The sequence below is a fragment of the Sphingobium sp. genome (assembly GCF_036170395.1).
Taxonomy (GTDB): Bacteria; Pseudomonadota; Alphaproteobacteria; order Sphingomonadales; family Sphingomonadaceae; genus Sphingobium.
This window is the reverse complement of the sequence record NZ_JAVHPD010000009.1, coordinates 1-55,772: the sequence shown is the minus strand read 5'-3', so window position 1 is coordinate 55,772 and position 55,772 is coordinate 1. Positions and strand designations below refer to the sequence as shown.

The following is a 55,772-nucleotide window of genomic DNA, read 5'->3' as shown; positions in this document are numbered from 1 at the left end:
GCATTCAAAATGGCGAGTGCGCATATGCAAATGCGAGAATGGAATGAAGAGTAAATCCGTCCGACTGCCGCCCATGCAGGCTCTCAACGCCTTCGCCGCGGCAGCGCGGCATGGCGGCTTTTCTCAGGCAGGGGAGGAGATCGGTCTTACCCAGAGTGCCGTCAACCGCCAGATCGCGCAGCTGGAGGCGATGCTCGGCACGCCGCTGTTCGACCGGATCGGCCGCCGGGTGCGCCTCAATGAGGCGGGCCGCGCCTATGCCGAGGAGTTGGTTCCCGCGCTCGACCGCATCCGCCGCGCGACCGCTCGCGCTGCCGCCCGGCCCACGCACCGCGCCCTGCGGGTCGCCACCCTGCCGAGCTTCGGGATGCGCTGGCTCGCCCCGCGCCTGCCGCAGCTGACCGCCCGCCATCCCGACTTGATCGTGGACTTCGCCGCCCGGTCGGAACCCTTCGACTTCGCCCATGAAAACTTCGATTCAGCTGTTCACTTCGGTGTTCGCTTAGACTGGCCGGGCGTCGAAATGGACTTTCTGTTCCGTGAGGAAGCGGTGCCCGTCTGCGCGCCCGACTGGCTCGCCGCCCACCCGCTCCGCACCCCGGCCGATCTGCTCGACGTGCCGCTGCTGAGCCAGAGTTCGCGCCGCGACGCCTGGCCGCGATGGCTGAGCGCGGCGGGCGTGGACGTGTCAGGGCTGCGGCCGGGGCCGGCCTTCGAGCATTTTCTGATGCTGGCGCAGGCGTCGGCGGCAGGCGCGGGGGTGGCGCTGATCCCGAGCTTTCTCATCCAGCCGGAGCTGGAAGCGGGCACGCTCGTCATCCCCTTCGCCCGCCCCCTGTCGAGCGAACGGGCCTATTATCTCGTCTATCCGCCGGGGGCTCTGAGCGGCCCGCTGGCGCTGTTCCGCGACTGGATGGTGGAGCAGGCGCGGGGCTGAAACCTACATCTTCTTGGGCATGCAATCGGCTCCAGCCGCCTTGACCGCGCCGCACAGCCGCGTCGCGGCTTCGCTGCTGGCGACCGGGCCGGCCTGGAGCCGGGTGACGGGGCCGGCCTTCACCAGATAGGGCTGATAGGCCGCGAGGCCACCGACCTTGCGGCTGAGTTCGCCCCACAGCGCGCGGGCGCGGCTTTCCTCACCGAACGCGCCAAGCTGGACGCGCCAGCCGCCCGCTGCCGGGGCCGCGACCTGCGCGGCGGGGCGGGGCGCAGGCGGCGTGGGCTTGGGCGGCGCGGGCTTGGCAACAGCAACCTGCGCCGGTTTGGGCGCGGCCGGGACAGGGGCGGGAGTCGGTCGATAGGGGGTGGAGGGCGGCAAGTCGGTGGTGCGCACCGAGGACGGCGCACTGCGCGCCGGCGCAGGCGTCGAAGGTGCTGCCGCCAGCGCGGTTCCGCTGCCCGACTTCTCCAGGCTGGCGGCGAGCGCCAGCCCCTGCTTGCGCTGATCCTCGGGGATATATTTGTCCATCTGCGCAAGACTGGTCGCCGCCTGCGGCAGGCCGGATGCCGACGCGCGCGTCATCAGCGCATAGGCGCGGACCCAGTCCTTGCCGATCAGGTCGCCGTTGAACAAAGCCGTGCCGACAATATATTGCGCCCGCGGCTCGCCCCGCGCGGCGGCGCGTTGCAGATAGGTGATCGCATTGGCGCGGTCGCCCTGCTGGAACATCAGCAGCCCCAGATTATCCTCGGCGCGCAAATGGCCCTGCTGCGCCGCCTTCCGATACCAGTCGAGCGCGACATTGAGGTCGGGCTGCACCCCGCGCCCCAGCTTGTAGGCCTGACCCAGGTTGAACTGCGCGTCGGGATCGCCCGCCTGCGCCAGCGGCCGCCATTCGGCCACCGCCTTCGCATAGTCGCCCTGCTGCCAGGCATCGACGCCCGCCTTGACGTCCGCCAGCGCAGGCGCGCCAAGGCCCAGCACCGCGACCGCAGCCGCCATTCCCCAAAATTGCTTCATGCGCCCAAGCTCCCGCGCGAGATGATGTCGCCCGCTTCTATCATCTCTCAAGGTTAATGTCGTCTTAGCATAGCCGTTCTTCACGCCCCCATCTGTCCCATGCCGGCAAAGACTTTGCAGGTTAACCGAATTTTAGGCGCAGCCATGGCATCCCGCGAAGGAACTGGATTTTCTGGGGGGATTTGCGTGCGGATATTGGCATTGGCGTCGCAGAAGGGCGGATCGGGCAAGACCACCCTGTCGGGCCATCTCGCCGTGCAGGCGCAGATTGCCGGCGCCGGACCCGTCGTGCTGATCGACATCGACCCGCAGGGTTCGCTCGCCGACTGGTGGAACGAGCGGGAGGCGGAATATCCTGCTTTTGCTCAGACCACCGTCGCCCGCCTCGCCGCCGACCTCGAAATCCTGCGCCAGCAAGGGTTCAAGCTGGCCGTCATCGACACCCCGCCCGCCATCACCATGGCGATCCAGAGCGTCATTTCGGTCGCTGAGCTGATCGTCGTGCCGACCCGCCCCAGCCCGCACGACCTGCGCGCAGTGGGCGCGACGGTGGACCTGTGCGAGCGCGCCGGCAAGCCGCTGATCTTCGTCGTCAACGCCGCGACGCCCAAGGCGCGGATCACGTCGGAAGCCGCCGTCGCCCTGTCGCAGCATGGCACGGTCGCGCCAGTCACCTTGCATCATCGCACCGATTTCGCTGCCTCGATGATCGACGGGCGAACGGTGATGGAGGTTGATCCCAACGGCCGTTCCTCGGCGGAGGTCCAGGCGCTGTGGACCTATATCTCCGACCGGCTCGAGAAGAATTTCCGCCGCACGGTCTTTTCCGTGCCCCAGGGCAGCGTCGGCACGGTCGCCACGCGCCCCTCCAGCGGCGGCTTCGGCCGCCGCGTGATCGGCCAGTAAGGGAGTCCGAACATCATGGCCGAACCCAAACCGATCGCTTCGCTCACCTCCGGCCTGCTCGCACGCAAGGGCGCGGCCCAGCCTGCCATGCGCCGTCCGATGCTGGGTTTCGGCCGGGCAGCTGCGGCTGCGGTGCAGCAGGACGATCTGGGCTGGAATGATATGGGCTTTGACGTGAGCGGCTTCGAGGCCGAACCCGAGGCCGTCGCGGAAGCGCCCGCGCCGATCGGGCTGACGCCGATGCCCGCGCCGGCCCCTGCCGTGCCGCCTGTCGTCGCCGAACGCAAGCAACTGGCCAGGCGGGTCGCGGCGACCATCGCGCCGGCGACTGCCGGGCGCAAGGCCGCCTTCACGCTGCGGCTCGACGCCGAACGCCATCTCAAGCTGCGGCTTGCGGTCGCGGTCACGCGGCGGTCGGCCCAGCAGATCGTGACGCAAGCATTGGACGAATATCTCGACAACCTGCCGGAGATCGACCGGCTGACCAAGCAGCTGCCGCTGACTCGCGACGGCCAGTGAATGAAGGGTGGGTAGACATATGAACCGCAACAATTTCGGAAAGGCGGCGCTGTCATCGCTGATCGTCGCCACGACCATGGTGGGCTGCTCGGGCGCGGCTTATCATCCCCGCACGTCCGCCGTGCAGCCGAAGGCTGATCCGGCCAAGTTCGCCGAGGAGGCCGGGCGCGCGCTCGCCGCCCGCAATGCCGGCAAGGCAGTAGACGCCGCCGAGGCCGCCGTCCGCCTTGCGCCGCAGAACGCGTCCTATCGCCAGATGCTGGGCCGCGCCTATGTGCTCGCCGGCCGCTTCGCCTCCGCCGACACGGCGCTGAGCGACGCGATGACGCTGGGCAGCAGCGACGCCAGCACGATCGTCAACCTGGCGCTGGTCAAGGTGGCGCAGGGCCGCGCCGACGAAGCGCGCAGCCTGCTGACCGCCAACGCCGGATCGGTGCCCGCCGCCGACTATGGCCTGGCGATGGCGATGGCGGGCGACCCGATCGAGGGCGTCCGCATCCTCACCCAAGCGATCCAGGATCCCTCCGCGACCGCGCGCACACGCCAGAATCTGGCCTATGCCTTTGCGCTCGCAGGCCGCTGGAAAGACGCGCGCATGATGGTGGGCATGGACATGGAGCCGCTCGCCGCCAATAAGCGCATTTCCGACTGGGCGCAGATCGCCGAACCCTCCCTGGCCCCGCTGCGCGTCGCGGCCCTGATGGGCGTCGCCCTCAACGAGAATGATCCGGGCCAGCCTGTCGCCCTGGCGCTCGCCGCGCCTGCCGCCGACATGCCGGTGCAGATGGCCGAGGCCGCGCCGGAAGCCGCGCCCGAACCCGAAGCGCCCGTCGCTGTGGCGGAGGCCACACCCGCACCCGCGCCAGTGGCGGAGCAAGCGCCGGCCATCAAGGCTCCCGAAACGCCGGTGCGCGTCGCCGCCCGCGACTTCGTGGTCGAGGATCAGGCCGGAAAGCCGGTCGCGAAGCCCGTCGCCAAGGCGGCCGCAAAGCCGACCTCCAAGCCGCAGCCGATGCCCGCCGCCAAGGTCCAGCAGGTCGCCTTCCTGAAGCCAGTCGCCAATGGCGCGAGCGGGTGGGTGGTGCAACTGGGCGCTTATGACAGCCCCGCCATCGCCAAGGAAAAATGGCTGAGCATGGCCGGCCGCAACGCCACGCTGGCCGCCTTCCCGGTGCTGACCAGCCAGGCGACGGTCAAGGGCAAGGCGTTCCACCGCCTCGCGATCAGTGGCTTCGCCAATCGCGGCGACGCCCAGGCGGCCTGTCGCATCATCCAGTCGAACAAGGGCCAGTGCTTCGTGCGTGAGGCCGCGCCGGGCGCAACGCCCCAGCGCTGGGCCGTCGCAAGCCGGGGCCGCCAGTTCGCCTCGCGCTGATCCACTCTCCTCCCAAGCCTCAGGGGCGCGCGTGGTCTTAAGACGGGGCGCGCCCTTCTTTTTATGCCTTGCCGGGCGGGCGGCCGCGCCGGCGCGCCTCCGGGTCGGCCAGCCTGACGCCGCGTCGCTTCAACGCTTCGCGTAGCAGCATATCGACCTGCGCATTGACGCTTCGGAACTCGGCAGCCGCGCAGCGCTCCAGCGCCTCGTAGAGCGCGGTGTCGATACGCAGGGGAAAGGCCTTGCGCAGGGAAGCGTCATCCTTCGACACCTGACCGCCTATTGATAAAGAGTGCCGGTGTTGACGACGGGCTGGGTCTCGCGTTCGCCGCAGAGCACTACCATGAGATTGCTGACCATCGCCGCGCGCCTTTCGTCATCCAGCTCGACCACATTCTTGGCCGATAGCTGATCGAGCGCCAGTTCGACCATCGTCACCGCGCCTTCCACGAGCCGGGTCCGTGCGGCGATCACCGCCTCGGCCTGTTGGCGGCGCAGCATCGCCTGCGCGATCTCCGGCGCATAAGCCAGATGGGTCAGGCGACATTCGTCGATGCTGACCCCGGCAATCGCCACGCGCTCCTGCAATTCGGCCTGCAACTCGTCGGCGACATGCGCGCCGTCGCCGCGCAGCGTCTTTTCCTCATGCTCGAAATCATCATAGGGGTAGCGCGACCCGATCGCCCGAACCGCGCTCTCAATCTGAATTTCCACAAACGCCTTGTAATCGTCGACATCGAACAGCGCCTGCGCCGAGTCCGTGACCCGCCACACGACATTCGCGGCGATCTCGACCGGATTGCCGCGCTTGTCGTTGATCTTGAGCTTTTCCGACGTAACGTTGTGGGCGCGCACGCTGATCTTCTGCTTGGCAAGCCAGGGCAGCACCCAGCGTAGACCCGGCGTGCGGTCGGTGCCCTTGTAATCTCCGAACAGCAGGATCGCCGCTGCTTGATTGGGCTGAATCAGATAGAAACCCGATAAGATGAAGACGAAAAGGGCCAGGCTGCCGACCAGCAGCGCTGCGCCGGTCCCCTCATTGCCTTCGCCCATTCCGGCAAAGCCATACAGGGCAGCGAGGATGCAGAACAAAAGCAGGAGCAGCATGATGTAGCCGCTCATCGTGGCAATGGTGCGTTCGCGTGTCGCCTGAAGCGCCATGATCGAGTCCCTCCCCGAAACCTGATATCATTTTTATATCATGTGCCACTAGTGGGCAACCGGCTATGGCCCAGGAGCGCGCTGCGCTTTACGGCGGGCTTTAGAGGAGACCGGCATGATTGAGCTGGACGATATCATCGACGCGGCGAGAGTTATCGCGCCAGCCGCCGTGCGAACGCCGCTGCTGGAAAATGACGTGCTCAATGCGCGCGCCGGCCGGCGGGTGCTGCTGAAGTTCGAGGGCGCGCAGCGCACCGGATCGTTCAAGTTTCGCGGTGCATATAACCGGCTCGCCCGCCTCGATGGTGCCGAGAGGGCGGCGGGGGTGGTCGCCTGGTCGTCGGGCAATCATGCCCAGGGTGTCGCGGCGGCCGCGCGTCTGCTGGACATGCCGGCGACGATCGTGATGCCCGCCGACGCGCCCGCCATCAAGCTCGCCAACACCCGCGCGCTGGGGGCTGAGGTCGTGACCTATGACCGGCATCGCGAGAGTCGCGAGGAGATCGCCACTGCGCTGGCGCAGAGCCGGGGCGCGACTTTGGTGCCGTCCTTCGACGATCCCTGGATCATCGCGGGGCAGGGGACGGCGGGGCTGGAGATTGTCGAGCAAGCGGCGGAGGCGGGTGTGACAATCGGGCAGCTGCTGGTCTGTTGCGGCGGCGGCGGGTTGACCGCCGGCATCGCCACCGCGGTTAAGGCGCACCATCCCGCTACCGACATCTACACGGTCGAGCCTGCAGGCTTTGATGATACGGCCCGGTCGCTGGCGAGCGGGGTGCGGGAGAGCGTCGCGCCGGATGCGCTTACCATCTGCGATGCGTTGATGGCGCCCAGTCCCGGCGCGTTGACCTTCCCGATCAATCAATCCTTGCTTGCCGGAGGGCTGGTGGTCAGCGACGATCAGGTTCGCGAGGCGATGCGCTTCGCTTTCTCGGTGCTCAAGCTGGTGGTCGAACCGGGCGGCGCGGTAGCGCTGGCGGCGATGCTGAGCGGCGTCGCGCCGCCCTGCGAAGGCGCGAGCGTAGTCATAGTGTCGGGCAGCAATGTCGATCCGGCGCTGTTTGCGGCGATCATCAGCGCGGGTCAGTGATCCGCGTCGCTGCGCAGCGGGCGCTTCACCTTCTTGAGCTGGCGCAGGCCCAGCCCCACGGCGAGGATCGTGACGGGGATCAGCGCCAGGTCGAGCCAGCCGGGCCAATGCAGCCCCTGATGCTCCAGCGCCTCCCGGACATAATGGAGCAGCCCCAGCGCATAATAGCTGATCGCGACAACCGACAGACCCTCGACCGTGTGCTGAAGGCGTAGCTGGAGGCCGGTGCGGCGGTCCATCGAGGCCAGAAGGTCGCGGTTGCGCCGGGCGAGCGCGGTATCGACACGGGTCCGCAGCATGGCGCTGGTCCAGGCAGTGCGCTGCGACAGATCCTCCAGCCGCCGCGTGAAGGCATCGCAGGTGCGGGTCGCGGGCAGCAGCCGCCGCTCGGTGAAATCATCGAGCGAGCCATAGCCCCGCACCGGCGCTACATCAAGCCGGCGCAGCCGGTCGAAGCAGATGTCGGCATAGGCGCGGGTGGCGCTCATCCGGTAGCGGGTCCGGGCGACGATCTGCGCCAGTTCGGCGCTCAACGCCGAGAGGCGATCGAGCACCTGATCCGGATCGGCTTCCTTTTCGGCCACCTGGGTGGTGATGGCAGTCAGCCTTTGCTCCAGATCGGTGACGATAGGCGTCGCTTGCTGCGCTTCGGGCAGGCCGAGCAGCGCCATCTTGCGGTAGTTGCCGAGTTCCTGAAGCCGCTGGACGAGTTGCGCGGTTTCAGCCCCCTCCAGCCCGCGATCCTCGATCAGCAACTGGCCGAAGCCGCGCGGGTGGAGGCGGAAGTCGCTCCAGATACGCGCGCGGCCCTGGGCAACATCGGAGATGACGAGGTCGTCGAGCGAGAACCAGCGGGCGATGTCGGCCTCCGCTGGCGGCGCGTCGACCAGCGCGATCTGGCTGGAGCGGAGAATGACGCCCGGTAGCTGCGCGATCCAGCCGGGAACGCGCTCGAAAGGCGTCAGATCGAACGGCGCCCCGCCGCCTGCCACCGTGAAGCTGTAGGTCATGAACTCGGTATGCCGTTCCCAGGCAAAGCCGAGATCGCCGAGGCGGCAGGCGAAGAAGCGTTCGGCGGGCGCGGCGGCAACGCCTTCCGCCGCGAGCAAGTCGGTTATGGCGGCAATGCTCTGCCGGGCTTCGCTTTCGCTTACCTGCATGACGAACTGGAGCATCCGGGCCGGCGCGCGCAGCGGTGGCATCTTGCGGATGTGCATTTCGCGGGAAAGCGAGGCGCGCAGGGGATGGCTGCGAACCGCCAGGCGGAGAAAGTCCGCCGGCGCGCTGTGCTTGTCCATGCTCATGCCTGCTCCCCAGCCGCTTGATCTGGCTTTTAGTCCGACTAATGATCTCGGCGCAACGCTTTCCGCGCGCCAGTCTCAGACCCGGCGTGCGATCGCTCCGGCGGCCCACCCCATAGCGACCGCCAGGGCGATGGCGACCAGACCATAAGCGAAGGACCAATGTTCGGCAGCGGTCGCCATGAACTGCTCGAAGCCCGATTTGCGCACGGTGATGTCGCGGACGGCGGCGGCGACGACACGGCCGTCCTGCACCAGAAATGTCTCGGCGGTATAATCGCCGACGATGACGCGGGCCGATAGCGGCAGGCGGGCGCGGTAGAGAACGCCGTCGGTGATTTCGACCGTGCCGGGCTTTTCCACGAACAAGCCCGCGCGGTCGCGCAGATCGACCAACCCCGCCTGAAAGCGGCTGATTTCCTCGCTGTCGTTGAGCGAGGCGGGGGAGAGCTGAAGCTTGTCCACGCCCAGTTCGTAAATAGCGGCGGTGCGGTCATCCACGATCCGGTCGATCGGGCGGGACGAGGCCATGGCGTAGAAGCTGGGGGCGGAGCGGAAGCGGGCGGTGTCGGCATTGACCCAGATGCCAGCGACCTTCTGCTTTTCGCGCATCACGATCGACTGTTCCGGCCCCTTCAACACAACGACGATGTCGGCGGGCCGCTCCGGCTTGCGTCCGTCGGGATAGACGATCGCGCCGAACAGCAGCAGGTCCGCGCCGGTGAAGCTGTACTGGATCACGACTTCGCGCTGCGATACGTCGGGAACCAATATGGGCGCGTCGGCCGCGCTCAGCAGCAGCGCGGCCGGCATCAAGGCGAAGGTGCGCCGGCGCATCAGCGCAGCTCGATCGTGTAGATTTCGTCCGGCCGCCAGCCAAGGCCAAGCGCCATGCGGAAGGCGACGATTAACACGATCGCCGCCAACAGGATGCGCAGATATTCCGGGCGGATCGACATGGAGATGCGGGTGCCGACCTGTGCACCGGTGACGCTGCCGATCAGCAGCAGCATGGCGAGGACGAGATCGACCGCCTTGGTCGTCAGGGCGTGCATCATCGTCGTCGCCATCGTGACGAACAGGATCTGGAACAGCGATGTGCCGACAACCGACTGCGTGGTCATCCCCAGCAGATAGAGCATCGCCGGCACCAGGATGAAGCCGCCGCCCACCCCCAGCAACATGGTGAGGATGCCCGTCGCTATGCCGAGCAGCAGCGGCGCGAGCGGCGAGATGTAGAGGCCCGAGCGATAGAAGCGCCAGCGCATCGGCAGCGCGGCGACCAGCGGATGATGCCTGCGGGTGCGCGCCTGGAGCCGCTTGCCGGTCTTGAGCGCGACCAGCGCCTGGATCGATTCCTTCGCCATCAGCCCGCCGATGCCGCCGAGCATCAGCACATAGAGAATGCCGATGACCGTATCGATCTGACCAAGCTGCTGGAGCAGGCGGAAGATGAGGACGCCGAGCCCCGCGCCGACCACGCCGCCCGCGATCAGCACGCCGCCCATGCGGAAATCGACAGTGCCGCGCTCCATGTGGGTGACGACCCCGGACACGCTCGCGCCTGTGACCTGCGAGGCAGCCGAGGCGGCGGCGACGGTGGGCGGGATGCCGTAGAAGATCAGCAGCGGCGTCGTCAGGAACCCGCCGCCCACACCGAACATGCCCGACAGCAAGCCGACGACGCCGCCGAGGCCGATGATGACCAGCGCGTTGACCGACAGGTTGGCGATGGGCAGGTAGAGATCCATGCTGACCCTGCGGTAGCCCCAAAGCGGTGCGAGCGGAAGGCTGGAGCTTAAAAATCGGCAGCCAGAGTGACGGCGAGGCCGGAGCCCGGACGGGCATTTCCCGCGACCCGCTCGCGCCATTCGACCGCGATGCGCGCGCCCGTGTGCGGCAGAGGAAGGCGTAGTTGCAGTTCCGGGCCGACATCCAGCCGGCTGACGCCGGGCTGCGCCCCGCCGGAGATCGCGCCGCCTATCTTCAGGAGGGATTGGGCAATGGGGGAGAGAAGCGAGAGCTTGCCGTCGATAAACAGGTCGCGTTGCCTAAGGCCGACCATCCCCGCCTGGCCATAGGCTTCGGCCTGGACGCGCGGCGCTACATCGACGGGACCAAAGCCGCCCACGACCATGATGCTGGTGGCGTCGCGCGCGCCCTTGCCAAGCGCGATGCGGCGCTCTGCGGCCACCGTTACCGGAATGGCGCGAGAGGGCTGAAAGGCGAGGCCGATCGCCGCTTCGGGGGCGGCGGGGCGCTGGAGCGCACTGGTGAGGCGGCCATAGGCGGTAGCGCGGCTGCGGGCCTGCGGGATCAGCTCATAATCGACCCGAAGCCCGGCCTGCGATCCGCCCAGCCGGCCCGCCGACACCAGATCCGCACCGCTCGGCGCGTCTTCGCGCCAAAGCGTCCAGGCGCTTGCGCGCCAGCGATCGGGACTGCGCGGCGTAGCGACCGGGATGGGCGGCGGCGCGGCGGTGGTCTGGCGCGGCCGCATATAGTCCGGGTCAGACGCAAAATGGCGGTTGGCGAAGGCGACGGTGAATATGATGAAATTCATGAGGTCGACCTGCATTGCATCGTCGGCGCGCGGCGTGACGGCCATGCGCGGCGCCGCAGGTGCGGCTTGAGGGACGAACGGAACTGCGCGCCCTTGCGCGCGGCGCAGCAACGCGGGTGGCAGCGCCGCGACGGCGGTGGAGGCGAGGACGGCCTGCGGCAGGGCCGGAACGGGCTGGCGCGGCTTGGCGGCATAATCGATTGCGGCACGGGAGGGTGGATCGGGCAGCAGCGCCATCTGGCCTACCAGCCGCGCGCCGGTCCATCCCACGGCCAGCAGGCAGAAGAAGCGCAGCGGGCGGCTGTTGACGGCGCTCGTCATGTGTCGGCATGCAGTTCGGGAAAGCGGTGCTGGGTCTTGTCCCAGCGCAGCGGTACGCCCCAGAGCGACTTGGCATAGAGGAAGACGGCGCGCCGGGCGGCAAGGATCGCGATATAGTTGGCGATGATGGTGCGGGGAACCGACCCCAAGCCCTGACGCCAGCCATAGGTGCGGCGGACAAACAGCGCCCGCACCGCAGTGCGCCACGCCATCAGCCAGAGGTTCAGCCAAAGCAATAGGTCCAGCAGCGGCGCGGGCGGCAGCGGCGGGACTGGCACGATCCAGCGCAGAACCGCCAGCAGCGCCCAGAGGATGAGCGCGAGATAGGCGGCGAACAGCACCAGCGCTGCGAGCGTCGCGCGCCGGTCGCGCACGCGCATCCACCATTCGGCCGGGCCGCCGTGCCAGCCCATCCGGTCCCACCCGGCGAGCGATATGCCCACCATCCAGCGCGCTTTCTGTCGCACCGCCGACTCGATCGTGTCGGGGAAATATTCGCGGGTGGCGACCAGGCCGCCCTGCCGGTCGCGCATTCGCACGAACACGCCCCGGCCGCCCAGATTGGCGATGCGCAGGCCGGCTTCATAATCTTCGGTCAGCGACGTGGGATCGAACGGGCCGCCATGCGCCGGATCGGTCAGCCGCCCCAGCATCCGCCGATCGAAGGCACAGGCGACCCCGGCGGAGGGAATGGATGCGCCCAGGGATTCGCGCACCGTCAAAGACTTGCCGTGGCTTTCGGCGAACTCGTCACAATAATGATCGGCAATAGCGCGGGTCAGCCAGCGGCCTTTCCCCGGTAGCGGCAGGACGGGCAGTTGCACCAGGTCGAACCGGTCGATCATGAAGTCGAACAGGCGGATTTCGTCGGCATGGACGACATCCTCCGCGTCATGCAGCACGACCGCCTTGAACGGCACTCCGTCGCGGATTTCGGACGCCTGCATCGCCTGCCAGAGCAGGTTGAGGCAATCCGCCTTGGTCGTCGGGCCGGGGCGGGGGTTGACGCCCAGGACAACGCGCCGGTCACCCTCCGCGATGGGGGTAATGGCAGCGATGGTCTGCGGGTCGTTGGGATAGGCGCCGACGAAGATGCGATAGTCATCCTCCCGCCACCGGCGCAGCGCGGTGCGCAGCATCGGCCCGATGACGTCCGCCTCCTGCCAGGCGGGGATGAAAATGGCGATGCGGCCGGGCGTGGCGGAGCGCGGCAGGCTTGCGGTCGTCATGCGCGGATGGCGCGCATAGACGGTCAGGTCACGCCAGGCGCGGCGGCAGACGAAGAGGATATCGACAAGCAGGTCGTCGATCCCGCCAATCGCTATGCCGATGGCGGCGAAGAGCAGCACTTCCCGGTATAGGCCGCCAAGGCCCGTCATCAGCATCTCGCCCAAGACGTGCCTCCCAACGCGCCATGGCGGGACCATGCCATTTGCGCGGGCTCGTTCCAAGACAGTAACATATTTTATACAATTCTATCCGGCGGGTTGACCTGGATCGTCTACTGCTCTTTGAGCAGATCATGGGACACATGCCATGAGCCGTCGGCAACCATCGGTAATACGCGCGTTTCTGCGAAGTCAGGCGGGCGGTGCCGTGCTGCTGATGATCGCATCAGCGCTGGCGATGATCGCCGCCAACCTGCCGGGGGCGGCGGGGCATCTCTATCATGACCTGCTCCACGCGCCTGTGGGGCCGCTGCTGTCCTCCGCCATCGGCCCGATGACGCCGCATCTGTGGATCAATGACGGGTTGATGGCGATCTTCTTCCTGCTGGTCGGGCTGGAGATCAAACGCGAGTTCGTGGATGGCGAGCTTTCGACCTGGGAGCGACGGCGGCTGCCGGTGCTTGCGGCGGTGGCGGGCATGGTTGCGCCGGCCCTTGTCTATCTGCTGGTCACAGGTGGCCGGTCGGATCTTGGCGACGGGTGGGCGATCCCGGCGGCGACCGACATTGCCTTTGCCATCGGCGTGCTGGCGCTGCTGGGCGACCGGGCGCCGGCGTCGCTCAAGCTGGTGCTGACCGCCATCGCCATCGTCGATGATATGGGCGCTGTCGCCATCATCGCGCTCTTCTATACCCAGCATCTGGATGTCGCGGCGCTTGGCGGGGCTGCGGCCGTCCTGGCTGCCCTGTTTGGACTCAACCGGATTGGGGTGAAGGCGTTGCCCGCCTATCTCATCGGCTTCCTGCTGCTCTGGTATCTGACCCTGCTGTCGGGCGTCCATGCGACCGTGGCCGGTGTGCTGGCGGCGATGGCGGTGCCGCTGCGGCGCACGCCGGCCGCGCCGGATGCCCAAGACAGTCCGCTGCATCGGCTGGAGCATGGCATCCATCCCTGGAGCGCCTATCTGATCGTGCCGCTGTTCGGCTTCGCCAATGCCGGGCTGGTGCTGAACGGCGGCACCTTCGCCGCCTTGCTTGCCCCGCTGCCGCTGGCGGTGGCTCTGGGACTCTTCATCGGCAAGCAGCTTGGCATATTCGGCGCGATCTGGGTCGCGGCGCGGCTGGGAATCGCCGAGCGACCCGGCGGCGCCGGCTGGGGGCAGGTCTATGGCATGGCGCTGCTGTGCGGCATCGGCTTCACCATGAGCCTGTTCATCGGCGCGCTCGCTTTTCCGACCGCGCCGGCGCTGATCGAGGAAGCCAAGGGCGGCGTTCTCATGGGATCGCTGCTGTCGGCGCTGGCCGGCTACGGCGTGCTGCGCTGGATCGCCGCGCCGGCACGACGGGCCGCCGAGCCTTCCGCCTGAGCCGATTCGCCAAGCGTGAAAATTGATGGTAAACTTGCTCCCGCATGCACGGTGCAGGGCCGTCGCGCGCCAATTCGACCACACTCTTGAACGATAATAGAGGAGGGCGAGATATGGAGAAGGATGTGAATTATCTGCTGCATCGGCAGCAGATGGCTTTGATCCACGCACAAAGCAGCCGCTCGCCGAAGGGGAGAGCGGCCTATGAGGGGCTGGCGAAGGGCTATAGCGAGCAGATCGACGCCTATCGTCAGGAAAATATGAAGCTGGTGGCGCTGGCGCACTGAGAGCGGCCGCAGCACGACGCGCCGCGATGCGTCCGCTCTTGCCCATGCGGGCATCGGCGGCCATGGGTGTCGGCATGATGATCGTCCCTCGTTCCCCTGTCGTCGTGGCGCTTCTGCTGCTGCCCGCTTGCGCTTCCCTCTCGCCCGAATCGCGGTTGCGGTCCGGGTTGGTCGATGCGGGATTATCGCCCCGGATGGCGGCTTGCATGGCGCCGAAGATGGCCGATCGACTGAGCCTGCTGCAACTGCGGCGGCTCCAATCGCTGGGATCGATCCGCAAGTCTCACAGCAGCGGCCTTTCGGTGGATGAACTGCTGCACAAGCTGCGTGCTTTGCAGGATCCCGAGATCATTTCCGTCACCAGCCGAGCGGCGATTTCCTGCGCCTTTTGAGCCGCATTTCGCAATATATTGCCGCACTGCCGCGCTGCGCCTTTTGCAATTTTGCAAAGTCATTTTGCGAAATTTGCTGGCGTCTCCGAGACGCCTGTGCTTAGCCGCTTGCCATCCGCTTCAACGTACAAGGACGGGCGAGCCCATGAACATCCACGAATATCAGGCCAAGGAACTGCTGGCGAAATATGGCGCGCCCATCGCCGCCGGCTATGCCGCCTTCTCGGTCGATGAGGCGGTCGAGGCCGCCAAGAAGCTGCCCGGACCGCTCTATGTCGTAAAGTCGCAAATCCATGCCGGCGGGCGCGGCAAGGGCAAGTTCAAGGAACTCGGCCCCGATGCGAAGGGCGGCGTCCGCCTGGCCTTCAGCCTCGATGAGGTGAAGGCTCATGCCACCGACATGCTGGGCAACACGCTGGTGACGATCCAGACCGGCGACGCAGGCAAGCAGGTCAACCGCCTCTATGTCACCGACGGGGCGGACATCGCCAAGGAATTCTACCTGGCGCTGCTGGTCGACCGCGCCACCAGCCGCGTCGCTTTCGTCGTGTCGACCGAAGGCGGCATGGACATCGAGGAAGTCGCGCACTCGACGCCTGAAAAAATCCACAGCTTCTCGGTCGATCCGGCTTCGGGCTTTCAGCCGCATCATGGCCGCACCGTCGCCGCCGCGCTGGGTCTGACCGGCGATCAGGCGAAGCAGGCGGCCAAGGTCGCTTCCTCGCTCTACGCCGCCTTCCTCGACACCGATGCCGAGCAGATCGAGGTCAACCCGCTGGCGCTGACCGAGCAGGGCAACCTGCTGGTGCTCGACGCCAAGGTTGGTTTCGACGGCAACGCCATGTTCCGCCACAAGGACATCGCCGAACTGCGCGACCTCACTGAGGAAGATGCGGCCGAAGTCGAAGCGTCCAAGTACGACCTCGCCTATATCAAGCTGGACGGCAATATCGGCTGCATGGTGAACGGCGCTGGCCTCGCCATGGCGACGATGGACATCATCAAACTCAATGGCGAATTCCCCGCCAACTTCCTGGACGTGGGCGGCGGCGCCAGCACCGAGAAGGTGACGGCGGCGTTCAAGATCATCCTGAAAGACCCGGCGGTGAAGGGCATCCTGGTCAACATCTTTGGCGGCATCATGAAGTGCGACATCATCGCCAACGGCATCGTCGCCGCCGCCAAGGAAGTGAACCTGTCGGTGCCGCTGGTCGTCCGCCTGGAAGGCACCAACGTGCAGCAGGGCAAGGACATTTTGGCCAATTCGGGCCTGCCCATCGTCCCGGCGGACGATCTGGGCGACGCGGCCAAGAAGATCGTGGCGGAAGTGAGGAAGGCGGCCTGACGCTCTCACCAGCCTGAACGACCATATTGAGGGTGCGGGAGGTCCGGGAACGGGCCGCCCGCGCCCGCGCTGGCATTTGATAAGGAGGATGTTGCCATGAAGATCCTGGTGCCCGTCAAGCGGGTCATCGACTATAATGTGAAGCCGCGGGTGAAAGCGGACGGGACGGGCGTGGACCTGGCCAACGTCAAGATGAGCATGAACCCGTTCGACGAGATCGCGGTCGAGGAAGCCATCCGCTTGAAGGAAAAGGGCGTCGCGACCGAGATCGTCGCGGTGTCCATCGGCGTCGCCAAGGCGCAGGAGACGCTCCGCACCGCGCTCGCCATGGGCGCGGACCGCGCGATCCTGATCCAGACCGACGATGAGGTCGAACCGCTGGGCGTCGCCAAGCTGCTCGCCAAGGTGCAGGAAGAGGAAGGCGCTGGCCTCATAATCCTGGGCAAGCAGGCGATCGACGATGACAGCAACCAGACTGGGCAGATGCTCGCCGCGCTGCTGGGCCGGCCGCAGGGCACGTTCGCGTCGAAGGTCGAGGTCGAGGGCGATAGCGTGTCGGTGACCCGTGAGGTCGATGGCGGGCTGGAGACGGTGAAGCTCTCCACCCCGGCGATCATCACCACCGACCTGCGGCTCAATGAGCCGCGCTATGCCTCGCTGCCCAACATCATGAAGGCCAAGAGCAAGCCGCTCGCCACCAAGACGCCCGCCGACTACGGCGTGGACATCTCGCCGCGTCTCTCGACGCTGAAGGTGGTCGAGCCGGCCAAGCGCTCGGCTGGCGTCAAGGTCGCCGATGTCGATGAACTGGTGGCTAAGCTGAAGGCGCTGGGCGTCGCCGCTTGATCCTGCGCCGTTCGGGCTGAGCGAAGTCGAAGCCTAGTGCCGAGCGGAGGCGAAGCAGCCTCGACAAGCTCGGCTAAGCCCTTCGACAGGCTCAGGGCGAACGGGATGGATTTTGAAAGGAATTGCATATGAAGACTCTGGTTTGGGTTGAACATGAAGGCGGCGCGGTCAAGGATGCGACGCTTTCTGCCGTCACCGCCGCAGGCAAGCTCGGTGAGGTGCATCTGCTGGTCGCGGGCGAAGGCGTGTCCGGGGTCGCCGAAGCCGCCGCGAAGATCGCCGGCGTCGGCAAGGTCCATGTCGCCGACGATGCGGCGTTGGGTCATGCGCTGGCTGAGAATGTCGCGCCGCTGATCGTCGAGCTGATGGGCAGCCATGATGCGTTCGTGGCGCCCGCCACCAGCAACGGCAAGAATATCGCGCCGCGCGTCGCCGCTTTGCTCGACGTCATGCAGATCAGCGACATCCTCTCGGTCGAAAGCGAGGACACGTTCACGCGGCCCATCTATGCGGGCAACGCGATTGCGACCGTCCAGTCCAAAGACGCCAAGAAGGTCATTACCGTGCGCGGCACCGCCTTCGAGAAGGCGGCAAGCGAAGGCGGCAGCGGCGCGGTGGAGGCGGTGGCCTCGACCGGGGACAAGGGGCTGTCCTCTTTTGTCGGCGCGGAGATCGCCAAGCTGGAGCGTCCCGAGCTGACCAGCGCGAAGGTGATCGTGTCCGGCGGCCGGGCGCTGAAGGACGGCGAGACGTTCGAGCAGCTCATCTTCCCGCTGGCCGACAAGCTGGGCGCGGCGGTGGGCGCGAGCCGGGCGGCGGTGGATGCGGGCTATGTGCCCAACGACTATCAGGTCGGGCAGACCGGCAAGATCGTCGCGCCGGAGGTCTATGTCGCGGTCGGCATTTCCGGCGCGATCCAGCATCTTGCGGGGATGAAGGACAGCAAGACCATCATCGCCATCAACAAGGACGAGGACGCGCCGATCTTTCAGGTGGCGGACATCGGTCTGGTCGGTGATTTGTTCAAGCTGGTGCCCGAGCTTACCGAGAAGCTGTAACGCATCGTCACGATGTAGGACAGGGCGTGGGGAGCGATCCCCACGCCTTTTTTGTTGTTACTCGCAGCGGACGTCATTCTTGTCGATGGCACGGCCGGCGAGCGCACCGCCGCCGGCGCCGAGGATGGTGCCGAGCGTCTTGGAACCGCCCGGAGCGATGACATTGCCGAGCACGCCGCCGGCGATGGCGCCGACGATGGTGCCGGTGGTGCCATCGTCGCGCTTGCAATAATAGCGACCGTCGCGGTCGCGATAGATTTCATCATTGTCGCGCATCTGCCGCCAGCGGCGGGGCGGGCCGCGGCGGTCGCTGGGGCGGTCATAGCCGTAGCCGCCGCCATAATTGTCCGACGTGCAAGCGCCGAGGGGCAGCATCGCCAGCATGGCTGCGGCGAGGATGGGTTTGCGCATGGTGGCTCTCCTCACTGTGTCGCCGGCTGGATGCCGGCATGAGAAACCGCCCGCCGCTGCCATGAGAGGGGGGATATGGCAGCGAGCGGGCGGCGACCGGCGGCGAGCGGGGGGCAGGGCCGCCGGAAAGGCAATCAGTGAGCGAGCGGCGCGGTATTGCCGGCACCGGCCGAACTGACCAGCGGGGCGGTCGGCGTGTTGTCCGAGGTGCGCTGTTCGTCGAGCTTCGCCTTGGCGTCGTTGTAGCGGCCGACGAGGTCGTTCTTGAACTCGGTCAGCTTGCCTTCGTCATAGAGCTTCTTGCCGACATAGCCGGCGATGGCGCCGAAGATCAGGGTGCGGATCATGTTGGTCTCCTTGGGATGGGTTTGGGGAGATAACCGGTCGGACGGCGAAGGGTTCCGGGTTTTTAGACGCCGGGGCAGAACGGTTCAGCGGCCCGGCGGGTCGTGCGGCGCGGGCATGGTGACGGGGCGCAGGCTTTCGCGGTCTTCGGCGGAGACGGGGGCGGTCGGATCGGGGCGGTAATGGTCTTCGGCGCGCTGGGCGCCGTCGGGGTGGGCGTCGGTCAGCAGGTCGGCGGGGGTGTGGCCGGGATCGTCCTGGGCCGAAAGAGCGTCGGGCAGAGGGCTGTCGCCGGCTTGGGTCGCATATTTCCAGCCGAGCGCGGCGCCGGCGACGAGGGCGAGGGTGCGGAGCATGGGTCTTCCTTCATCGGGGGAGGCTGCCCGACAACGGAAGGCGGGGCGCAGGGGTTCCCGCGGAAGACCCTGATCCAGGTTAGTCGGTGACGGCGGGTTCGCCGGCTTCGCGCAGAGCGCGGCTGCGGTCGACGCGGTCCTGGCGATGGGCGATGGCGAGGAAGGCGGCTTCGGACCGCAGGCAGCGGTCGCGGACATTGTCCAGCACGGCGGCGTCGGCCTGGCTGCGGGCTTCGGCGGCGAGGGCGTGGTAATCGGGATGGGCCATGGGTCGCTCCTTTTGCGAGGGACGGGAGTCGGGCGGCGCGACGACAATCGCGCCGCCCGGACGGCCCTGAAACGCTTAGTCGGCGTGGGCGATGTTCACCGCGGCCATTTTGCCACGGCGATCCTGCTCCAGATCATAGGACACGCGGTCCTTTTCCTGGAGGTTGGCGATGCCGGCACGCTCCAGCGCGGTGATGTGGACGAACGCGTCCTGACCGCCGCCATCGGGGGCGATGAAGCCATAGCCCTTGTCGGCGTTGAAGAATTTGACGGTTCCGGTGATGCTCATGATGAGTCCTTCTTTCGTTGCGGCCCGCTCCGTGTGAACGGACCAAGGGCTAAAGGGGCAGGGAAAGAAGGAAACAGGTGCCGCAAAGCGCCAAAGACCGTCGATTTGCGACTATAGCCCGACCCATATAGGGGATCGCGGCGGCAATAGCAAATCGGCGGGCGAGCGGGGAGCGGCGGAGCGCGCGCGGGATCAGCCGGGACGCGCCCCCGCGCGCGCCGCAGCGGCCGGCGCGGAGGCGGCGACGAAGCCGAAAAAGGCGTCGCGGGCGCGGGCGGCGGCTTCCTCATAGGGGCGGCGCTCGGCCTCCTGCCGCTCCGCCATCGCCTGTTCCTCCGCCGCCGTCAGATCGCGGTCATAATAGTCGATTTCATAGACGTCATCTTCCTGATCGCCGTCGAAACCGGGGGGCGCGGGATAATCGGTGCGCCAGCGATCCTTGTCCTCATCGAACCAGACGCCGCGCAGGCGAGTGGCGGCCTCCTCCGGCGGCAGCGTGTCGAGCCGGATGTGGGGGCTGGCAGGGCGAAGTTCACACCGTTGCAGGGAGTCCGAAAAGACGGGCGGCTGCGCCTTATGCACGGCGAGGCGAGCGGCGATGAACATGGCGACCGAGGCGGCAGGCGCGAGGGTCTGGGCGGCGTCCTCCTCGATCGGGTCTGGGGTGGCGGGCTGGCTGCCGTCGAGCAGGCGGGCGTCCTCCATCTCGCGCGCGGAGGGCTCCGCGCCGGTGGCGGGGAGGTGATCGCGATCGACCTCCGCCTTCACCGCTTCCTCGTCACAGATGAGGTCGAGGAAGGCAACGAAATCCTGCGCGACGACGCGGGCGAGCGCGGCGTCGGAGCCTTCGGGCGGATTGTCCGCCATGCGGTCGAGCCGCGAGAGCATCGACATGGCGAGGCGATTGTCGTGGCGGTGGCGGGTGACCTGGAAATTCTCCTCATCGCGCTGGATGGTGTCGGTGCAGCCGGTGATGGCGCGCGCGAGCAGATCGTCAGCGAGGCGCGCGCGGGCGATGAGGATCGCCGCGTCCCAGCCGAGGCGGAAGGCCGCGCCGTCGCGGCGGATGCGAAGCGCATAGGCGCTGCGCGCGGTGATGCGGACGCTTTCGCAGGCGAGGCGGACGACGCCGGTGGCGGCGAGGGTTTCGAGAAAACGCCGCTGGCGCGCGGGGGACCAGCCGTCGACGCGGACTTGCTCGGCGGGGGTGGGGAGGGGCGGGAATTGCATGGTCATGGCAAGGCTCCTGCGAGTTGAGGGATGCTTTGCCGGGAGGGTAGGCAGATTTGGGGGGTGTAGGACAGCGAATAGGATTTTGGGGGATTTCAGGGATATTGCTGGCGGGTGTGTTTGATGTTGATGACCTCTATCCTGTCCCCAACCACCCGGTAGATCAGGATATAGTTGGGCGTGACAATCGCCTCGCGCGTGTCGGTGACGCGGCCGGGACGGTGCATGTAAGGATGGTCAGCGATTTTCTCTGCGGTTTGCTCGAAGAGGTCAGCGAGGCGCAGAGCGGCGGCCGGGTTACGGTCGGAGATGTAGTCGAGAATATTGCGCGCGTCCTGTTGGGCCTTTGGGCGCCAGATGACGTGCGGCATCAGGCGCGCTTTGCCGCCTTGGCTTCGATAAGCGCGCGCAGTTCGGCCATGACCTGATCGTGCGGGATGCCGGGCCGGGGATCGGCAAGGCTCGCCTCGACCGTTGCGCGGAACCAGGCGTCATAGGCTTCCGCTTCCTCGGTCGTCGCGAACTCGGACTCGATGGGGGTGAGCTTGGGCATGGGTGGAGGATAGCAGGGCGGAGGGGGTTTATCCAGATTGGGGGTGGAGTTGACTCCATATCGGATCAATTTCGGAGAGTTCAGCGCACCTCTACGACCCGGTCGCCCTGATCGAGGCGTTCGGCGATCATCGGCCAGCGGGCGTCGAGCCAAATGCGCAGGCCGCGATTGCTGATATTGCCGCAGCGCAGCCAGAGCAGGCGGGATCTGACCGGCGGGTGACGGAGGAGGAAATCGTCGTCCTTCGTCACCAGTGTCATGCCGTGCTGTTCGACGTGGGCGGCAATGATGGCGTCGGGCGTCTTCCGTGCTGACGTGGGCAGCGATCAGGCCGCGCTCCGCAAACCATCCGCAAAGCGCGGGTGGCAGTTGCGCGTCGATCAGCAGGTGCATCAGGCGGCTTGGACGACCGTATGGTCCACCGCGCGCGCGCCGTAGGCCAGGCAGGCGTTCACATCTTCGCGGGTGAGATAGGGGAAGTCTTCCAGCAGTTCCTCGACGCTGACCGAGGAGGCGAGCGCATCGAGCACGTCGCTGACGCGCATCCGGGTGCCGGCGACAATCGGGCGGCCGCCGCAGACATTGGAGTCGATGACGATGCGCGTGGTCATAGGGGGAGTATGTGAGTGAGGGGAAGGGGCGTCAAGGTGGCTATGCCAGTTGAGCAGTTTAGAAAATACTACTTTAACTCCCGCAGGGGCTTTCGACGAATGTCAAATCTGTCCACCCATTTTCCGCTATTCTATGGATACTTTTGAATAATATCGCCGAGGAAAGATGCAGAGCCTTGTAGAAGTCGTGACCATACCATTTACCATCGTCGTACGAATTAAAGGCGTTAGGGATAATTATATCGCCATGTAAAAATCTAGACCTGAAATCATATAGATTACCTATACTTTTTCTGGATGCAAACTTCTCCACTTCGGGGCATAATAAAACAGTCCTACGAATGATTTTAGCTCGTATTTCCTGATTGGATTCCGTAAATAGAGCCTCTAGAGCAGCAACTATCCAAGGGATATCCGAAAGAGAATTATTTTGTCGAACTCTATGATGTGCATGGCTAATAAAATTCAAGGTGCGACCGACGTTAGTGCTTGGAAGACCCTTCCAAAAACCTCCGACTTTCAGTGACCATTTAATAAAATCCAAGAACGACATATTAGGTGATGGCGGCACTCCCGCCTCCATCATCATCACAGCCGCGTGATCGAATGAGCTTTCACACGCATTATCGAAGATACCAAACAACTTGTCTTCATAATAATAATGCAGACATCTGGAGGATCCTGGTAGATAGCAACTCATAAGAACTAACATTTTTGTTACTATTTCTTGGGAAAAATGAGAGCATGTACGAAAAACTACATCCTTGCTGGACTTAATTGCTCGGTTTTTATTGAAAAAGGCTATTTCTCTGGGGTTCGTCCATTCGATATCGGCCCGGATGCAAAAGCTGTCTTTCCAATATTCGGCAAGGCGGTGAACTTTTTTTATGACTGATTTATCGACCTCGTTTGGCGTATCCACTTGAAGCACAATTGAACCTTCAAAGGGCTGATCAAAAAATAAGCCAACTTCCAATTTTATGCCGTGAATTTGAGCTAGGAGCCCACTCAGTGCTTCATATCCTCCCTCATACGAAAAACCGGGCCGCTTAGGTTGATACCAGTGCGGTGTAAGGATATGTGTCGTACGCGTCTTTATCGACTTTCGCAGCATCATTCCGCTGCCACAGCCTCCAACCCCAATAACGGCGCGAGATACCGCCCCGTAAAGCTCCGCTTCTCCTTCACCACCTTCTCCGGCGTGCCTTCCGCGACCACCTCGCCGCCCTTCACCCCGCCCTCCGGTCCCATGTCGATGATCCAGTCGGCGGTCTTAATGACGTCGAGATTATGCTCGATCACGACCACGCTGTTGCCCTGGTCGACCAGCGCGTGGAGGACTTCGAGGAGTTTGCGGACGTCCTCGAAATGGAGGCCGGTGGTGGGTTCGTCCAATATGTAGAGGGTGTTGCCGGTGGCGCGGCGGGAGAGTTCCTTGGCGAGCTTGACGCGCTGGGCCTCGCCGCCCGAGAGGGTCGTTGCCTGCTGGCCGACCTTGACATAGCCCAGGCCCACTTCGGCGAGCATCGCCATCTTGTCGCGGATGGGGGGGACGGCCTTGAAGAATTCGACCGCGTCCTCGACCGTCATGTCGAGCACGTCGGCGATGGAGCGCCCCTTGAACTTCACCTCCAGCGTCTCGCGATTGTAGCGCGCGCCGTGGCACACGTCGCAGGTGACATAGACGTCGGGGAGGAAGTGCATCTCGATCTTGAGCACGCCGTCGCCCTGGCAGGCTTCGCAGCGGCCGCCCTTGACGTTGAAGCTGAACCTCCCCGGTTTGTACCCGCGCGCCTGCGCTTCGGGGAGGCCGGCGAACCAGTCGCGGATGTTGGTGAAGGCGCCGGTGTAGGTGGCGGGGTTGGAGCGGGGGGTGCGGCCGATGGGCGACTGGTCGATGTCGATCACCTTGTCGCAATGTTCGAGGCCCGTCACCTTGTCATGCGCGCCGGCGAGGATGCGCGCGCCGTTGAGGGCACGGGCCGACGCGGCGTAGAGCGTGTCGATGGTGAAGCTGGACTTGCCGGAGCCCGACACGCCGGTGATGCAGGTGAAGGTGCCGAGCGGGATCGACGCGGTGACGCCGCGCAGATTGTTGGCGCGGGCGTTGTGGACAGTGAGCTTCTTGCCGGTGCCCTTGCGGCGTTTCGCGGGGACTTCGATGCGGCGGGTGCCGTTGAGATAATCGGCGGTTAGGCTGTCCTTATGCGCCAGGATTTCGGGCAGGGTGCCCTGCGCGACGATCTGCCCGCCATGGACGCCCGCGCCCGGCCCCATGTCGACGATATAGTCGGCGGCGCGGATCGCATCCTCGTCATGCTCCACGACGATGACGCTGTTGCCGAGGTCGCGGAGGCGCTTCAGGGTCACGAGCAGGCGGTCATTGTCGCGCTGGTGCAGGCCGATGCTGGGCTCGTCGAGGACGTAGAGGACGCCGCTGAGGCCGCTGCCGATCTGGGAGGCGAGGCGGATGCGCTGGGACTCGCCGCCCGAGAGGGTGCCGCTGGTGCGGTCGAGGTTCAGATAGTCGAGGCCGACATTGTTGAGGAAGCCGAGGCGTTCGACGATCTCCTTGAGGATGGCGCGGGCGATCTGGTTCTGCTGGTCGCTGAGCTGCGCGGGGAGGGTGGAGAAGAAGCCGAGCGCGTCCACCACGCTGCGGCGGGTGGAGATGGAGATGTCCTCGCCCGCGATCTTCACCGCGAGCGCTTCGGGTTTCAGGCGCGCGCCGTGGCAGGTTTCGCAGGGCTGGGCGCGCTGATATTTGGATAGCTCCTCGCGCATCCAGGCGCTGTCGGTCTGGAGCATGCGGCGATTGAGATTGCCGATGACGCCCTCGAACGGCTTCTTGACCTCATAGCTTTTGCGGCCGTCCTGGAAGCGGAGCGTGACGGCCTTGCCGCCGGTGCCGTGGAGGATGATGAGCTTCACTTCGCCGGGCAGGTCGGCCCAGGGGGTGTCGAGCGAGAAGCCGAACTCGCGGGCGAGGGAGCCCAAGACCTGCATATAGTAGGGGCTGGGCGGGTTGGATTTGGCCCAGGGGACGACCGCGCCTTTCTTGAGCGAGAGGGCTTCGTTGGGCACGACCAGTTCGGGGTCGAACTCCTGCCGCTCGCCGAGGCCGTCGCAGGCGGGGCAGGCGCCCTGGGGGGCGTTGAAGGAGAAAAGGCGCGGCTCGATCTCGGGGATGGTGAAGCCGCTGACCGGGCAGGCGAATTTTTCGGAGAAGACGATGCGGTTGGGGGGGATTCCGGCGTTTTTCATGCCGCTCTTAGCCCTCTCCCTTGAGGGAGAGGGTTGGGTGAGGGTGTCCGGAGCGATAGGTGGGACGCTCGCCTGCGGCTCGCTCCCCCTCACCCCGACCCTCTCCCCGCCGGGGAGAGGGAGATCACCATCCGCCAAGTCAACATAGGCGAGGCCATCCGCCAGCTTGAGCGCCTGTTCGAAACTGTCCGCCAACCGCGTGCCCATGTCCGGATCGACGGCGAGGCGGTCGACGACGACTTCGATGTCGTGCTTATATTTCTTGTCGAGGGCGGGGGCGTCCTCGATCAGATACATTTCGCCGTCGATGCGGACGCGGGTGTAGCCCGCCTTCTGCCATTCGGCGAGTTCCTTGCGATATTCGCCCTTGCGCCCGCGCACCACGGGGGCGAGCAGATAGAAGCGCGTGCCTTCGGGCAGCTGCATCACGCGATCGACCATCTGGCTGACGGTCTGGGCGCTGATCGGCTCGCCGGTGACGGGGCTGTAGGGGATGCCGACGCGCGCCCACAGGAGCCGCATATAATCGTAGATTTCGGTGACGGTCGCGACGGTCGAGCGCGGGTTGCGGCTGGTCGTCTTCTGCTCGATGGAGATGGCGGGGCTGAGGCCCTCGATATGTTCGACATCGGGCTTCTGCATCATTTCCAGAAACTGGCGCGCATAGGCGGAGAGCGACTCCACATAGCGGCGCTGCCCCTCGGCATAGATGGTGTCGAAGGCGAGCGAGGATTTGCCCGAGCCGGAAAGGCCGGTGATGACGACGAGGGAGTCGCGGGGCAGATCGACGTCCACGCCCTTGAGATTATGCTCGCGCGCGCCGCGGACGGAAATATGTGTGAGGCTCATGGGGGTAGATTGTTCCAGATTTGTTCTTGATCCGCAAGTCGGGCTGCGGCACGGTGGGGAAGATGGCGACGCGACGCTCGGTCGGCAAGGATCGGTTGCGCCGAATATGGTTTGCGGAGATAGTGGCGTGATGAATGAGCGTCCCGGTTTTTACGAGTTCTTCGCTGGCGGCGGCATGGCTCGGGAGGGATTGGGCGAAAGGTGGCGATGCCTGTTCGCCAACGATTTCGACCCAAAGAAAGCGGCTGCCTATGCCGAAAACTGGGGTGGGCAAGCATTGCATGTCGGCGATGTCGGACGTGTGACGACGGCGCTCCTTCCAGATGTCGCTGATCTGGTATGGGCGTCTTTTCCTTGCCAGGATCTGTCGTTGGCCGGGGCAGGGGCGGGGTTGAAGGGCGGACGATCTGGCGCCTTCTGGCCTTTTTGGGGGCTGATCGAATCGCTCAAGGCCGAAGGCCGCAAGCCCCGGACGATCGTGCTGGAGAATGTCTGTGGCCTCCTCACTTCACACGGCGGTGCAGATTTCGCCGCCTTGTGCGAAGCAGTGGGAGACGCTGGCTACTGGCTCGGCGCACTGGTGATGGACGCGCGTCATTTCCTGCCGCAGTCACGACCGCGCTTGTTCGTGGTGGCTATTGATGATCAATGGGAGTTCCGGGGGGGCGTGACCAGTCCCTATGCGGTCGATTGCTGGCATCCCGAGCGGCTGCGACTGGCGCAGGCGGCGCTGCCCGAAAGGGTGCGCCAGCGCTGGCTATGGTTCGCGCCGCCTGCCCCCGCAGCGTCCAATGTGCGATTGATGGACCTGATCGAGACCGGGCCGAACGTGCGTTGGCACGAGCCGGCGGAGACTGCCAATCTGCTGGCGATGATGAGCCCGGTCAACCGCGCCAAAATCGATCTGGTGGCTGGTAACCATGGGCGCGCAGTCGGCGCAGTCTACAAGCGCACGCGGATAGAAAACGGAAAGAAGGTGCAACGGGCGGAAATACGCTTCGACATCGCCGGATGCCTGCGCACGCCGGGCGGCGGATCAAGCCGGCAGATCATCATGACCGTTGAGGATGGGAAGGTGCGCTCCCGTCTGATCACTGCGCGGGAGACGGCGCGGCTCATGGGATTACGGGAGGATTATATCTTGCCGGCTCGTTACAATGATGCTTACCACCTGACTGGCGATGGCGTGGCGGTGCCTGTGGTGCGTTACATAGCGCGTACGATCATCGAGCCTGCCCTGTCGGTTAGCGCAGGGAGCGCGCGCGCTGCAGGATGACGTCTGTTCTCGAAAAATTGCAAGCGTTCGTGGAGGAGCATCGCTTCGCCAGATCAAAGGGCGCTCTCAACGTGGGCTTGGTCATGACGCGCCGTGCGCGGGAAAAGGGTCTTCCGCTTGACCCTGCTGCTCAATTGTCCCCCAGTGGCGGTCAAGTTGCTGGTTTGAATGGCGACGCGGGCAATCGTATCTTGCGCGACTATGGTGTCACCCGGAGCATGGGCACCGAGGTCGGCCGGACCAATCGTGGCAGCATCGACAATATGCGCCGCTACGTCGCATTTCTGAACGAGTTGGGTGCCGAAGGCGTCAATCTGGAGGAGGTTGAGCGGTTCTGGGTTGACCTGTTTCGTGCGCGTTTCGCCAGCGCCCCGTTCAAGTTCAGGGGAGAGATCGGCGTGTCCATCGAATCTGTCGTTCGCGACCTTCTGTCACAGGCTGAGAGCCGGCAGCGTGAAATGAGCGGTGCGATGATTGTCGGCACGATGCTACAGCACCTGGTGGGCGCAAAGTTGGAGGAAGTGTTGGGTGATCGCGTCACGGTGATCCATCATAGCGCCAACACCAACGACGCCGGTCATGGGCGTGGTGGAGATTTCGATATCGGCGATGCCGCCATCCATGTGACCGCCACGCCGAGCGAAGCGCTGATCCGCAAATGCACAGCCAATGTGCAGGCGGGGGTTCGTCCTATCATTGTGACTACACCCAAGGGCATGCCCCTTGCGGAAGGACTATCAGCCGTGGTGGGCGTTCGCGATCGGATCGAAATACTGGAAATCGGCCAGTTCCTTTCTGCAAACGCGCACGAGCTAGGATTATTTGCAGCAAGAGGGGCGACGGCCGCGCTTGAGCGGATCGTTGATCGCTATAACAACATCATTGATACCTGTGAAAACGACCCGAGCCTCCGCATCGCGCGCTAAGACCTCGCCACTGACCCGTTCTCAGACGATGGCTCGGGTGAAAGCCAGGAACAGCAAGCCTGAACTGCTGGTGCGGCGTATGCTGACCGATATGGGATATCGCTACCGCCTTCATCGCGCCGATCTTCCGGGCAAGCCGGATATTGCGTTCATCGGTCGGCGCAAGCTGATCTTTGTTCATGGGTGCTTCTGGCACGGCCATGACTGCCGGCGTGGCGCGCGGGAGCCGAAGGCCAATGCGGCATATTGGCGGCGTAAGATCGCCGCGAACCGCGAGCGGGATCAAAGAAACTGTGATGCCCTGGGTGCCGCGGGATGGGCGGTGCTGACCGTCTGGGAATGCGCGCTTGGCGACCGAGCCGCGATGGAGATACGGCTGAAGGATTTTTTGTCTGACGCGGCGTCCGTGGCCGGGCGCGAATGATCGGCGGGGCCGGCGCTGCCGTATCGGACGGCGCGAGAAGCGGAACTTTGCGGACGACCGCATCCTCTATGATGGCGCGAGCGGCAATATCTATTATGATGCGGATGACAATGGCGCGGGCGCGGCGGTGCTGTTCGCGCAGGTGACGGCGGGGATGGCGCTGAGCAACGCGGATTTCGTCGTGATTGGTTGAGGCGGTCTCGCGGCCGGATGGAGCGTAAAAGGGGGGTGGGATGGCTGATCTGATCGGGAGCGGGGATATTCTGGCGGCCATAGCCCGTGGCGGCGTGGCTGGCGGACGTGCCGGCGCCGGGCGATCGCGGTTCGGGGCGGCGGACCATGGGCAGGCGGGCGCTGCGGCCTATCTTCCCTCCATTGACGCGCCCATGGGAACCGAGCTGGATGACTACCTGACCGGCGACGCGGACGACAACAGCCTCTATGGAGAGGGTGGCGACGATGTGCTGGAGGGGCTGGGCGGCGACGACCTGCTCGATGGCGGGGACGGCTATGATGTCGCGAGCTATGCCCATGCGCCAGGCAGCGTCTCGGTGTCGCTGGCGATCATAGGGCCGCAGGATACGGGGAGCGCGGGGACCGACACGCTGGTCGGGATCGAGGATCTCTTCGGATCGGCCTTTAACGACGTGCTGATCGGCGATAGCGGCGGCAACCAGATCGACGGCGGCGCGGGCGCGGACTGGATGGCGGGGGGCGCGGGCGACGACCTTTATCTGGTCGATGATGCGGGCGACGTCGTGGTCGAGAAGCGGCTGAGCGGCGGGCTGGACAGCGTGGCGTCCGCCATTTCCTATTCGCTCGGCGGGAAGGGCGTCGAGATACTCGGGCTGCTCGGCACGGCGGACATCAACGCGACCGGCAATGGCTATGACAATCTGATCGTCGGCAATGCGGGCGACAACATCATCAATGGCGGGCGCGGCGCGGACCTGATGGCGGGGGGCGCTGGCGACGATATTTTCTATGTCGACGATATCGGCGACCTCATGGTGGAGCAGCCGGGCGAGGGCGTGGACGAGGTGCGGACCCGGACCGACAGCTATTTCCTGCCCGAAGAGGTCGAAAATCTGCGCGGCCTTTCCGCCGCGGGGCAGCTGCTGGTCGGCAATGACGGGAGCAATATCGTCACCGGCCACCGGGGCGATGACTGGATCGACGGCTGGTACGGCGCCGACACCATGATCGGCGGCAAGGGCAATGACAGATATTTCGTCGATGACGCCGGCGATCTGGTGGTCGAGCGGGTCAATCATGGGATCGACGTGGTGACGACGACGCTCGCCGTCTATCGCCTGACCGGCAATGTCGAGGGGCTGGAGGCGTGGGACGACGGCGCGCACCAGTTCACCGGCAATGCGCGCGCCAACAGCATAGTGGGCGGCGCGGGGAATGATGTGCTGGACGGCGGGGGCGGCGCGGACGTGCTGGTCGGCGGCGCGGGCGACGACATTTATTATGTGGCCGACGCCGGCGATGTCGTGATCGAGGAAGCGGACGGGGGCAGCGACCTCGTCTACAGCTCGGTGAGCTTCGACCTTAGGGGCACGGAGGTCGAGGCGGTCTATCTGATCGGCAGCCGGGCGATCGCTGCGATGGGCACCGATGGCGACGATCGCATCACCGGCAATCTGGGCGACAATCTGCTGTGGGGTGGCGCGGGCAACGACCTGCTGGCGGGACGGCATGGCGCGGACCTGTTTCTGTTCGACACGGCTCTGGGCGCGAACAATGTCGACAGCATCGCCGATTTCCTGGTCGGGGTGGACGGTATCGGGCTCAGCGAAACGATCTTCGCGGCGGCGGGGCCGATCGGCGTGCTGGCGGCGGGCGCGTTCCAGACCGGCGCGGTGGCGACCGAGGCGGACGACCGCATCCTCTATGACGGGGCGAGCGGGGCGATATACTATGACGCGGATGGGCATGGCGCGGGCGATGCGGTGCTGTTCGCGCAGGTGACGGCGGGGACGGCGCTGACCCACGCGGATTTTGTGGTGGTGGTGGGGTAGGGGGGGCAGCGCAAATACCATTCCCTGTCCCTAAGCGGTTGAATTGGCTTTACCACCGTCGGGCTTGTCCGGTATGTGTCGGGCCGAAGGAGAGACGGGATGCTGACCGCCAATGGCCGTTTTGAAGCGGAGGGCGATGTCGACTGGCTTCGCATCCGGCTTGAGGCGGGGAAGACCTATATCTTCACCCTGTCTGACGCCTTCGGTATCGGGCTCCGGCTGCCCGATGGCTCCGCCGTCACGCCGCATTATGACCGGACGGCCGAGTTCCTCCTGACCACGGTCGGCTATTATGCCGAGTCGACGGGAGATTATTGGGTTTCCCTGTCGGGCAGTAATGTGCAGGACTATAGCGTCACGGTGACGGAACAGGTGGACCCCACGCCGCCAGGGACCACCACGCCTCTGGTCCTGACCATCGGCGAAGGCGTCTGGCCCGCTCAGGTCGATCCGAGCCGCGCCGAAAGCTGGTACGCCGTCGATCTGACCGGCGGCCAGTCCTACGCCATTGGCGGAGGCTATGAAGCCTATATCGCCGATGCCGAGGGGAATGTGCTGACTCGGCCGTTCGACAGCTATCTGGGGCATTTCACGCCTACCGAGTCGGGGCGCTATTATCTGAGCATCATCGGCAATGGCGACATGCTCAAGATCGACACGGTGGATGACGATCATGGCACGTCGCCGGCGCAGGCCGGGTCGCTGAACGCTGGGATGGTCGAAGCTGGAAGGTGGGAAGCCTATGGCGATGCGGACTGGTTCGCGGCGGCGCTGACGGGCGGGCGCTCCTATGAGGTTGATTTGCAAGTGCTGGCAGGGGCTTCAGAGGATCGGCCTGACCGGAGCGTCGAACTGCTCGACGCGCAAGGCAATGTCGTGATGACGCGCACGAGTGTCGAGCATTCGAGCGGAAAGGTCAGCTTCGACATCGCTGATACAGGTATCTACTATATCTCCGTCATCGCGGGTTATGAGGACGCTTATTTAGCTGGGAAAACCCTGACCTATTCGGTCGGGCTGACAGAGATTCCGTTGGCGGATTATCCCGACATCGTCGTTGGGCAGGTGGTGAACGAGTCCGGGCTGGTGTCGGAAAACGTTTATAATTACGACATATATCTCACCCAAGGGCAGATTTACAATTTCACGTCGGGCACCAGCCGTGTGTTCGCCATTTATGACGGCCGCGCGTTCCTCAAGGGCAGCCAACTGGGCAAGCTGGATTTTCTGGCGCCGCATGATGGCCTGTTCAGGGTCTGGATCGACTCTCCACAGCCCCGGCCCGGCCGCACGGACAGCTACACCCTGACCAGTTCGGCCACGGCCGACGATTTTACCGCCAACCCACTCACGGCCGGCACCATCCAGGTGGGGGGCACGGCCGAGGGGATACTGCAGAATGCGGTCGACCTCGACTGGTTCGCCGTCGACCTGTCGGTCGGGAAATCCTATATTTTCGCGACGCAGGGGGTCGGCACGGCGGCAATTTATGATGCCGCGGGCGCCAGACTGACGGGCATTGCCGACCGTCATTTTTCTCCAACGACATCCGGCACCTATTATCTTGGCGTCGGAGCCGGCAGCGGGGGGAACTATGTCGTCTCGATAAAGCAGGCGACCGACGACTATCGCGAGGATATGCTGACGGCGGGCGTGTTTCGCGAAACGGTGAACGGCACGCCGGACGCCGATCTGTTCACCGGAACCGGGGCCTATATGGCCTATAAGGGCGGCGAGGGCAACGACCGCTATGCCGCGGGCGGGGGTTTCGATCTGTTCGATGGCGGCGCGGGCGTGGATAGCGTCTCCTTTGCGGGCTATGCGAGCGGTGTGACGGTCGATCTGGCGGCGCTCGGCCTGTATGAAGGCGATCTGCGGCGCATCACCCTCACCAATGTCGAGAATGTCCAGGGCACGCGCTACGACGACCGGCTGACCGGCAATGGCGCGGCCAACCTCCTGACCGGCGGGCTGGGTGCGGATATCATCGCCGGCGGCGCGGGCGACGACGTGATCGAAGGCGGCTATGGCGGCGACATTCTGACCGGCGGGGCGGGCATCGATACGCTGAGCTACGAGAATGCGCGGACCGGCGTGGTCGTGTCGCTGGCGATCACCGGGCCGCAAAGCACACGCGGGGCGGGGATCGATACCGTCAGCGGGTTCGAGAATCTGCGCGGGTCGAACAGCGCGGACGTTCTGATCGGCGACAATCGCAGCAACGTCATCAGCGGACTGGACGGCGCGGACCGGATGATCGGTCTGGGTGGCGACGACCATTATTATGTCGATAACATCGGCGATCAGGTGGTCGAACGGATCGGGCGCGGCTATGATATGGTGCATAGCGGCGTAAGCTACACACTGCCGGACAATGTCGAGGCGCTGATTCTGCTCGGCGGGCGCGCCATCGATGCTGTCGGCAACGCATCGGACAATCTGCTGACCGGCAACCGGGGCGACAACATCCTGCGCGGCGCTGGCGGGAACGACTTGCTGACCGGCGGGGCGGGAGCCGACATCTTCCTGTTCGATACCGCGCCGGGGGCCGGCAATGTCGATCGCATTACCGACTTTTCGGTGGTGGATGATGGGATCGCGCTCGACCCCCTGATTTTCGCCGCGATCGGACCGGTGGGGACTTTGGCCGCAGGCGCGTTCCAGACGGGCGCGGTGGCGACCGAGGCGGACGACCGCATCCTCTATGACGGGGCGAGCGGGGCGATATACTATGACGCGGATGGGCATGGCGCGGGCGATGCGGTGCTGTTCGCGCAGGTGACGGCGGGGACGGCGCTGACCCATGCGGATTTTGTGGTGGTGGTGGGGTAGGGGGGGCTTACGATTGTCTTCCGATTTTGCGGCCCATACCGCTAATTTGTTGATGGAAAGCGCCATGCCCGCGCGAACAGGGGGTTTCAAATGACTGGAACGGTGAGCGGTCTCTTCGACGTGCGAGGCGATACGGATTGGTATCGGGTTCAATTCGAGGCGGGAAAGACCTACCAAATCTATCTCGGCTCTGGGAACGCCCATCTGAGTTTGATGATGCCCGATGGGACCGCATATGATCCGCCGGTTTCCTACACCAATAAAATCACCTTCGTCGCGCCGGTGAGCGGCGATTATTGGGTGAAGGCGGCGGACAGCTTGGTCCAAGGTGGGACATATCAAATATCGGCCTATGAGGTCGACGACGCCAATCCCGGTTCCACGTCTACCACCCTCACGCTCGGCGTGGGCGAAACGGTCACGCAGACGGGGCCGTTCGCAGCAGACGACTGGTATGCGGTCGATCTGGTGGCGGGCCAGTCCTACCTGGTTCAGGCCGGCCCCGGCAACCGGCTCTATATGAACGACGCGCAAGGGCGATTGCTTGGGGATGTCGCATATGGGCCGTTGCATTTCACGGCCGAGACGTCCGGGCGATACTATGTCGGGGTGGCGGAACTGGGAGGCTCAAGCTATTCTGTTTCGCTGGCCGCCGTCGCGGATGATTTCGGTGCGTCCGCGTCGCTTGCCGGCACATTGGACTTCGGAGGAACAGCGACAGGCGTCTGGGAAAGCAAGTCGGACAGCGACTGGTTCGCCGTGAACCTCAGCGCCGGACGATCCTATCGCTTTTCCGCCGTTGCCGATAATCCCAATAGCTGGCCGGCGAACATCAAGGTCGTCAGCGCCGACGGGGACGTATTGGCGTTCAACAGGGGCACGGCGCTGACCACGGATTTCAGCGCGAAAACCAGTGGCATCTACTATGTGGCGATGACGAGCGGCACACCTTCGCCTGCCGATCCCAGCTACACGGTATCGGTTGAAATATTACCCATCACGCCGCCACCTCCGTCAACGCCGCTGAATATCGGTGATATCATTGCGGCGGACTGGCAGGTTGCGTTGGAGTCCGATCATTATACCGTCAACCTCATTGATGGTCAGTCCTACAGCTTCGTCGCAACCAGCAGTGGCGGTTCGGACAGCCCAATCCTCATGCTGCTGGATGAAGACGGGTCAGAGCTGACGAGCGCCTTTACCGTGAACGGCCTGACTTCAACGCTGGATGTCGGCGTCGGACGGTCGGGCACTTATTATCTGGTCGCCAAGGGACGGGACGCAGTCGCCTATACTTTGTCCAGTTCAAGGGGGCCGGATGATTATCTTGCCACAAGTCTGACAACGGGCACAATCACGGTGGGAGGAACCGCGACGGGTTCACTCGAGGGGAACGGGGATCACGACTGGTTCGCCGTCAATTTGACCGCCCACAAAAGCTACGTGTTCACGAGCGATAGCGGGTTTGCGAACATTGTCGTTCGCGATGCGGCCGGAAACGCGCTGCATGATGTCGCGAATGGCGAGCTGACCGTATCTCCCGCGCAATCGGGCATCTACTATCTCGACGTGAGCGGCGATGCCGGCGATTATTCGGTGCGGATGTTCGAACTCGTCGGCGATGTTGCCCAAGACATGACGTCGCGAGGAGTTATCGGAAATGTGGTGGTCGGGTCGAACACGGCATCCGACACATTCGTGAGCACGGCCAATCATGACAGTTTCGTCGGTCTTGGCGGGGATGATCGGTTCATCGCCGGAGCAGGCTATGACATTTACAGCGGCGGCGCTGGCTTCGACACGGTCGGCTTTACGCGCTTCAAAACCGGGGCGGTCGTGGATCTGCAACGCGGCGGCACGGTGGAGAGCGGCAATCTGAAGATTTCATTGGCCAGTATCGAGCATGTCGAAGGGTCGCGCTTCGCCGATCAGATATATGGCAGTGGTGCCGCTGAACGGCTTGTCGGCGGGCGCGGCGACGACCAGCTTTTTGGTATCGACGGCGACGATCGCCTCTTCGGCGGCTTGGGTAACGATCGGGTCGAAGGCGGCGCGGGGCGGGATTATCTGGACGGCGGCGACGGCATCGACAGCCTGAGCTACGAACATGCGGCGGCTGGCGTCGTGGTCTCGCTTGCCATCACCGGCGCGCAGAATACACGCGGGGCAGGGGTCGACAGCGTCGCGGGCTTCGAGAATATCCGGGGTTCCGCTTTCGATGATCGCCTGACCGGGGACGATGGCGCGAACGTCATCAGCGGGCTTGATGGCGCGGATGTGATGATCGGGCTGGGCGGTAACGACGCCTATTATGTCGATAATGCCGGCGACAGGGTCGTCGAGAAGGCGGGCGGCGGCTATGATACCGTCTTTGCCGCCGTCGATTATCAGCTGGTCGGCGATGTTGAAGCGCTGACGCTGACCGGGCGGTCGCACAACGACGCGACGGGCAATGCGCTGGACAATGTACTGACCGGCAATAGCGGCCACAACCGGCTGAACGGCGGCGCGGGCGCGGACCGGATGATCGGCAAGGGTGGGAACGACATCTACTATGTGAGCAATGCCGGCGACGTGGTGGTGGAGCAGGCGGGCGAGGGGCATGACCTGGTGGTCAGCACGGTTTCGTTCGACCTGCGCGGCACGCATGTCGAGGATTTGCGGATGATCGGCAGCGCGCACATAAACGCTTCGGGCGATGCGGACGTGAACGAGATCAGGGGCAATGCCGGGAACAATATTCTGCGTGGCGATGGCGGCGACGACCTGCTGACCGGTGGGGCGGGCGCGGATATCTTCGTGTTCGATACGGCGCTCGGCCCCGATATCGATCGCATTACCGACTTTTCTGACGAGGGCGATAAGATTGCGCTCAACCCGCTGATCTTCGCAGGGATAGGACCGGCGGGGACTTTGGCGGCAGGCGCGTTTCAGAGGGGCCGGGTCGCAACCGAAGCGGACGATCGAATTCTGTACGATAGTTTTTATCAACAGGTTTTTTATGACGCAGACGGCAACGGCCCCGGTCGCGCGGTGCTGTTCGCGCAAATAAATCATGGCGCGAACCTCACCCACTCGGATTTCATGGTCATCGGCTGAGGCGGCGGGCTGATCCCCTAAATCCCCCCTGAACGGCCCGGCCACGGATCGTTCAGGGGGCTTTGGGCATTGGAGGGCGGCAAGTCGGGGGGAGTGGCTGGTCCAAGGAGGATGCCATGGCCCATGAAGTGATCCGTCGCCTGCGTCTGGGCGGCCTGTGCGTGCTGGCGCTGAGCGTCGCGGGATGTGGCGAGGACAAGGTCGCCGACCGCTTTTCGATGACCGATCAGGCGTGGAGCAACGCCTTTGGCAATGAGGCGGGCGGCCAAGGTGACTCGCTGCCGCCGCTCCCCGAGGCGCAGCCGATGGATGTGGCCGACGGTTCGGGTGCGCTGGCCTATGCGCCGCCCGCCGACCGGCTGCCCGCCGCGCGGCCGATCGCCTATGCGGAGCCGCAGGGCGACGATTATGCCTGGATCGACCGGGCGGACCAGTTTTCCGACATGCTGGGCGATGCGCCGCCCGACTATGGCTTTGCCTATGACGAGGGCGTAACGCCTTGGGCCTGGGAGAGCGGCGACGATTATCTGCGCTATGCCGAGCCGATCGACGGCGGCTATCGCTATTATTATTATGAGCCGGGGGCGGCGAGCCCCTATCTGGTGCGCGATCCGTGGAACAGCTACGGCTATCGCGACGACCGGCTGGTCGCGGTCTATGACGGCGGCGGGCGGGTGCTGCCGTGGCGCGAGGCGCGGGCGCGGGACGCCTATGCGTCGCGCTATTATGCGCGGGCGACCGACATGCGCCGTGCGGCGCGGGCGCGCGAGCGCGAGCGGATCGAGGCGCGGCAATGGGCGGCGCGGCGCTCCGCGATCGCGCAGGACCGGGCGCGCTGGGCACAGGCGAGGGCCGAGCAGGCGCAGTGGCGCGCCTATCGGGCGCGGCAGGACGATCGGGCGCGGGCGCATTGGGCGGCCGAAGCTCGCGCGCGCAACCAGGCGGCGACGCGCTTTGCAAGCTGGCAGCGGGAGGATTTCCGCACGCCGCCGCCGCGCTTCTATGCGGCCGAGCAGCGGCGCGAGGCGGCACGCGACCGGCGGGAGGCGGCGCAGGCGCGCGAGCGGCAGGTCGCGCTTACGGAGCGGCGCGCAGCGCAGCAGCGGCGCGCGGCCGAGGCGCGGCAGGACCGGCGCGTGGCGCAGGCGGAGCGCGCGCGGATCGCCGACCGGCGGGAGGCCGAGCAGCGCCGGGCTGAGCAGCGACGGGTTCAGGCGCAAAGGCGCGAGGCGGAGGCGCGGCAGGACCGGCGGCAAGCGCAGGCACAGCGCGCGGCGGCGCAGGCCCGGCAGCAGCGCGCCGAACAGGCGGCGCGGCAGGATCGCCAGCGCACGCGCGAACAGGCCGCGCGACGGGCCGATGCGCAGCGGCAGCAGGCGGCCGAGCGGCGGCAGGCGCAGGCGCAGCAGGCCCAGCGCCGGGTGCGCGAGGCGGCTCAGGCGGACCGGGTGCGCCAGCAGCGCACGGCTGAGGCCCAGCAGCGGCGCGCCCAGCAGGCGGCGCAGGGACAGCAGCGCGCGGCGCGGCAGGCGGAACGCGCGGCCCAGCGCCAGGCGCAGGCGCAGCAGCGGGTGGCGGCGCGGGCCGAGCGGCTGGCGCAGCGCCCGGACAATCCGGGGCGTTTGCAGCGCAACGACTGATGCCGGCTGCGTCGAGCGGAGAATGCAATGGTCGCCGGGGAACAGGATCATCCACTTGTTGACGCTACGGAAAGCTTGAAAATGTCGTTGGTCGGCGGCTGACTGTCGTTCGTCCGCCGGTGATGCCGCCCGGCGGCAAACATCGGCGGATCATCGAAGGAGGCGCGGGGAGCCGAGCGAATCGGCTATGGTGGCGGCATCGGACAGACGCGCCGCGACCGTTCACCCACGGTTCACCGCAAAGGGCGTCGTCTGTCATGCAGCAGTTTCGACCCGATCCGGTGTGCCCGACAGCGCCTGGATACGCCCCCGGCAATCCCTTGCGCCGGGGGCGTTTTCTATCGTCGCGCGGCTGCGCCGTCCTCCCAGTCCGATTCGCGCTTGCCGCTACGGCAATATGTCGTTTGCGGCGAGCGAGATGTCGTTCGTCCTGCTGTTCGTCCCGTCCTGACGGTTCTTTGTCGCTTGGCAGATGCGCGTTGCGCCCGGTCGAAGCGGGCGCGCGGACGGGGGCGGGCGGGGCTAAACAGAATGAGCGAACGGACGACGGGCCGACCCCTAAGACCCTTGACGGCCCGGTCCGTTCGCACCCGGCAAAGCGCCGCCATGCCCCCTCTATCGGGCGGCGCGCCGGGTGACACAGGATCGAGGAGAAAGCCCCATGTTCGTTTCGCCCAAATTCGTCACCGCCCTTTCCGGCGTCGCTCTGGCGCTCAGCAGCGGCGCGGCATTTGCCGAGGATTTCCAGTCCAATGGCCGCACCAAGGAGGTCTATCATGGCGACCTGGACCTGACCAAGGCCGACCAGCAGAAGGAATTGCGCAGCCGCCTGTCGCGCGCCGCCACCCGCGTCTGCGCCGCGTCCGACCTGCACACGCAGCAGCAGTGCAAGGCGAAGGCGATGGCGCATGTCGCGCCGCGCATGAGCGCCGCGATCGCCCGCGCCGAGACCAAGGAGCGCTATGCCGACGCGCGCGGCAGCGAGCCGGTGCGGCCGGTGGTCGGCAACTGACCGCCTCAAGGATCATGACGGCAAAAGGCCCGGCGTCGCCGCCGGGCCTTTTTGTTGTTGCCGGGGCGTCGCCCGACGCAAAAAAAGCGGCCCGTGATCGGGGCCGCTTCTCGATGCCGAACCGGGTCGGACGTGTCAGGCCGCGACGGCGGCCTTCTTCTTCAGGATGTCGCGCTTCAGGCGGCGGGCCTTGAGCGAGAGCTTCTCGTCGCTGGTCTTGACCAGCCAGTTGTCGAGGCCGCCATTATGCTCGACCGAACGCAGGCCGTGGGTCGACACGCGCAGCTTGACCGTGGTTTCCAGCGCCTCGGAAATCAGCGAGACATTCTGGAGGTTCGGCAGGAACACCCGCTTGGTCTTGTTGTTGGCGTGGGATACATTGTGACCCACCTGGCGACCCTTGCCGGTCAGCTCGCAAATGCGCGACATAGTCAATCAACCTTTGAAAAATACGGGTTCGTTCGGAAAGCCGCGCCGATAACGGGATTCTCGGGGATCGTCAAGCCGGCCGGCGGGTGAATCGCAACCCTTATGCGCGCCGTGCGTTTAACCTGCATTACCACGAAGGAGGCGGAACATGCGAGTCATCGGTGGCGTGCTGGTCATCATCCTGCTGATCCTGGCCGGCGGCATCGCCACCGGCTTCATCGACCTGCAAAAGACCCAGGACGGGCGCTTGCCCGAAGTCGCCATCAAGGAGGGGAAGCTGCCCCAATATGACGCGGACGTGGCGAAGGTGGAAGTGGGCACCCGCAAGGAAACGATCGAGGTGCCGACCGTGGACGTGAAGAAGCCCTGATCTTTCCCCAGCGGCGCTATATGGTCTAAGGGCGGGGCGATGGCTCCGCCCTTTCCCTTGCCCCCTTTCCCTATGCCGGCAACGATGCGCCGCGCGCTTGACCTCGCGCGCGCGGCGGAGGCCGCGGGGGAGGTGCCGATCGGCGCTGTCGTGACCAGGGACGGCGTGATCCTCGGCGAAGGCGAGAATCGCAACCGGCGCGACCATGATCCCACCGCCCATGCCGAAATCGTCGCGATGCGGGCGGCGGCGGGGAGACTTGGCGACTTTCGGCTGACGGGGTGCGACCTGTGGGTGACGCTGGAGCCGTGCGCCATGTGCGCCGGCGCGATCTCGCACGCGCGGATCGCGCGGCTCTATTATGCGGTGGGCGATCCCAAGGGCGGTGCGATCGAACAGGGGCCGCGCCTCTTCACCCAGCCGCAATGCCTGCACCGGCCGGAGGTCTATGGCGGGCTGGCCGAGGCGGAAGCCTCAGCGTTGCTGCGGGATTTTTTCGCCGCGCGCCGCTGAATAGTCGATGCGGTAGAGCTGATAGGGCAGCGTCATGCCGGTCCTCAGCGTCACAGGCGTCAGCCAGTCGGGGCGCTGGCCGCGCATCAGGTCGGCATAGAAGCCGCGCGGGCTGCGCGCCTGATAGATAGTGCCTTCCGGGAAATTCGGGCAGACCAGCAGATAGATCGCGCCATGGCTGGCGGCGATGGCGCGGAAGCCGCTCGCCGGCCCGTCGAAGGCGTGGTGGATGTCGAGGATCGCCGCGCCGTTGCGATGATAGGGGCCGGCGATGGCGCTATGATGCGTCGTGGCGATGAGGCGCGGGCCGAGATCGACCATGGTGAAGATAGTGGCGGGCGGGAGCTGGTCCAGCACCTCCAGCGCGGGTAGGGTGCGGCAGCGGCCGTTCGCCCTGTTGATGGCGTCGGTGCGCGCCTTGGCGGAGGGACGCCAGGGCTTGGGCACGGTGCCGGTCGCCTGCTGCCAGAGCTTGAGCGCCGGCGTGTAAAGCGGAGAGGCAGCGGCGGCTGTGCCGATGAGCGCCGCGCCGATCGCAGCGGCGATGCGGGCGCGGCGCGTGCCGGTGAAAAGCGCGGCGAGCAGACGGTGCGCGGCCCAGGCGGCGGGCGGGATCGCGAGCAACTGCGCCGCCGGGCCGGCGCGCAACTGCCAGAAGAGCAGAGCGGTCGAGAAGAGCATCATGAGGCCAACGGTCGCCCAGGCCCAGAGCTGCTCGCCGTCCCGCCGCGCGTCCCACAAGGCCCCGAGGAGGCCGATCAGCCCGGCGACCGGCATCGCCAGCAGCGGCACGACGAGGCTCTGCGCCTGCGCGGTGATCGGCTTGGCCTCGCGGATGTTGACCAGCCAGAGCCGCTGGAGTTCGGGCGAGATCTGGTAGGGGCTGAGGCATTGCGGCCAGTTCACATAGAGGAAGGCGGCGACCGCGCCGCCTACCAGCGCGCCCGCGCCCAGCCGCACCGGCCAACCGCGCGAGCGGATGAGCGAGAGCAGCACCATGCCCGCGCCGGCCGCGCCGAACACCGCGACCCAGATGGGGGAAAGGGCGTCGCACACGGGTTCGCGATTGGCGTAGCTGGCGAAGAGCAGATAGAGGAGCGACGCGCCTCCTGCGAGGCCGAGGCCATAGGGGAGCATCCGTTGCTCGGCCCCCGGCCGGAACACCCAGCGCAACGCGATCAGCGCGCCGCCCGCCGCCAGATAGACGATCATCTCCATGCCGATCGCGACCGACAGCGCGCTGCTGAGCCCCGCCATCAGCCCGCCGCGCACCCGCCGTTCGTCGATCACGCCGGCGAGCATCGTCAGCGCCAGCGCAAGCTGCCAGCCATGATGATCGATGCGCATCGGCGCATACATGCCGAGCGCCATCTGCGTCGCGAAGGGGGCGAGGACGGCGAGCAGCCAGCCCTGCGGCCCGGCAAGCCGCCGGCCGATGAAGCCGAGGCTCAGCATCAGCAGCAGCAGCGGGAGGAGCGGCGCGATCCCCAGCGCCAGCCGGTCGGCCAGCCCCTGATCTGCGAACGCCCGGAAGAACAGCATCAGCGCCGCGATCGGCAGGTCGACCAGCCGCGACCAATGGATATTCGCCCCGCCCGGTGGATCGAGCCGATATTGGCGTAGATCGAACCAGCCCTGTCCGGCCAGCCAATCCTTCACCTGAAGATAGCGCATATTGTCGTCGGTGTCGCCCAGCACCAGCCAGTGGATCGCCGGCCAGCGCGTGACGATGAAGCCCACCACTGTCGCGACCCAGATGAGGAAGGTCAGCCATTTCCAGTGGCGCTGCGCGAGATCGGCCAGCAGCGCGCCCCGATGAAGCGCATTTTTCCAGACGCTGTCCGCGCTATGCAAGCTCATGCCGCTCGATTAGAGGCTCCGCGTCAAAGCGCAACGGGGTGCCCCATGAAATTCGTCGAACGGGTGAGCGCGGAGCATCGGGCGCTGTTCTGGCAATTGGTGCGCTATGGCGTGACCGGGCTGTTCGTGACCGCGTGCCAGGCGGTGATCTACTGGTGCCTTGCGGCGCTCGCAGGGCTGCATGTGCAGCTCGCCAATTTCATCGGCTATCTGGCGGCGGTGGCGATCGGCTATGTCAGCCACAGCGCCTTCACCTTTCGCGGCCAAGGCGGCGAGGCGAGCCATGCCACGCGCGGCGCGAAGTTCGTCGCCGTGTCGATCGTCAGCTATGCCCTGAACGCGACCTGGGTCTGGCTCTGCGTCAGCCATATGGGCTGGCCCGAATGGTCGCCGATCCCGGCGATGCTGTTCGTGACGCCGGCCTTGGTGTTCCTGCTCAACCGGCAATGGGTGTTTCGCTGACGTTTGCCGCAACCTGCGTTTAGCGCCGGCCGCCATCGCACTGGCGCGGGGGGCGGGGGGTGCCTATAGCCTCTAGCCATGGTAGCGACCCCGAGAGACAAGAAGCCCGCCCCTGCCCGAGCCAAGGTGCGGCCGGCCGGATTTCCCACGCGCGAGGCGGTGATGGACTTTATCGCCTCCTCCGACACGCCCGCTGGCAAGCGCGAGATCGCCAAGGCGTTCGGCCTGAAAGGGCAGGAGAAGATCGCGCTCAAGGCGCTGCTGAAGGACATGGCGGACGAAGGGCTGATCGATGTCGGCCCGGCGCGCGCTTTCCACAAGATGGGCGGTGTGCCCAAGGTGACGGTGCTGCGGATCGTCGATGTCGATGACACGACCCTGATCGCGACGCCCGAACGCTGGGAGGCGGAGGGGCAGCCCGCGCCGCGCCTGCGCGTGATGGAGCGGGGGAAAAGGGGCGCGCTGACGATCGGCGACCGCATATTGGCGCGCACCGGGGAGGCGGGGCGCGGCTGGGTGGCGCACGTCATGAAGAAGCTCGCCAAGGCGAGCGAGGAATTGCTGGGCGTGGTCGAGACCATGGCCGACGGCAAGCTGTGGCTGCGCCCTGTGGACAAGCGCATCCGCAAGGACACGCCGATCAGCGACGCGGGCGAGGCGAAGCCGGGCGATCTTGTGCTGGCCGAGCCGCATGGCCGCCCGCCGCGTATATCCGCGCGCGTGACCGAGATATTGGGCGATCCCTTCGCGCCGCGCAGCTTCAGCCTGATCGCGATCCACAAGCATGGGATACCGCATGTGTTTCCCGAGCGGGTGGAGGAGGAGGCGGTCGTGGCGGCGGGGATCGGGGTGGGGCCGATCGCTTCGCTCGGCAAGGCGGACGGGGACACCCCTCCGACCGACCTGCGGTCGGCCACCTCCCCTGCAAGGGGAAAATTTGAGGGGCGGGAGGACTTGCGGGATTTGCCGATCGTGGCGATCGATCCGGTGGATGCGCGCGACCATGACGATGCGGTGTGGGCGGCGCCCGACGATGATCCGGCCAATCCGGGCGGATATAAGGCGATCGTCGCGATTGCGGACGTGAGCTATTATGTGCGGCCGGGGAGCGCGCTCGACAAGGAAGCGAGAAAGCGCGGGAACAGCGTCTATTTCCCGGATCTCGTCGTGCCGATGCTGCCGCATCAGCTCTCGTCCGACATATGCTCGCTGCGCGCCGGAGAGGATCGGGCGGCGATGGCGTGTCATCTGACCGTCAATGCGCAGGGCAAGGTGACCGCGTGGCGGTTCAGCCGGGCGGTGATCCGGGTGGCGGCGGTGCTGGCTTATGAGGATGCGCAGGCGGCGATAAACAATCAAAAGCCCCTCCCCTTCAGGGGAGGGGTTGGGGGTGGGGTGTCGCCCCAAGCGCAGCGCCATGAGGATGGACCCCACCCCAACCCCTCCCCTAAAGGGGAGGGGCTAGATTTGCTCGAAACTGCCCTCAAGCCCCTATGGGCGTGCTGGGCGTTGCTTCGCAAGGCGCGGGAGGGGCGGGAGCCGCTGGCGCTGGAGCTGCCGGAGCGGCGGGTGGTGCTGGATGAGAAGGGGCGGATCGTCAGCGTCGCGGTGCGCGAGCGGCTCGACGCGCATATGCTGATCGAGGATTTTATGATCGCGGCGAATGTCGCGGCGGCCAAGGCGCTGGAGGCGAAGAAGGCGCCGGTCATGTATCGCGTGCATGAGCCGCCGAGCCGCGACAAGTTGGTGGCGCTCAAGGACTATCTCTACACGTTCGGGATCGAGTTCGCGCTGGGGCAGGTGATAAGGCCCGCGACCTTCAACCGGCTGATCGCCAAGGTCGGCGAGGCGGAGGAGAAGCCGCAGATCATGGAGATGATCCTGCGCAGCCAGACGCAGGCCTATTATGCGCCTACGAACATGGGGCATTTCGGGCTGGCGCTGGGCAGCTATGCGCATTTCACTTCGCCGATCCGGCGCTATGCCGACCTTTTGGTGCATCGCGCGCTGGTGGGGGCTTATGGGCTGGAACTGCCGCCGCCCAAGGGCGATATCCCGGCCAAATCCTCGCTCAGCCAGGAGGATTATGAGAATATGGGCCGGGTGGGCGAGACAATCTCCCGCCATGAGCGGCGCGCGATGGAGGCCGAGCGCGAGACGATCGACCGCTATGTGGCGGCGTACCTGTCGGCGCATGTCGGGGAGGTGATGCCAGCGCGGATCACCGGGGTGCAGAATTTCGGCTTTTTCGCGACGGTCGAGGGGCTGGGCGGCGATGGGCTGGTGCCGGTGTCGATGCTGGGGGCCGAGCGGTTTTTCTACGACGAGGCGGCGCGGGCGCTGGAGGGGGTGGAGAGCGGGGATCGCTATGCGGTGGGGCAGCGGCTGGAGCTGCGGCTGGCGGAGGCGGACCCGGTGAACGGATCGCTGCGCTTCGAGCTGCCCGACGCGCCGGCGGTTGGCGGCGGTGGTCCGATGAAGCGGGATCGGACGCGGCCCGGCGCTCGGCCCGATGGGCGGCGCGGGCGGCCGGCGAACATCCGGCATATCGGCGCGAAGCGGGGGAAGCATAAAAGGTAGGGATTGGTGGCCCCCTAGTTTTTGTTCCGTCATTCCCGCGGAGGCGGGAATCCATCTCCCGACCTAACATCAAAAGGATAGCGCCGGAGATGGATCCCCGCCTTCGCGGGGATGACGATTGTTGGGCAGGGGTCAGCTCAGGCGGTCAATGGCTTCGGGGGAGAGGCCGCCGGGAATGACCATGATGGGGCAGGGGAGCTTGCCCGCGTCGGCGCCGGCGAAGTGGCTGACGAGCTTGCCGGGGTTGCCGCTGGCGGCCGCGCCGAGCACGAGGGCGGCGACATCGTCCATTTCCTCCAGCGTCTTGCGCACCACGGCAACGGCCTCGCCCTGGCGCACGGTGATGCTGGGGCGGATGCCGGATTCGTCGGACAGGGTGCCGGCCGCGCTGGTGACGAGCGCCTCGGCGCGTTGCAGCGCTTCCTCCTCCATCGTCGCCTGGACGCCGCCCCATTGCACGAACTCGGCCGGCGGGATGAGCGCGAGGATGCGGACCGCGCCGCCGGTCTTGGCCGCGCGGCGGGCGGCGAAGCGCAGCGCGGTCTCCGCTTCGGGCGACTCGTCCACGACGACCAGATATGTGCGCATAGGTGCCGCCCGCTTGCCTGAATCGCGTCCAATTGTTCGTCAGGAAGGACGCCTTGAACCTCTATGGTGAAATGTGGGGCATAATTTGCGGGTTCGCAAGCCGTTGCTTGACCGATCCGGCAAATGGGTGGAAATGGAAGCCAAACAGCCGGATGATCCAGAAGAGGCCCTGAACCCTATGAGCACTAACATCCAGATGCCCGCGCTTTCCCCGACGATGGAGGAAGGGACGCTCGCCAAATGGCTGGTAAAGGAGGGCGACAGGGTATCGTCGGGCGATCTGCTGGCGGAGATCGAGACCGACAAGGCGACGATGGAGTTCGAGGCGGTCGATGAGGGCGTGGTCGCCAAGATATTGGTCGCGGAAGGCTCCGAAGGGGTGAAGGTCGGCACCGTCATCGCGATCATCGCCGAAGAGGGCGAGGATGTGGCGGCAGCTGCATCCGGCGGCGGCGCGAAGGCGGAGGCGCCCGCGCCCAAGGCCGATCCGGTGCCGGAAAAGGCCGCTGGGCCTGCGCCCAAGGCGGACGCTGCGCCCGCCGCGAAGGCTGCGCCGTCTGGCGACGGGCGGGTCAAGGCCAGCCCGCTCGCGCGCCGGTTGGCGCAGGCGCAGGGCATCGACCTGTCGGGCATCGCCGGGTCGGGGCCGAACGGCCGGGTGGTGAAGGCCGACCTGGATGGCGCGAAGCCGGCCGCCGCCGCGTCTGCACCGACCGCAGCACCTGCCGCTGCCCCGGCTCCGGCGGCTGCGCCTGCCGCCGCGCCCGCGCCGGTCGTCCATGCGGCGCAGGACTTCGGCATTCCGCACGAGGTCATCAAGCTCAATGGTATGCGCAAGACGATCGCGCGCCGCCTGACCGAGTCCAAGCAGCAGGTGCCGCATATCTATCTGACTGTCGACATCCAGCTCGACAAGCTGCTGAAGCTGCGCGGCGAACTCAACGCCGGGCTTGAGAGCCGCAAGGTCAAGCTGTCGGTCAACGACCTGCTCATCAAGGCGCTGGGCGTCGCGCTGGTGCAGGTGCCCGAATGCAATGTGCAGTTCGCCGGCGACCAGATGCTGCAATTCAAGCGCGCCGACATTTCGGTGGCGGTGTCGATCCCCGGCGGGCTCATCACCCCGATCATCACCGAGGCGGACAGCAAGGGCGTCGCGGCCATCTCCACCGCGATGAAGGATCTTGCCGCGCGCGCCAAGGAAGGCAAGCTGAAGCCGGACGAATATCAGGGCGGCACGGCGTCGCTGTCCAATATGGGCATGTTCGGCATCAAGCAGTTCGAGGCGGTCATCAACCCGCCCCAGGCGATGATCATGGCGATCGGTGCGGGCGAGAAGCGGCCCTATATCGTCGAGGATGCGGTGCAGATCGCGACCGTCATGTCGGCGACCGGCAGCTTCGACCATCGCGCGATCGACGGCGCGGACGGCGCGCGGCTGATGCAGGTGTTCAAGGAACTGGTCGAGAACCCGATCGGGCTGCTCGCCTGATGGGCCATGTCGACGAACAGCCGCCCGAGGCCAGTCCGGCGGTGCGCGTCATCGCCATGCCCGCCGACACCAATCCCTATGGGGACATATTCGGCGGCTGGCTGATGAGCCTGATGGACTCGGCGGCGGGATCGGTCGCCGCGCGGCACAGCCATGGGCGCGCGGTCACGATCGCGGTCGAGGGTATGACCTTCCTGCGCCCGGTCGTGGTGGGGGATGAGGTGTCGGTCTTTGCAACCCTCAAATCCGTTGGGCGCACGTCGATGAAGATCGCCGTAGAAGCGTGGCGCCGGACCCGGCACGATGACCGCAGCTATCGCGTGACCCAGGCGACCTTCACCTTCGTGGCGATCGGAGAGGATCGCCAGCCCCGTTCCGTGCCGCCGATGGCGGAATGAGATAAGAGAGAAGAGATTATGGCTGAGAATTACGATCTCATCGTTCTGGGTTCCGGCCCCGGCGGCTATGTCGCGGCGATCCGGGCGGCGCAGCTGGGCCTGAAGACCGCCATTGTCGAGCGCGAGACTCTGGGCGGCATCTGCCTCAATTGGGGCTGCATCCCGACCAAGGCGCTGCTGCGGTCGGCGGAAATCTATCACTATATGCAGCATGCCGGCGATTATGGGCTGGCGGCGGAGAAGATCAGCGCGGACATCGCGGCGGTCGTGAAGCGCTCGCGCGGGGTCGCCAAGCAGCTCAACCAGGGCGTCACGCACCTGATGAAGAAGAACAAGATCGCCGTCCATATGGGCGAGGGCAAGCTGACCGGGAAGGGTAAGCTGTCCGTCACCAAGGACGGGAAGACCGAGGAACTGACCGCCAAGAACATCATTCTGGCGACCGGGGCGCGGGCGCGCGACCTGCCGGGGACGCCGGCCGACGGCAAGCGGGTGTGGACCTATCGCCACGCGATGACCCCGCCGGAAATGCCGAGCAAGCTGCTGGTCATCGGATCGGGCGCGATCGGGATCGAGTTCGCCAGCTTCTATAACGACATGGGCGCGGACGTGACCGTCGTGGAAATGATGGACCGCATCGTGCCGGTCGAGGATGCGGATGTGTCCGCCTTTCTGGAGAAGGCGCTCAAGAAGCAGGGCATGACCATCCTGACCGGGGCGGGCGTCAGCGACATCAATGTCAGCGACACGGGCGTTTCGGCGAAGCTCAAGGACAAGGCGGGCAAGGAGACGGTCGCCGAGTTCAGCCATATGATCGTCGCCATCGGCATCGTGCCCAACACGGCCGACATCGGCCTTAAAGAACTGGGCGTGGCGGTGGACGACCGCGGTTTTCTGAAGACCGACGCGATGTGCCGCACCAATGTCGAGGGCCTCTGGGCGATCGGCGACATCACCGCGCCGCCATGGCTAGCGCACAAGGCCAGTCATGAGGGCGTGATCGCCGCCGAAGCCATCGCCGGCAAGCATCCCCACGCGATGGACGTGCGCAATATTCCGGGCTGCACCTATTGCCATCCGCAGATCGCGTCGGTGGGCCTGACCGAGGCCAAGGCCAAGGAAGCGGGCTATGAGGTGAAGGTCGGCATGTTCCCCTTCATCGGCAATGGCAAGGCGATTGCGCTGGGCGAGGCGGAAGGCTTCACCAAGACGGTGTTCGACGCGAAGACCGGCGAGCTGCTGGGCGCGCATATGATCGGCGCGGAAGTGACCGAGATGATCCAGGGCTATACGATCGGGAAAACGCTGGAGACGACCGAGGCGGAGTTGATGCACACGGTGTTCCCGCATCCGACGATCAGCGAGTCCATGCACGAAAGCGTGCTCGCCGCTTATGGGCGTGCGCTCCATATCTAAGCCGAACATCCGGGTCGCGAAAGGCGCGGGGGCTTTGGCTCTCGCGCTTTTTTGCGTGTTGCTGATCGCGCTGATGCAGCGGGCCGGGTGGCTCGATGCGGTGAATGTCGGGCTGATGGAAGCGGGCGGCCGGGCGCGGGAGACGGCGCTGGGCGGGCATGTGACGGTGGTCATGCAGCTGGCGTCGGCGGTCGGCGGGACGGCCGGCAGGCTGGCGCTGGTGGCGGTGGTGCTGCTGCCGTTGCTCTGGTTCGGGTGGCGGCGGTCGGCGCTGTGGTTCGGCGCGACGATCGCGGGGGGGACATTGCTGAACCTGGGGCTCAAGCAGATTTTCGCTGCGCCCCGGCCGGACCTGCTGCCGCATCTCGATATTGTGAATAGTTACAGCTTCCCGAGCGGTCATGCGGCGGGGAATATGATGTTCTTCGGCGCGGTGGCGATGCTGGCGGGGCGGCGGGGCGGCTATGTCGCGGCGGCGGCGATGATCGCGCTGATCGGGGTCAGCCGGGTGTGGCTGGGGGTGCATTGGCCTAGCGACGTCACCGCCGGTTGGATCGAGGGGCTGGGCTGGCTGGTGTTTTGCGGCGCCTGGCTACCAGCGCGGGGAGGGCAGCAGAAGCTCGCGGAGAAGGTCGTCATGCGGGGGCATCCCGTCGCTGGTGACGAAGCCGTGGACCCAGAAACTGTCATAGACGGTGGCGGCGGCGATCAACATTAGCGGGATCGCGGTGGCCGCGAGCAGGCGCTGCGCGCCGCGCACCGGCTGGGCGGGCGACAGCGCCAGCAGCACGAGCGGCAGGACGGGCAGGAAATAGCGGCCCTGCGTCCCCTGGATATAGTCCGCGCCCAAGGGCGTGCCGGTCAGATACATGGCGATTTCGACCAATAGCGCCATGCCCGCCGCGACGGCGAGCCACCAGAGCCGTTGGAGGATGCCGAAGCGCGCGCCGGACCCGCTCGCGACGCCCGCGCCGAGCATCAGCAGCGCGAGCGGATAGGCGATGAGCGGCAGCAGGATCGCGTTCCAGCCGAAACGGCCGACGATCTGAAGCGCATAGACCGGCGCGCGCTCGGTGACGCTGGAGACGAGGATGCGGACGAAGCCGGCGGGATCGGCGAGGACGAGGGCGAGCTGATCGCGCAGCGGCGCGGTCATCATCGTCTCGCCGGTCTTGCGCGACTGGATATGGTAGAGCGCCTGGCTGCCGCCTGAGACATGCATCCAGCCGAGGAAGGCGAGCGCGCCGAGCGCCATGGCCGCGAGGATCAGCCAGGGGCGCAGGTCGCGGCGGCCCGCGGGCCAGCGCAGGCCGGCGGCCATGAGGGGGAGATAGACGCCTTTGCAGAGCGCCAGCAGCGGGCCGGTGATGAACAGCGTGGCGGTGCGGGCCGGGGCGGGGCTCATGAAGCCGGTGCGCAGCGCCAATGCGAGGCCGAGGAAGCCGAGGCCGTTGATGACGGCGTCGGGGGAGAGTGAGCCGGTCTGATAGGCGAAGGTCGGCAGCAGGGCGGTGGCGAGCAGCGCGTTGCGGCCGAAGGGGAGCAGGGCGAGCGCGGCGGCGAGGAGGGCGAGGCCGGCAAGCGCGTTGACGAGCCGGCCGGCGTAGAAGGCTTCGATCCACGGCAGGCCGGTGGCGCGGCCGAGCGCGAGGCCCGCCGCGCCGGCGGCGTAGAGGCTGGGGGCATAGCTCGCGACATTGGGGAAGTCGGCGAAGGCGTCGCCGGGGCGGGTGGCGTCGGCGGCGGCGCTGGCCTTGAGCTGGGTGGCGTCGAAGCGTCGGGGCGTCGGGGGAACGTCGGTCGGAAAATCGATGGCGTGGATGTCGAGCGCGGCGCGGGGCAGCTGCGCGCCGATCGCGGGACCGCGCTGCTCGGTTAGCAGCTTGCCCTGGGTGAGGGCCAGCGCCTTCATATAATGCTGATTCTCGTCGGGCGCCTGGAAGGGCGGGGTGATGGCGGCGAAGAAGAGGGTGGCGGCGCAGACGAGGGCGAGCAACAGCTTCTCGAGCGCGCTCCATGGGGCGGCGAACAGCATGTCCGCTGGGCGGCCTGCGCGCATCTGGTGCCGTTCGCTTCGCATGATCCTGTGTCGTTCCGCCCGAATGGATAGCGACCATCGCAGCGGGGGCTTAATATTTCGCGACTGTCAGGGAATGTTGCCGTCTCGTACCGAGGTAGGCGGATGGAGGATCCAAAAAGAGGAAAAGATCTTGTTCCCCGGCGCAGGCCGGGGCCCAGTTCCACGCTCTGACCTGGACCCCGGCCTCCGTCGGGGAACAAGAAGCTTTAGATTTGGGCCAGCGCATATTCGCATTGGTCCTTTGCCATTTTGCGGCGCAATGGCTGCTGAGCCGGAGGCCAGAGCGGCTGGAGCATCGGGCTTTATACCAAGCTGCGTTGATGAGAACTTGTAAGCCCCTCCCCTGAAGGGGAGGGGCTTTAGGTCGGCATCGGCGTAGCATGGCATTATATGAGAACCGTTCGCCCCGAGCCGGTCGAGGGGCAGGTCTTTTCTCAAACGGAACGGCGGGGCTTCGACAGGCTCAGCCCGAACGGACGTGGGTATGATCCGGCGTCAACGAGCGTTGTTCTAAACAGGGTCAGCATGAGGGGATGGTGGGGCTGCTCGCCTCATTCCTCCGCTTCCGCCCGCTCCTCCGGCGGATGCAGGCGCAGGCGGGTGACTCGGCGGCCGTCGCTGGCGACGATTTCGAGTTTCCAGCCGCTTTCCTCGTGCAGCAATATCTCGCCGGGGTCGGGGACGCGGCCGGCGAGGATGAAGGCGAGGCCGCCCAGCGTGTCGACATCCTCCTCGACGTCGCCGAGCCGTTCGTCGATTTCCTCGGCTACGTCGTCCAGCTCGGCGCGGGCGTCGGCTTCCCAGAGGCCGCCGTCTAAGGGGACGAGCATCGCTTCGGGCGCATCGTCATGCTCGTCCTCGACCTCGCCGACGATTTCCTCGACCAGATCCTCGAAGGTGAGCAGCCCTTCGGTGCCCGAATATTCGTCGAGCACGATGGCGAGATGGGTGCGCTTGGCGCGCATTTCGGCGAGCAGGTCGAGCGCGCCCATGCTTTCGGGCACATAAAGCGGCTGGCGGATCAGAGGCGCGAGCGTGTCGGGCACCGGCGCCTTGCCCGCGAGGATCGCGAAGGCGTCGCGGATGTGGATCATGCCGACGATCGTGTCGAGATTTTCGCGATAGACCGGGATGCGGCTGTGCCCCGCCTCGGCGAAGAGGGCGGCGAGATCGGCGAAGCTCGCTTTTTCCTCGATCGCGATGATGTCGGCGCGGGGGACGGCGACATCGTCCACCGTATGTTCGGAAAAATGGAGGAGGTTGCGGACCATCTGCCGCTCGATCGCGGACAGGTCGCCCTTGGCAGGCGGATTCTGCGCCTGATCTTCCTCGTCATAATCGTCGAGCGCTTCCTCCAGCTCCTTGCGGAGGCTGGTTTCCTCGCCCTCGCCGAAGAGGAGCGACTTGATGCCGCTCCACAGGCCGCCTTCGCTGCTACTGTCCGCTTCTTTCGAAGTGGCGCCCTCGTCAGCCATGATGTCGTTCAATCCCCTGTTGGTCGATCCGCATAGGGATCGGCAAGGCCCAGACTGGCGAGCGCGGCGATCTCCAGCGCTTCCATGGCCTCGGCCTCATTGTCGTCCATATGGTCGTAGCCGAGCAAATGAAAAGTGCCGTGGACGATCAAATGGGTCGCATGATCGGCGACGCTGATGCCCCTTTCGGCGGCTTCGGCGGCGCAGACGCCTTCCGCCAGCACGATGTCGCCCAGCAGCACCTCGCCATCGTCGGTGTTGGCGGTGGCCTGGAGCAGGTCGTCCTGCACCATCGGGAAGGAGAGGACGTTGGTCGGCCGGTCCTTGTCGCGATAGGCGCGGTTGAGGTGGTGGACTTCCGCGTCGGAGGTGAGTTTGACCGCGATCTCGTAAAGGGTCGGGGCGGCGGCGAAGGCGGCATAGGGGCTGTGCGCGATCGCGGCGGCGACGGCGCGGTCGGCGAGGGATTGCCAGTCGGCGTCCGGCCAGCCGGCTTCGTGGAGGAGGGCGACGTCGATCATGGTATCAATATTCCGTTCGGGCTGAGCGAAGTCGAAGCCTTCTGCCTGAGCGGAGGCGAAGGCGCCTCGCTCCGCTCGGCAGAGCCCTTCGACAGGCTCAGGGCGAACGGGTTATGTACGAGGTCAGGCATCCGGCCCCTCATAGGCCTGGACGATGCGGCCGACCACGGGATGGCGCACCACGTCGGCGATGCCGAAGGGGACCATGGCGATGCCTTCCACCCCGTCGAGCCGGGCGACTGCGTCGGCGAGGCCGGAGATGCCGGGTTGGGGCAGGTCGACCTGCTTGGGATCGCCGCAGATGACCATGCGGCTGCCTTCGCCGAAGCGGGTCAAGAACATCTTCATCTGGGCGATGGTGGTGTTCTGCGCCTCGTCCAGCACGATGAAGGCGTTGGCCAGCGTGCGGCCGCGCATGAAGGCGAGCGGCGCGATCTCGATCTCGCCGGACGCGATGCGGCGTTCCACCTGCTCGGCGGGCAGCGTGTCGTGCAGCGCGTCGTAGATCGGGCGGAGATAGGGATCGACCTTTTCCTTCATGTCGCCGGGCAGGAAGCCGAGCTTTTCGCCCGCTTCCACGGCGGGGCGGGAGAGGATGAGGCGATCGACGCTGCCGGTGATGAGCTGGCTGACCGCCTGGGCGACGGCGAGATAGGTCTTGCCGGTGCCGGCCGGGCCGAGCGCGAAGATGATGTCGTTGCGGGTCAGCGCCTCCATATAGGTGACCTGGGTGGCGCTGCGCGGGACGATCGTCTTCTTGCGGGTACGGATCATCACCTTGGGCGGTTCGGCCACGTCATGGCGGATGATGCCGTCGAGCGTGGGTTCGGCGGACATGGCGATGACCGCCTCGACCGCGCCGCCATCGATTTCCTGGCCCGCCGCGATGCGGTTGTAGAGGCCGGTCATGACGTCGCGGGCGCGCGCGGCGGCCTCCGCTTCGCCCTCGATCTGGAGCTTGTTGCCGCGCGCGGCGATGTAGACGCCGAGGCGGTTTTCGATCGCGACGAGATTCTGGTCATATTGGCCGAAGAGCGCGCCCAGAAGGTGCGGCTTGTCGAACGTGACTTCGAGCCGCGCGCGCTCGGTGGTGTCGGCGCGGGGGCTGTGGTGGGGCTTCTTGGACATTCATCGGCCTCCCTTGTCGTCCGTCCCGTCCCGGTTGGGGAGCGACCATGTCCCTGACCCAAGCGCTTGCCGAGGGATCGGGAGATGGGTTCCCGCTTGCGCGGGAATGACGGTTTTTGGGTTCAAGCGGCCTTCCTCCTCACGGTTTCGCCGGCCAGGCTGTTCGGGCCGGCGCTGATGATAGTGACATCAACCATGTCGCCGATGGAAAGCTCCGGCGCGGTGACGACGACCGACTGGAGCCAGGGCGACTTGCCGATGAGCTGGCCGGGGTGACGGCCCTTGCGTTCGAGCAGGATATCGGTGGTGCGGCCGACGGTCGCCGCGTTGAAATCCGCCTGCTGGCGGTTGAGCAAAGCCTGAAGCCGGGCGAGGCGGTCTTCCATGATGTCGGCGGCGACCTGGCCGTCCATGTCGGCGGCGGGGGTGCCGGGGCGGGGGCTATATTTGAAGCTGTAGCATTGGGCGTAGCGGACCTGCTCCACGATGGCGAGCGTGTCCTGAAACTCCGCCTCGGTCTCGCCGGGGAAGCCGACGATGAAGTCGCCCGAAATGGCGATGTCGGGGCGGGCGGCGCGGACGCGCTCTATGATCCGTAGGTAACTCTCCGCGCTGTGGCTGCGGTTCATGGCTTTCAGGATATGGTCGTTGCCCGCCTGCACCGGCAAATGGAGGAAGGGCATGAGCTTGTCCACCTCGCCATGGGCAGCGATCAGGCCATCGCTCATGTCATTGGGGTGGCTGGTGGTGTAGCGGATGCGGGCGAGGCCGCCGATCTTCGCGAGTTCGCGCACGAGGCCATCCATGCCCTGCGCGCGGCCCTTGTCGTCCTCGCCTTCCCAAGCGTTGACATTCTGCCCGAGCAGGGTGATTTCGCGCGCGCCGCCGTCAACCAGCGCCTTGGCTTCATCGATGATGGCCAACCAGGACCGGCTGATCTCCGCGCCGCGCGTGTAGGGGACGACGCAATAGGTGCAGAATTTGTCGCAGCCTTCCATGATGGTGAGGAAGGCGGTGGGACGCGCCTGCTTGGTGCGGGCGGGGAGCGCGCCGAATTTGGAGGCGAGCGGCATGTCGGTATCGACGGCGGCTTCGCCGCGCCCGGCCTTGCCGATGAGATCGGGCAGGCGGTGATAGGCCTGCGGGCCGACGACGATGTCGACATTGCGGGCGC

General features: G+C 65.9%; 54 protein-coding genes and 1 pseudogene. 27 read left to right on the top strand and 28 right to left on the bottom strand.

Annotated features, from left to right (window positions below; genetic code table 11):
* Positions 1–43 precede the first annotated feature (43 nt).
* Complete coding sequence (locus V2B31_RS03655) at positions 44–937, top strand: LysR family transcriptional regulator (protein WP_328275402.1); 894 nt, start codon at positions 44–46, stop codon at positions 935–937.
* Between the two features lie 3 nt (positions 938–940).
* Here V2B31_RS03655 and V2B31_RS03650 read toward each other — a convergent pair whose 3' ends face one another.
* Positions 941–1,960: an SPOR domain-containing protein gene (locus V2B31_RS03650; RefSeq protein WP_328275400.1), complete on the bottom strand. Its 1,020-nt coding sequence runs from the start codon at positions 1,958–1,960 to the stop codon at positions 941–943.
* A gap of 186 nt (positions 1,961–2,146) precedes the next feature.
* On the opposite strand from V2B31_RS03650, the gene V2B31_RS03645 reads away from it, so the two are divergent.
* From V2B31_RS03645 to V2B31_RS03635, 3 genes are read left to right on the top strand one after another with little or no spacing between them, the layout of a single operon-like run.
* Positions 2,147–2,866, top strand: a complete 720-nt coding sequence (locus V2B31_RS03645) for a ParA family protein (RefSeq protein ID WP_328275398.1) — start codon at positions 2,147–2,149, stop codon at positions 2,864–2,866.
* A 15-nt stretch (positions 2,867–2,881) separates the two neighbouring features.
* Positions 2,882–3,385, top strand: a complete 504-nt coding sequence (locus V2B31_RS03640) for a hypothetical protein (RefSeq protein WP_328275397.1) — start codon at positions 2,882–2,884, stop codon at positions 3,383–3,385.
* 19 nt (positions 3,386–3,404) lie between these two features.
* A complete protein-coding gene (locus V2B31_RS03635; RefSeq protein WP_328275396.1) occupies positions 3,405–4,760 on the top strand; it encodes an SPOR domain-containing protein in 1,356 nt (451 codons plus the stop codon).
* Positions 4,761–4,821: 61 nt separating this feature from the next.
* On the opposite strand, the gene V2B31_RS03630 is transcribed toward V2B31_RS03635, so the two are convergent.
* Complete coding sequence (locus tag V2B31_RS03630; RefSeq protein WP_328275393.1) at positions 4,822–5,031, bottom strand: toxin-antitoxin system HicB family antitoxin; 210 nt, start codon at positions 5,029–5,031, stop codon at positions 4,822–4,824.
* A gap of 8 nt (positions 5,032–5,039) precedes the next feature.
* Positions 5,040–5,921 carry an SPFH domain-containing protein gene (locus tag V2B31_RS03625; RefSeq protein WP_328275391.1) on the bottom strand — a complete coding sequence of 294 codons (882 nt, stop codon included), beginning with the start codon at positions 5,919–5,921 and terminating at the stop codon, positions 5,040–5,042.
* 115 nt (positions 5,922–6,036) lie between these two features.
* On the opposite strand from V2B31_RS03625, the gene V2B31_RS03620 reads away from it, so the two are divergent.
* Entirely contained in the window at positions 6,037–7,011 is a 975-nt protein-coding gene (locus V2B31_RS03620) for a threonine ammonia-lyase (protein ID WP_328275389.1), read from the top strand.
* On the opposite strand, the gene V2B31_RS03615 is transcribed toward V2B31_RS03620, so the two are convergent.
* The 5 genes from V2B31_RS03615 to V2B31_RS03595 all read right to left on the bottom strand — a co-directional run bounded on the left by V2B31_RS03615 (position 7,005) and on the right by V2B31_RS03595 (position 12,623).
* A complete protein-coding gene (locus tag V2B31_RS03615; RefSeq protein ID WP_328275387.1) occupies positions 7,005–8,315 on the bottom strand; it encodes a DUF3422 domain-containing protein in 1,311 nt (436 codons plus the stop codon). The two genes, V2B31_RS03620 and V2B31_RS03615, sit on opposite strands and share 7 nt — an antisense overlap.
* Before the next feature lie 75 nt (positions 8,316–8,390).
* Positions 8,391–9,149 (bottom strand): TIGR02186 family protein, encoded by a 759-nt coding sequence (locus V2B31_RS03610; protein WP_328275385.1) that lies wholly within the window; start codon positions 9,147–9,149, stop codon positions 8,391–8,393.
* Positions 9,149–10,063, bottom strand: a complete 915-nt coding sequence (locus tag V2B31_RS03605) for a sulfite exporter TauE/SafE family protein (RefSeq protein ID WP_328275383.1) — start codon at positions 10,061–10,063, stop codon at positions 9,149–9,151. Before V2B31_RS03605 ends, V2B31_RS03610 begins: the two co-directional genes overlap by 1 nt.
* Before the next feature lie 47 nt (positions 10,064–10,110).
* On the bottom strand, positions 10,111–11,196 hold the full coding sequence (locus V2B31_RS03600) for a hypothetical protein (RefSeq protein WP_328275381.1): 1,086 nt from the start codon (positions 11,194–11,196) through the stop codon (positions 10,111–10,113).
* On the bottom strand, positions 11,193–12,623 hold the full coding sequence (locus V2B31_RS03595) for a glycosyl transferase family protein (RefSeq protein WP_328275503.1): 1,431 nt from the start codon (positions 12,621–12,623) through the stop codon (positions 11,193–11,195). Before V2B31_RS03595 ends, V2B31_RS03600 begins: the two co-directional genes overlap by 4 nt.
* A 109-nt stretch (positions 12,624–12,732) precedes the next feature.
* Between V2B31_RS03595 and nhaA the strand changes: the two genes are divergently transcribed.
* The 6 genes from nhaA (at position 12,733) to V2B31_RS03565 (ending at position 17,878) form a co-directional block, all read left to right on the top strand.
* Positions 12,733–13,950 (top strand): Na+/H+ antiporter NhaA, encoded by a 1,218-nt coding sequence (nhaA, locus tag V2B31_RS03590; protein WP_328275379.1) that lies wholly within the window; start codon positions 12,733–12,735, stop codon positions 13,948–13,950.
* A gap of 113 nt (positions 13,951–14,063) precedes the next feature.
* The gene (locus V2B31_RS03585) at positions 14,064–14,237 is read left to right on the top strand and encodes a hypothetical protein (protein ID WP_328275377.1); all 174 of its coding nucleotides are present in this window, start codon (positions 14,064–14,066) and stop codon (positions 14,235–14,237) included.
* 74 nt (positions 14,238–14,311) lie between these two features.
* Positions 14,312–14,629 carry a hypothetical protein gene (locus V2B31_RS03580; RefSeq protein WP_328275375.1) on the top strand — a complete coding sequence of 106 codons (318 nt, stop codon included), beginning with the start codon at positions 14,312–14,314 and terminating at the stop codon, positions 14,627–14,629.
* 145 nt (positions 14,630–14,774) lie between these two features.
* A complete protein-coding gene (gene sucC / locus V2B31_RS03575; protein WP_328275372.1) occupies positions 14,775–15,974 on the top strand; it encodes an ADP-forming succinate--CoA ligase subunit beta in 1,200 nt (399 codons plus the stop codon).
* A gap of 96 nt (positions 15,975–16,070) precedes the next feature.
* On the top strand, positions 16,071–16,820 hold the full coding sequence (locus V2B31_RS03570) for an electron transfer flavoprotein subunit beta/FixA family protein (protein WP_328275369.1): 750 nt from the start codon (positions 16,071–16,073) through the stop codon (positions 16,818–16,820).
* A gap of 128 nt (positions 16,821–16,948) precedes the next feature.
* Complete coding sequence (locus V2B31_RS03565; protein ID WP_328275365.1) at positions 16,949–17,878, top strand: electron transfer flavoprotein subunit alpha/FixB family protein; 930 nt, start codon at positions 16,949–16,951, stop codon at positions 17,876–17,878.
* A 57-nt stretch (positions 17,879–17,935) separates the two neighbouring features.
* Here the strand turns inward: V2B31_RS03565 and V2B31_RS03560 are convergent, their stop codons facing one another.
* From V2B31_RS03560 to uvrA, 12 genes are all read right to left on the bottom strand, one after another.
* The gene (locus V2B31_RS03560; protein ID WP_328275363.1) at positions 17,936–18,289 is read right to left on the bottom strand and encodes a glycine zipper 2TM domain-containing protein; all 354 of its coding nucleotides are present in this window, start codon (positions 18,287–18,289) and stop codon (positions 17,936–17,938) included.
* Between the two features lie 134 nt (positions 18,290–18,423).
* Positions 18,424–18,636, bottom strand: a complete 213-nt coding sequence (locus V2B31_RS03555) for a hypothetical protein (RefSeq protein WP_328275359.1) — start codon at positions 18,634–18,636, stop codon at positions 18,424–18,426.
* 84 nt (positions 18,637–18,720) lie between these two features.
* Complete coding sequence (locus V2B31_RS03550; protein ID WP_328275357.1) at positions 18,721–18,990, bottom strand: hypothetical protein; 270 nt, start codon at positions 18,988–18,990, stop codon at positions 18,721–18,723.
* 79 nt (positions 18,991–19,069) lie between these two features.
* Positions 19,070–19,258 (bottom strand): hypothetical protein, encoded by a 189-nt coding sequence (locus V2B31_RS03545; protein WP_328275355.1) that lies wholly within the window; start codon positions 19,256–19,258, stop codon positions 19,070–19,072.
* Between the two features lie 75 nt (positions 19,259–19,333).
* Positions 19,334–19,546 (bottom strand): cold-shock protein, encoded by a 213-nt coding sequence (locus V2B31_RS03540; RefSeq protein ID WP_328275351.1) that lies wholly within the window; start codon positions 19,544–19,546, stop codon positions 19,334–19,336.
* A gap of 192 nt (positions 19,547–19,738) precedes the next feature.
* Complete coding sequence (locus V2B31_RS03535; protein ID WP_328275347.1) at positions 19,739–20,782, bottom strand: hypothetical protein; 1,044 nt, start codon at positions 20,780–20,782, stop codon at positions 19,739–19,741.
* A gap of 89 nt (positions 20,783–20,871) precedes the next feature.
* Positions 20,872–21,147 carry a type II toxin-antitoxin system RelE/ParE family toxin gene (locus V2B31_RS03530; protein ID WP_328275345.1) on the bottom strand — a complete coding sequence of 92 codons (276 nt, stop codon included), beginning with the start codon at positions 21,145–21,147 and terminating at the stop codon, positions 20,872–20,874.
* Positions 21,147–21,329 (bottom strand): type II toxin-antitoxin system RelB family antitoxin, encoded by a 183-nt coding sequence (gene relB, locus V2B31_RS03525; protein ID WP_328275341.1) that lies wholly within the window; start codon positions 21,327–21,329, stop codon positions 21,147–21,149. Before relB ends, V2B31_RS03530 begins: the two co-directional genes overlap by 1 nt.
* Before the next feature lie 80 nt (positions 21,330–21,409).
* Positions 21,410–21,589 carry a DUF5615 family PIN-like protein gene (locus tag V2B31_RS03520; RefSeq protein ID WP_328275337.1) on the bottom strand — a complete coding sequence of 60 codons (180 nt, stop codon included), beginning with the start codon at positions 21,587–21,589 and terminating at the stop codon, positions 21,410–21,412.
* Between the two features lie 132 nt (positions 21,590–21,721).
* Positions 21,722–21,940 (bottom strand): DUF433 domain-containing protein, encoded by a 219-nt coding sequence (locus tag V2B31_RS03515; RefSeq protein ID WP_328275334.1) that lies wholly within the window; start codon positions 21,938–21,940, stop codon positions 21,722–21,724.
* Between the two features lie 73 nt (positions 21,941–22,013).
* Positions 22,014–23,057 (bottom strand): hypothetical protein, encoded by a 1,044-nt coding sequence (locus V2B31_RS03510; RefSeq protein ID WP_328275330.1) that lies wholly within the window; start codon positions 23,055–23,057, stop codon positions 22,014–22,016.
* Positions 23,054–26,053, bottom strand: a complete 3,000-nt coding sequence (gene uvrA, locus V2B31_RS03505) for an excinuclease ABC subunit UvrA (protein ID WP_328275328.1) — start codon at positions 26,051–26,053, stop codon at positions 23,054–23,056. The genes V2B31_RS03510 and uvrA overlap by 4 nt, the downstream gene beginning before the upstream one ends.
* Positions 26,054–26,183: 130 nt before the next feature.
* Between uvrA and V2B31_RS03500 the strand changes: the two genes are divergently transcribed.
* The 8 genes from V2B31_RS03500 (at position 26,184) to V2B31_RS03465 (ending at position 39,289) form a co-directional block, all read left to right on the top strand.
* A complete protein-coding gene (locus V2B31_RS03500) occupies positions 26,184–27,329 on the top strand; it encodes a DNA cytosine methyltransferase (protein ID WP_328275327.1) in 1,146 nt (381 codons plus the stop codon).
* Complete coding sequence (locus V2B31_RS03495; protein WP_328275324.1) at positions 27,326–28,255, top strand: DUF4928 family protein; 930 nt, start codon at positions 27,326–27,328, stop codon at positions 28,253–28,255. The genes V2B31_RS03500 and V2B31_RS03495 overlap by 4 nt, the downstream gene beginning before the upstream one ends.
* Positions 28,221–28,679 carry a very short patch repair endonuclease gene (locus V2B31_RS03490; RefSeq protein WP_328275501.1) on the top strand — a complete coding sequence of 153 codons (459 nt, stop codon included), beginning with the start codon at positions 28,221–28,223 and terminating at the stop codon, positions 28,677–28,679. The genes V2B31_RS03495 and V2B31_RS03490 overlap by 35 nt, the downstream gene beginning before the upstream one ends.
* Positions 28,680–28,912: 233 nt before the next feature.
* Positions 28,913–30,706, top strand: coding sequence for a calcium-binding protein (locus tag V2B31_RS03485; RefSeq protein ID WP_328275321.1), 1,794 nt, complete (start codon positions 28,913–28,915; stop codon positions 30,704–30,706).
* Between the two features lie 99 nt (positions 30,707–30,805).
* Positions 30,806–33,538 (top strand): calcium-binding protein, encoded by a 2,733-nt coding sequence (locus V2B31_RS03480; RefSeq protein ID WP_328275319.1) that lies wholly within the window; start codon positions 30,806–30,808, stop codon positions 33,536–33,538.
* A gap of 90 nt (positions 33,539–33,628) precedes the next feature.
* Positions 33,629–36,637 carry a calcium-binding protein gene (locus tag V2B31_RS03475; RefSeq protein WP_328275317.1) on the top strand — a complete coding sequence of 1,003 codons (3,009 nt, stop codon included), beginning with the start codon at positions 33,629–33,631 and terminating at the stop codon, positions 36,635–36,637.
* Between the two features lie 116 nt (positions 36,638–36,753).
* Complete coding sequence (locus V2B31_RS03470) at positions 36,754–38,277, top strand: hypothetical protein (protein WP_328275315.1); 1,524 nt, start codon at positions 36,754–36,756, stop codon at positions 38,275–38,277.
* A gap of 661 nt (positions 38,278–38,938) precedes the next feature.
* Complete coding sequence (locus V2B31_RS03465) at positions 38,939–39,289, top strand: UrcA family protein (protein WP_328275313.1); 351 nt, start codon at positions 38,939–38,941, stop codon at positions 39,287–39,289.
* Between the two features lie 135 nt (positions 39,290–39,424).
* Here V2B31_RS03465 and rpmB read toward each other — a convergent pair whose 3' ends face one another.
* Entirely contained in the window at positions 39,425–39,718 is a 294-nt protein-coding gene (gene rpmB / locus V2B31_RS03460) for a 50S ribosomal protein L28 (protein WP_328275309.1), read from the bottom strand.
* A gap of 148 nt (positions 39,719–39,866) precedes the next feature.
* Here rpmB and V2B31_RS03455 point away from each other — a divergent pair, with 148 nt between their 5' ends.
* Both V2B31_RS03455 and V2B31_RS03450 read left to right on the top strand, forming a co-directional pair.
* A complete protein-coding gene (locus tag V2B31_RS03455) occupies positions 39,867–40,088 on the top strand; it encodes a hypothetical protein (protein ID WP_328275307.1) in 222 nt (73 codons plus the stop codon).
* Positions 40,089–40,172: 84 nt separating this feature from the next.
* Positions 40,173–40,601 carry a nucleoside deaminase gene (locus V2B31_RS03450; RefSeq protein WP_328275305.1) on the top strand — a complete coding sequence of 143 codons (429 nt, stop codon included), beginning with the start codon at positions 40,173–40,175 and terminating at the stop codon, positions 40,599–40,601.
* Here V2B31_RS03450 and V2B31_RS03445 read toward each other — a convergent pair.
* Entirely contained in the window at positions 40,563–42,461 is a 1,899-nt protein-coding gene (locus tag V2B31_RS03445) for a hypothetical protein (protein WP_328275302.1), read from the bottom strand. The genes V2B31_RS03450 and V2B31_RS03445 overlap by 39 nt on opposite strands.
* Positions 42,462–42,506: 45 nt before the next feature.
* Between V2B31_RS03445 and V2B31_RS03440 the strand changes: the two genes are divergently transcribed.
* Together V2B31_RS03440 and V2B31_RS03435 are read left to right on the top strand one after the other, a co-directional pair.
* The gene (locus tag V2B31_RS03440; protein ID WP_328275299.1) at positions 42,507–42,923 is read left to right on the top strand and encodes a GtrA family protein; all 417 of its coding nucleotides are present in this window, start codon (positions 42,507–42,509) and stop codon (positions 42,921–42,923) included.
* A 78-nt stretch (positions 42,924–43,001) separates the two neighbouring features.
* Positions 43,002–45,503: a ribonuclease R family protein gene (locus V2B31_RS03435; protein ID WP_328275297.1), complete on the top strand. Its 2,502-nt coding sequence runs from the start codon at positions 43,002–43,004 to the stop codon at positions 45,501–45,503.
* Positions 45,504–45,635: 132 nt separating this feature from the next.
* Here V2B31_RS03435 and V2B31_RS03430 read toward each other — a convergent pair whose 3' ends face one another.
* Entirely contained in the window at positions 45,636–46,091 is a 456-nt protein-coding gene (locus tag V2B31_RS03430; RefSeq protein ID WP_328275295.1) for a universal stress protein, read from the bottom strand.
* A gap of 178 nt (positions 46,092–46,269) precedes the next feature.
* On the opposite strand from V2B31_RS03430, the gene V2B31_RS03425 reads away from it, so the two are divergent.
* From V2B31_RS03425 to V2B31_RS03410, 4 genes and pseudogenes are all read left to right on the top strand, one after another.
* Positions 46,270–47,580 carry a pyruvate dehydrogenase complex dihydrolipoamide acetyltransferase gene (locus V2B31_RS03425; protein WP_328275293.1) on the top strand — a complete coding sequence of 437 codons (1,311 nt, stop codon included), beginning with the start codon at positions 46,270–46,272 and terminating at the stop codon, positions 47,578–47,580.
* Positions 47,580–47,978: an acyl-CoA thioesterase gene (locus V2B31_RS03420; RefSeq protein ID WP_328275291.1), complete on the top strand. Its 399-nt coding sequence runs from the start codon at positions 47,580–47,582 to the stop codon at positions 47,976–47,978. Before V2B31_RS03425 ends, V2B31_RS03420 begins: the two co-directional genes overlap by 1 nt.
* An 18-nt stretch (positions 47,979–47,996) precedes the next feature.
* The gene (gene lpdA / locus V2B31_RS03415) at positions 47,997–49,394 is read left to right on the top strand and encodes a dihydrolipoyl dehydrogenase (RefSeq protein ID WP_328275289.1); all 1,398 of its coding nucleotides are present in this window, start codon (positions 47,997–47,999) and stop codon (positions 49,392–49,394) included.
* Positions 49,372–49,935: pseudogene (locus V2B31_RS03410) on the top strand (phosphatase PAP2 family protein); the annotation flags it as partial. The gene lpdA and the pseudogene V2B31_RS03410, both read left to right, overlap by 23 nt.
* A gap of 51 nt (positions 49,936–49,986) precedes the next feature.
* Here the strand turns inward: V2B31_RS03410 and V2B31_RS03405 are convergent.
* The 5 genes from V2B31_RS03405 to miaB all read right to left on the bottom strand — a co-directional run.
* A complete protein-coding gene (locus tag V2B31_RS03405) occupies positions 49,987–51,474 on the bottom strand; it encodes a DUF2142 domain-containing protein (RefSeq protein ID WP_328275287.1) in 1,488 nt (495 codons plus the stop codon).
* A 551-nt stretch (positions 51,475–52,025) separates the two neighbouring features.
* A complete protein-coding gene (locus V2B31_RS03400) occupies positions 52,026–52,949 on the bottom strand; it encodes a hemolysin family protein (RefSeq protein WP_328275285.1) in 924 nt (307 codons plus the stop codon).
* 8 nt (positions 52,950–52,957) lie between these two features.
* Positions 52,958–53,470: an rRNA maturation RNase YbeY gene (gene ybeY / locus V2B31_RS03395; protein WP_328275283.1), complete on the bottom strand. Its 513-nt coding sequence runs from the start codon at positions 53,468–53,470 to the stop codon at positions 52,958–52,960.
* Between the two features lie 123 nt (positions 53,471–53,593).
* Positions 53,594–54,598: a PhoH family protein gene (locus tag V2B31_RS03390; RefSeq protein WP_328275281.1), complete on the bottom strand. Its 1,005-nt coding sequence runs from the start codon at positions 54,596–54,598 to the stop codon at positions 53,594–53,596.
* A 122-nt stretch (positions 54,599–54,720) separates the two neighbouring features.
* Positions 54,721–55,772: tRNA (N6-isopentenyl adenosine(37)-C2)-methylthiotransferase MiaB (miaB, locus tag V2B31_RS03385; protein ID WP_328275279.1), on the bottom strand; the 1,052-nt coding region annotated here is incomplete at its 5' end.

Bases quoted from the DNA above. Each gene is read 5' to 3' on its own strand.
- V2B31_RS03550 (WP_328275357.1), bottom strand. From the start codon at position 18,990: ATGCTCCGCACCCTCGCCCTCGTCGCCGGCGCCGCGCTCGGCTGGAAA.
- V2B31_RS03390 (WP_328275281.1), bottom strand. From the start codon at position 54,598: ATGTCCAAGAAGCCCCACCACAGCCCCCGCGCCGACACCACCGAGCGC.
- V2B31_RS03600 (WP_328275381.1), bottom strand. From the start codon at position 11,196: ATGACGAGCGCCGTCAACAGCCGCCCGCTGCGCTTCTTCTGCCTGCTG.
- V2B31_RS03615 (WP_328275387.1), bottom strand. From the start codon at position 8,315: ATGAGCATGGACAAGCACAGCGCGCCGGCGGACTTTCTCCGCCTGGCG.
- V2B31_RS03400 (WP_328275285.1), bottom strand. From the start codon at position 52,949: ATGGCTGACGAGGGCGCCACTTCGAAAGAAGCGGACAGTAGCAGCGAA.
- V2B31_RS03595 (WP_328275503.1), bottom strand. From the start codon at position 12,623: ATGGTCCCGCCATGGCGCGTTGGGAGGCACGTCTTGGGCGAGATGCTG.
- V2B31_RS03425 (WP_328275293.1), top strand. From the start codon at position 46,270: ATGAGCACTAACATCCAGATGCCCGCGCTTTCCCCGACGATGGAGGAA.
- V2B31_RS03465 (WP_328275313.1), top strand. From the start codon at position 38,939: ATGTTCGTTTCGCCCAAATTCGTCACCGCCCTTTCCGGCGTCGCTCTG.
- ybeY (WP_328275283.1), bottom strand. From the start codon at position 53,470: ATGATCGACGTCGCCCTCCTCCACGAAGCCGGCTGGCCGGACGCCGAC.
- relB (WP_328275341.1), bottom strand. From the start codon at position 21,329: ATGCCCAAGCTCACCCCCATCGAGTCCGAGTTCGCGACGACCGAGGAA.
- V2B31_RS03620 (WP_328275389.1), top strand. From the start codon at position 6,037: ATGATTGAGCTGGACGATATCATCGACGCGGCGAGAGTTATCGCGCCA.
- V2B31_RS03480 (WP_328275319.1), top strand. From the start codon at position 30,806: ATGCTGACCGCCAATGGCCGTTTTGAAGCGGAGGGCGATGTCGACTGG.
- V2B31_RS03585 (WP_328275377.1), top strand. From the start codon at position 14,064: ATGGAGAAGGATGTGAATTATCTGCTGCATCGGCAGCAGATGGCTTTG.
- V2B31_RS03545 (WP_328275355.1), bottom strand. From the start codon at position 19,258: ATGGCCCATCCCGATTACCACGCCCTCGCCGCCGAAGCCCGCAGCCAG.
- V2B31_RS03610 (WP_328275385.1), bottom strand. From the start codon at position 9,149: ATGCGCCGGCGCACCTTCGCCTTGATGCCGGCCGCGCTGCTGCTGAGC.
- V2B31_RS03510 (WP_328275330.1), bottom strand. From the start codon at position 23,057: ATGATGCTGCGAAAGTCGATAAAGACGCGTACGACACATATCCTTACA.
- V2B31_RS03560 (WP_328275363.1), bottom strand. From the start codon at position 18,289: ATGCGCAAACCCATCCTCGCCGCAGCCATGCTGGCGATGCTGCCCCTC.
- V2B31_RS03655 (WP_328275402.1), top strand. From the start codon at position 44: ATGAAGAGTAAATCCGTCCGACTGCCGCCCATGCAGGCTCTCAACGCC.
- V2B31_RS03405 (WP_328275287.1), bottom strand. From the start codon at position 51,474: ATGCGAAGCGAACGGCACCAGATGCGCGCAGGCCGCCCAGCGGACATG.
- V2B31_RS03495 (WP_328275324.1), top strand. From the start codon at position 27,326: ATGACGTCTGTTCTCGAAAAATTGCAAGCGTTCGTGGAGGAGCATCGC.
- V2B31_RS03540 (WP_328275351.1), bottom strand. From the start codon at position 19,546: ATGAGCATCACCGGAACCGTCAAATTCTTCAACGCCGACAAGGGCTAT.
- uvrA (WP_328275328.1), bottom strand. From the start codon at position 26,053: ATGAGCCTCACACATATTTCCGTCCGCGGCGCGCGCGAGCATAATCTC.
- V2B31_RS03580 (WP_328275375.1), top strand. From the start codon at position 14,312: ATGATGATCGTCCCTCGTTCCCCTGTCGTCGTGGCGCTTCTGCTGCTG.
- V2B31_RS03635 (WP_328275396.1), top strand. From the start codon at position 3,405: ATGAACCGCAACAATTTCGGAAAGGCGGCGCTGTCATCGCTGATCGTC.
- V2B31_RS03605 (WP_328275383.1), bottom strand. From the start codon at position 10,063: ATGGATCTCTACCTGCCCATCGCCAACCTGTCGGTCAACGCGCTGGTC.
- lpdA (WP_328275289.1), top strand. From the start codon at position 47,997: ATGGCTGAGAATTACGATCTCATCGTTCTGGGTTCCGGCCCCGGCGGC.
- V2B31_RS03530 (WP_328275345.1), bottom strand. From the start codon at position 21,147: ATGCCGCACGTCATCTGGCGCCCAAAGGCCCAACAGGACGCGCGCAAT.
- V2B31_RS03430 (WP_328275295.1), bottom strand. From the start codon at position 46,091: ATGCGCACATATCTGGTCGTCGTGGACGAGTCGCCCGAAGCGGAGACC.
- V2B31_RS03445 (WP_328275302.1), bottom strand. From the start codon at position 42,461: ATGAGCTTGCATAGCGCGGACAGCGTCTGGAAAAATGCGCTTCATCGG.
- V2B31_RS03420 (WP_328275291.1), top strand. From the start codon at position 47,580: ATGGGCCATGTCGACGAACAGCCGCCCGAGGCCAGTCCGGCGGTGCGC.
- sucC (WP_328275372.1), top strand. From the start codon at position 14,775: ATGAACATCCACGAATATCAGGCCAAGGAACTGCTGGCGAAATATGGC.
- V2B31_RS03520 (WP_328275337.1), bottom strand. From the start codon at position 21,589: ATGACACTGGTGACGAAGGACGACGATTTCCTCCTCCGTCACCCGCCG.
- V2B31_RS03435 (WP_328275297.1), top strand. From the start codon at position 43,002: ATGGTAGCGACCCCGAGAGACAAGAAGCCCGCCCCTGCCCGAGCCAAG.
- nhaA (WP_328275379.1), top strand. From the start codon at position 12,733: ATGAGCCGTCGGCAACCATCGGTAATACGCGCGTTTCTGCGAAGTCAG.
- rpmB (WP_328275309.1), bottom strand. From the start codon at position 39,718: ATGTCGCGCATTTGCGAGCTGACCGGCAAGGGTCGCCAGGTGGGTCAC.
- V2B31_RS03455 (WP_328275307.1), top strand. From the start codon at position 39,867: ATGCGAGTCATCGGTGGCGTGCTGGTCATCATCCTGCTGATCCTGGCC.
- V2B31_RS03625 (WP_328275391.1), bottom strand. From the start codon at position 5,921: ATGGCGCTTCAGGCGACACGCGAACGCACCATTGCCACGATGAGCGGC.
- V2B31_RS03565 (WP_328275365.1), top strand. From the start codon at position 16,949: ATGAAGACTCTGGTTTGGGTTGAACATGAAGGCGGCGCGGTCAAGGAT.
- V2B31_RS03535 (WP_328275347.1), bottom strand. From the start codon at position 20,782: ATGACCATGCAATTCCCGCCCCTCCCCACCCCCGCCGAGCAAGTCCGC.
- V2B31_RS03555 (WP_328275359.1), bottom strand. From the start codon at position 18,636: ATGATCCGCACCCTGATCTTCGGCGCCATCGCCGGCTATGTCGGCAAG.
- V2B31_RS03475 (WP_328275317.1), top strand. From the start codon at position 33,629: ATGACTGGAACGGTGAGCGGTCTCTTCGACGTGCGAGGCGATACGGAT.
- V2B31_RS03450 (WP_328275305.1), top strand. From the start codon at position 40,173: ATGCGCCGCGCGCTTGACCTCGCGCGCGCGGCGGAGGCCGCGGGGGAG.
- V2B31_RS03440 (WP_328275299.1), top strand. From the start codon at position 42,507: ATGAAATTCGTCGAACGGGTGAGCGCGGAGCATCGGGCGCTGTTCTGG.
- V2B31_RS03570 (WP_328275369.1), top strand. From the start codon at position 16,071: ATGAAGATCCTGGTGCCCGTCAAGCGGGTCATCGACTATAATGTGAAG.
- V2B31_RS03515 (WP_328275334.1), bottom strand. From the start codon at position 21,940: ATGACCACGCGCATCGTCATCGACTCCAATGTCTGCGGCGGCCGCCCG.
- V2B31_RS03500 (WP_328275327.1), top strand. From the start codon at position 26,184: ATGAATGAGCGTCCCGGTTTTTACGAGTTCTTCGCTGGCGGCGGCATG.
- V2B31_RS03640 (WP_328275397.1), top strand. From the start codon at position 2,882: ATGGCCGAACCCAAACCGATCGCTTCGCTCACCTCCGGCCTGCTCGCA.
- V2B31_RS03485 (WP_328275321.1), top strand. From the start codon at position 28,913: ATGGCTGATCTGATCGGGAGCGGGGATATTCTGGCGGCCATAGCCCGT.
- V2B31_RS03650 (WP_328275400.1), bottom strand. From the start codon at position 1,960: ATGAAGCAATTTTGGGGAATGGCGGCTGCGGTCGCGGTGCTGGGCCTT.
- V2B31_RS03470 (WP_328275315.1), top strand. From the start codon at position 36,754: ATGGCCCATGAAGTGATCCGTCGCCTGCGTCTGGGCGGCCTGTGCGTG.